The organism is Alkalihalophilus pseudofirmus (assembly GCF_029094545.1).
Classification (GTDB): domain Bacteria; phylum Bacillota; class Bacilli; order Bacillales; family Bacillaceae_D; genus Alkalihalophilus; species Alkalihalophilus pseudofirmus.
Window position 1 is genome coordinate 3910837 of the sequence record NZ_CP117835.1, and the last position, 57671, is coordinate 3968507.

Annotated in this window: 57 protein-coding genes and 1 pseudogene (2 of these 58 only partly in view); 20 read left to right on the plus strand and 38 right to left on the minus strand. The window is 41.2% G+C overall.

Going from position 1 to position 57671, the window contains the following annotated elements:
• Positions 1-1080, plus strand: the 3' portion of a protein-coding gene (locus tag PQ478_RS20355; protein WP_289235400.1) for a transglycosylase domain-containing protein. Its footprint begins 1038 nt before the window's first position; only the last 1080 of its 2118 coding nucleotides appear in the window; its start codon lies beyond the left edge, outside the window; its stop codon occupies positions 1078-1080.
• A gap of 365 nt (positions 1081-1445) precedes the next feature.
• Here PQ478_RS20355 and nhaC read toward each other — a convergent pair whose 3' ends face one another.
• The 3 genes from nhaC to PQ478_RS20370 all read right to left on the minus strand — a co-directional run bounded on the left by nhaC (position 1446) and on the right by PQ478_RS20370 (position 5178).
• Positions 1446-2882: a Na+/H+ antiporter NhaC gene (gene nhaC / locus PQ478_RS20360; protein WP_075681824.1), complete on the minus strand. Its 1437-nt coding sequence runs from the start codon at positions 2880-2882 to the stop codon at positions 1446-1448.
• A 247-nt stretch (positions 2883-3129) separates the two neighbouring features.
• On the minus strand, positions 3130-3846 hold the full coding sequence (locus PQ478_RS20365; protein WP_435521090.1) for a GNAT family N-acetyltransferase: 717 nt from the start codon (positions 3844-3846) through the stop codon (positions 3130-3132).
• Between the two features lie 63 nt (positions 3847-3909).
• Positions 3910-5178 (minus strand): Glu/Leu/Phe/Val family dehydrogenase, encoded by a 1269-nt coding sequence (locus tag PQ478_RS20370; protein ID WP_289235401.1) that lies wholly within the window; start codon positions 5176-5178, stop codon positions 3910-3912.
• 274 nt (positions 5179-5452) lie between these two features.
• Here PQ478_RS20370 and PQ478_RS20375 point away from each other — a divergent pair, with 274 nt between their 5' ends.
• Both PQ478_RS20375 and PQ478_RS20380 read left to right on the plus strand, forming a co-directional pair.
• Positions 5453-6856 (plus strand): sigma-54 interaction domain-containing protein, encoded by a 1404-nt coding sequence (locus PQ478_RS20375; protein WP_289235402.1) that lies wholly within the window; start codon positions 5453-5455, stop codon positions 6854-6856.
• 468 nt (positions 6857-7324) lie between these two features.
• Positions 7325-8579, plus strand: a pseudogene (locus PQ478_RS20380) (IS3 family transposase).
• A 151-nt stretch (positions 8580-8730) separates the two neighbouring features.
• Here PQ478_RS20380 and PQ478_RS20385 read toward each other — a convergent pair.
• The 3 genes from PQ478_RS20385 to PQ478_RS20395 form a co-directional block, all read right to left on the minus strand.
• A complete protein-coding gene (locus PQ478_RS20385) occupies positions 8731-9150 on the minus strand; it encodes a pyridoxamine 5'-phosphate oxidase family protein (RefSeq protein WP_022629411.1) in 420 nt (139 codons plus the stop codon).
• 92 nt (positions 9151-9242) lie between these two features.
• Entirely contained in the window at positions 9243-10061 is an 819-nt protein-coding gene (locus tag PQ478_RS20390) for a GNAT family N-acetyltransferase (RefSeq protein ID WP_289235403.1), read from the minus strand.
• A 236-nt stretch (positions 10062-10297) separates the two neighbouring features.
• Positions 10298-10831, minus strand: a complete 534-nt coding sequence (locus PQ478_RS20395) for a YwhD family protein (protein WP_075681816.1) — start codon at positions 10829-10831, stop codon at positions 10298-10300.
• Between the two features lie 99 nt (positions 10832-10930).
• Here PQ478_RS20395 and thmT point away from each other — a divergent pair, with 99 nt between their 5' ends.
• Entirely contained in the window at positions 10931-11167 is a 237-nt protein-coding gene (gene thmT / locus PQ478_RS20400) for a 2-hydroxymuconate tautomerase (protein WP_075682145.1), read from the plus strand.
• 46 nt (positions 11168-11213) lie between these two features.
• On the opposite strand, the gene PQ478_RS20405 is transcribed toward thmT, so the two are convergent.
• From PQ478_RS20405 to PQ478_RS20425, 5 genes are all read right to left on the minus strand, one after another.
• Positions 11214-11579 (minus strand): cytochrome-c oxidase, encoded by a 366-nt coding sequence (locus PQ478_RS20405; RefSeq protein ID WP_289235404.1) that lies wholly within the window; start codon positions 11577-11579, stop codon positions 11214-11216.
• Positions 11580-11708: 129 nt separating this feature from the next.
• On the minus strand, positions 11709-12215 hold the full coding sequence (locus PQ478_RS20410; RefSeq protein WP_075681812.1) for a YwgA family protein: 507 nt from the start codon (positions 12213-12215) through the stop codon (positions 11709-11711).
• A gap of 13 nt (positions 12216-12228) precedes the next feature.
• The gene (locus PQ478_RS20415) at positions 12229-13527 is read right to left on the minus strand and encodes an HD domain-containing protein (protein ID WP_289235405.1); all 1299 of its coding nucleotides are present in this window, start codon (positions 13525-13527) and stop codon (positions 12229-12231) included.
• Positions 13528-13753: 226 nt separating this feature from the next.
• Entirely contained in the window at positions 13754-14995 is a 1242-nt protein-coding gene (locus PQ478_RS20420) for a dicarboxylate/amino acid:cation symporter (protein ID WP_289235406.1), read from the minus strand.
• A gap of 222 nt (positions 14996-15217) precedes the next feature.
• Positions 15218-15442 carry a YuzB family protein gene (locus tag PQ478_RS20425; protein ID WP_022629419.1) on the minus strand — a complete coding sequence of 75 codons (225 nt, stop codon included), beginning with the start codon at positions 15440-15442 and terminating at the stop codon, positions 15218-15220.
• Between the two features lie 194 nt (positions 15443-15636).
• On the opposite strand from PQ478_RS20425, the gene lipL reads away from it, so the two are divergent.
• Complete coding sequence (gene lipL, locus PQ478_RS20430) at positions 15637-16494, plus strand: octanoyl-[GcvH]:protein N-octanoyltransferase (RefSeq protein ID WP_435521061.1); 858 nt, start codon at positions 15637-15639, stop codon at positions 16492-16494.
• An 86-nt stretch (positions 16495-16580) separates the two neighbouring features.
• A complete protein-coding gene (locus PQ478_RS20435; protein WP_289235408.1) occupies positions 16581-17243 on the plus strand; it encodes a type 1 glutamine amidotransferase domain-containing protein in 663 nt (220 codons plus the stop codon).
• Between the two features lie 140 nt (positions 17244-17383).
• On the opposite strand, the gene pta is transcribed toward PQ478_RS20435, so the two are convergent.
• Complete coding sequence (gene pta, locus PQ478_RS20440) at positions 17384-18382, minus strand: phosphate acetyltransferase (RefSeq protein ID WP_289235409.1); 999 nt, start codon at positions 18380-18382, stop codon at positions 17384-17386.
• A gap of 271 nt (positions 18383-18653) precedes the next feature.
• Here pta and PQ478_RS20445 point away from each other — a divergent pair, with 271 nt between their 5' ends.
• From PQ478_RS20445 to PQ478_RS20455, 3 genes are all read left to right on the plus strand, one after another.
• Positions 18654-19397: an enoyl-CoA hydratase/isomerase family protein gene (locus tag PQ478_RS20445; protein WP_289235410.1), complete on the plus strand. Its 744-nt coding sequence runs from the start codon at positions 18654-18656 to the stop codon at positions 19395-19397.
• Between the two features lie 130 nt (positions 19398-19527).
• Positions 19528-20277: a hydrogen peroxide-dependent heme synthase gene (gene hemQ / locus PQ478_RS20450; RefSeq protein WP_012960775.1), complete on the plus strand. Its 750-nt coding sequence runs from the start codon at positions 19528-19530 to the stop codon at positions 20275-20277.
• 199 nt (positions 20278-20476) lie between these two features.
• A complete protein-coding gene (locus PQ478_RS20455; protein WP_289235411.1) occupies positions 20477-22381 on the plus strand; it encodes a sensor domain-containing protein in 1905 nt (634 codons plus the stop codon).
• A gap of 39 nt (positions 22382-22420) precedes the next feature.
• Here the strand turns inward: PQ478_RS20455 and PQ478_RS20460 are convergent, their stop codons facing one another.
• On the minus strand, positions 22421-22870 hold the full coding sequence (locus PQ478_RS20460; protein ID WP_289235412.1) for an Lrp/AsnC family transcriptional regulator: 450 nt from the start codon (positions 22868-22870) through the stop codon (positions 22421-22423).
• Positions 22871-23034: 164 nt separating this feature from the next.
• Between PQ478_RS20460 and PQ478_RS20465 the strand changes: the two genes are divergently transcribed.
• From PQ478_RS20465 to PQ478_RS20480, 4 genes are all read left to right on the plus strand, one after another.
• Positions 23035-23667, plus strand: a complete 633-nt coding sequence (locus tag PQ478_RS20465) for a YitT family protein (protein ID WP_012960778.1) — start codon at positions 23035-23037, stop codon at positions 23665-23667.
• A 214-nt stretch (positions 23668-23881) separates the two neighbouring features.
• A complete protein-coding gene (locus tag PQ478_RS20470) occupies positions 23882-24313 on the plus strand; it encodes a cell wall hydrolase (RefSeq protein ID WP_012960779.1) in 432 nt (143 codons plus the stop codon).
• A gap of 265 nt (positions 24314-24578) precedes the next feature.
• Entirely contained in the window at positions 24579-25103 is a 525-nt protein-coding gene (gerQ, locus tag PQ478_RS20475; protein ID WP_289235413.1) for a spore coat protein GerQ, read from the plus strand.
• Positions 25104-25237: 134 nt separating this feature from the next.
• Positions 25238-25729: a hypothetical protein gene (locus tag PQ478_RS20480; protein ID WP_289235414.1), complete on the plus strand. Its 492-nt coding sequence runs from the start codon at positions 25238-25240 to the stop codon at positions 25727-25729.
• 60 nt (positions 25730-25789) lie between these two features.
• Here the strand turns inward: PQ478_RS20480 and PQ478_RS20485 are convergent, their stop codons facing one another.
• Positions 25790-26164: a DUF423 domain-containing protein gene (locus PQ478_RS20485; protein WP_012960782.1), complete on the minus strand. Its 375-nt coding sequence runs from the start codon at positions 26162-26164 to the stop codon at positions 25790-25792.
• A gap of 172 nt (positions 26165-26336) precedes the next feature.
• Here PQ478_RS20485 and PQ478_RS20490 point away from each other — a divergent pair, with 172 nt between their 5' ends.
• Positions 26337-26954, plus strand: coding sequence for a GNAT family N-acetyltransferase (locus PQ478_RS20490; protein WP_289235415.1), 618 nt, complete (start codon positions 26337-26339; stop codon positions 26952-26954).
• Here the strand turns inward: PQ478_RS20490 and PQ478_RS20495 are convergent, their stop codons facing one another.
• From PQ478_RS20495 to PQ478_RS20520, 6 genes are all read right to left on the minus strand, one after another.
• Positions 26955-27467, minus strand: a complete 513-nt coding sequence (locus PQ478_RS20495; RefSeq protein ID WP_289235416.1) for a hypothetical protein — start codon at positions 27465-27467, stop codon at positions 26955-26957.
• Between the two features lie 150 nt (positions 27468-27617).
• Positions 27618-27908, minus strand: coding sequence for a YwdI family protein (locus PQ478_RS20500; protein ID WP_289235417.1), 291 nt, complete (start codon positions 27906-27908; stop codon positions 27618-27620).
• 69 nt (positions 27909-27977) lie between these two features.
• Positions 27978-28232, minus strand: coding sequence for a MerR family transcriptional regulator (locus PQ478_RS20505; RefSeq protein ID WP_012960786.1), 255 nt, complete (start codon positions 28230-28232; stop codon positions 27978-27980).
• Positions 28233-28268: 36 nt separating this feature from the next.
• Positions 28269-29006 (minus strand): 3'-5' exonuclease, encoded by a 738-nt coding sequence (locus PQ478_RS20510; RefSeq protein WP_289235418.1) that lies wholly within the window; start codon positions 29004-29006, stop codon positions 28269-28271.
• 5 nt (positions 29007-29011) lie between these two features.
• On the minus strand, positions 29012-29992 hold the full coding sequence (locus PQ478_RS20515) for a DUF294 nucleotidyltransferase-like domain-containing protein (protein ID WP_289235419.1): 981 nt from the start codon (positions 29990-29992) through the stop codon (positions 29012-29014).
• A gap of 1 nt (position 29993) precedes the next feature.
• Positions 29994-31262, minus strand: coding sequence for an ammonium transporter (locus PQ478_RS20520; protein ID WP_012960789.1), 1269 nt, complete (start codon positions 31260-31262; stop codon positions 29994-29996).
• A 315-nt stretch (positions 31263-31577) separates the two neighbouring features.
• On the opposite strand from PQ478_RS20520, the gene PQ478_RS20525 reads away from it, so the two are divergent.
• Positions 31578-32246 (plus strand): spore coat protein, encoded by a 669-nt coding sequence (locus PQ478_RS20525; protein WP_435521091.1) that lies wholly within the window; start codon positions 31578-31580, stop codon positions 32244-32246.
• Positions 32247-32269: 23 nt separating this feature from the next.
• On the opposite strand, the gene PQ478_RS20530 is transcribed toward PQ478_RS20525, so the two are convergent.
• From PQ478_RS20530 to PQ478_RS20550, 5 genes are all read right to left on the minus strand, one after another.
• Positions 32270-33307 (minus strand): AbrB family transcriptional regulator, encoded by a 1038-nt coding sequence (locus PQ478_RS20530; protein WP_289235420.1) that lies wholly within the window; start codon positions 33305-33307, stop codon positions 32270-32272.
• Between the two features lie 69 nt (positions 33308-33376).
• On the minus strand, positions 33377-34204 hold the full coding sequence (locus PQ478_RS20535; protein WP_289235421.1) for an aldo/keto reductase: 828 nt from the start codon (positions 34202-34204) through the stop codon (positions 33377-33379).
• Positions 34205-34239: 35 nt separating this feature from the next.
• Positions 34240-34896 carry a molybdate ABC transporter permease subunit gene (gene modB / locus PQ478_RS20540; protein WP_289235422.1) on the minus strand — a complete coding sequence of 219 codons (657 nt, stop codon included), beginning with the start codon at positions 34894-34896 and terminating at the stop codon, positions 34240-34242.
• On the minus strand, positions 34896-35663 hold the full coding sequence (gene modA, locus PQ478_RS20545) for a molybdate ABC transporter substrate-binding protein (RefSeq protein WP_289235423.1): 768 nt from the start codon (positions 35661-35663) through the stop codon (positions 34896-34898). Before modA ends, modB begins: the two co-directional genes overlap by 1 nt.
• A gap of 610 nt (positions 35664-36273) precedes the next feature.
• Complete coding sequence (locus PQ478_RS20550) at positions 36274-36948, minus strand: uracil-DNA glycosylase (RefSeq protein ID WP_289235424.1); 675 nt, start codon at positions 36946-36948, stop codon at positions 36274-36276.
• A 317-nt stretch (positions 36949-37265) separates the two neighbouring features.
• Between PQ478_RS20550 and PQ478_RS20555 the strand changes: the two genes are divergently transcribed.
• Both PQ478_RS20555 and PQ478_RS20560 read left to right on the plus strand, forming a co-directional pair.
• Positions 37266-37397, plus strand: coding sequence for a hypothetical protein (locus tag PQ478_RS20555; protein WP_012960797.1), 132 nt, complete (start codon positions 37266-37268; stop codon positions 37395-37397).
• Between the two features lie 190 nt (positions 37398-37587).
• The gene (locus PQ478_RS20560; protein ID WP_289235425.1) at positions 37588-38559 is read left to right on the plus strand and encodes a S8 family peptidase; all 972 of its coding nucleotides are present in this window, start codon (positions 37588-37590) and stop codon (positions 38557-38559) included.
• A gap of 47 nt (positions 38560-38606) precedes the next feature.
• On the opposite strand, the gene PQ478_RS20565 is transcribed toward PQ478_RS20560, so the two are convergent.
• The 4 genes from PQ478_RS20565 to PQ478_RS20580 all read right to left on the minus strand — a co-directional run bounded on the left by PQ478_RS20565 (position 38607) and on the right by PQ478_RS20580 (position 44182).
• Positions 38607-40010 carry a sucrose-specific PTS transporter subunit IIBC gene (locus PQ478_RS20565; RefSeq protein WP_012960799.1) on the minus strand — a complete coding sequence of 468 codons (1404 nt, stop codon included), beginning with the start codon at positions 40008-40010 and terminating at the stop codon, positions 38607-38609.
• Positions 40011-40241: 231 nt separating this feature from the next.
• Positions 40242-40943 (minus strand): SDR family oxidoreductase, encoded by a 702-nt coding sequence (locus PQ478_RS20570; RefSeq protein WP_289235426.1) that lies wholly within the window; start codon positions 40941-40943, stop codon positions 40242-40244.
• Positions 40944-41203: 260 nt separating this feature from the next.
• Positions 41204-42574, minus strand: coding sequence for a YjiH family protein (locus PQ478_RS20575; RefSeq protein ID WP_075681761.1), 1371 nt, complete (start codon positions 42572-42574; stop codon positions 41204-41206).
• A gap of 159 nt (positions 42575-42733) precedes the next feature.
• The gene (locus tag PQ478_RS20580; RefSeq protein ID WP_289235427.1) at positions 42734-44182 is read right to left on the minus strand and encodes a glycoside hydrolase family 32 protein; all 1449 of its coding nucleotides are present in this window, start codon (positions 44180-44182) and stop codon (positions 42734-42736) included.
• Positions 44183-44378: 196 nt separating this feature from the next.
• On the opposite strand from PQ478_RS20580, the gene PQ478_RS20585 reads away from it, so the two are divergent.
• Positions 44379-45317, plus strand: a complete 939-nt coding sequence (locus PQ478_RS20585) for an ATP-grasp domain-containing protein (protein WP_289235428.1) — start codon at positions 44379-44381, stop codon at positions 45315-45317.
• A gap of 820 nt (positions 45318-46137) precedes the next feature.
• On the opposite strand, the gene PQ478_RS20590 is transcribed toward PQ478_RS20585, so the two are convergent.
• Positions 46138-46764, minus strand: coding sequence for an FMN-dependent NADH-azoreductase (locus tag PQ478_RS20590; RefSeq protein WP_012960804.1), 627 nt, complete (start codon positions 46762-46764; stop codon positions 46138-46140).
• A 211-nt stretch (positions 46765-46975) separates the two neighbouring features.
• Here PQ478_RS20590 and pdxK point away from each other — a divergent pair, with 211 nt between their 5' ends.
• Together pdxK and rarD are read left to right on the plus strand one after the other, a co-directional pair.
• On the plus strand, positions 46976-47779 hold the full coding sequence (pdxK, locus tag PQ478_RS20595; protein ID WP_289235429.1) for a pyridoxine/pyridoxal/pyridoxamine kinase: 804 nt from the start codon (positions 46976-46978) through the stop codon (positions 47777-47779).
• 59 nt (positions 47780-47838) lie between these two features.
• Positions 47839-48792 carry an EamA family transporter RarD gene (gene rarD / locus PQ478_RS20600; RefSeq protein ID WP_289235430.1) on the plus strand — a complete coding sequence of 318 codons (954 nt, stop codon included), beginning with the start codon at positions 47839-47841 and terminating at the stop codon, positions 48790-48792.
• A 44-nt stretch (positions 48793-48836) separates the two neighbouring features.
• On the opposite strand, the gene glnA is transcribed toward rarD, so the two are convergent.
• The 8 genes from glnA to cshA all read right to left on the minus strand — a co-directional run.
• Positions 48837-50204: a type I glutamate--ammonia ligase gene (gene glnA, locus PQ478_RS20605; protein ID WP_435521092.1), complete on the minus strand. Its 1368-nt coding sequence runs from the start codon at positions 50202-50204 to the stop codon at positions 48837-48839.
• A 282-nt stretch (positions 50205-50486) separates the two neighbouring features.
• On the minus strand, positions 50487-50942 hold the full coding sequence (locus tag PQ478_RS20610; protein ID WP_289235432.1) for a DinB family protein: 456 nt from the start codon (positions 50940-50942) through the stop codon (positions 50487-50489).
• Between the two features lie 78 nt (positions 50943-51020).
• Positions 51021-51899, minus strand: coding sequence for an NAD(P)-dependent oxidoreductase (locus tag PQ478_RS20615; RefSeq protein WP_289235433.1), 879 nt, complete (start codon positions 51897-51899; stop codon positions 51021-51023).
• A 591-nt stretch (positions 51900-52490) separates the two neighbouring features.
• Entirely contained in the window at positions 52491-53525 is a 1035-nt protein-coding gene (locus tag PQ478_RS20620) for a siderophore ABC transporter substrate-binding protein (RefSeq protein WP_289235434.1), read from the minus strand.
• 86 nt (positions 53526-53611) lie between these two features.
• Complete coding sequence (locus tag PQ478_RS20625) at positions 53612-54370, minus strand: iron ABC transporter ATP-binding protein (protein WP_022629511.1); 759 nt, start codon at positions 54368-54370, stop codon at positions 53612-53614.
• Positions 54364-55311: an iron chelate uptake ABC transporter family permease subunit gene (locus PQ478_RS20630; protein ID WP_289235435.1), complete on the minus strand. Its 948-nt coding sequence runs from the start codon at positions 55309-55311 to the stop codon at positions 54364-54366. Before PQ478_RS20630 ends, PQ478_RS20625 begins: the two co-directional genes overlap by 7 nt.
• Positions 55301-56254, minus strand: a complete 954-nt coding sequence (locus tag PQ478_RS20635) for an ABC transporter permease (protein ID WP_012960813.1) — start codon at positions 56252-56254, stop codon at positions 55301-55303. The genes PQ478_RS20630 and PQ478_RS20635 overlap by 11 nt, the downstream gene beginning before the upstream one ends.
• A 204-nt stretch (positions 56255-56458) precedes the next feature.
• Positions 56459-57671, minus strand: the 3' portion of a protein-coding gene (gene cshA, locus PQ478_RS20640; RefSeq protein ID WP_289235436.1) for a degradosome RNA helicase CshA. 296 nt of this gene lie beyond the right edge of the window; only the last 1213 of its 1509 coding nucleotides appear in the window; its start codon lies off the right edge, out of view — the gene reads right to left on this strand; the stop codon is at positions 56459-56461.

The following is a 57671-nucleotide window of genomic DNA, read 5'->3' on the forward strand; positions in this document are numbered from 1 at the left end:
GCAATTGATCCTCGGAACGGTGATGTGCGAGCGTTAGTAGGAGGACGAGATTATTCTGAGAGTCCTTATAATCGTGCTACGCATGCTCACCGTCAGGCTGGTTCGACATTTAAGCCATTTCTCTACTATGCAGCACTTGAGAACGGTTCGACACCTGCATCAACATTATTAAGTGAACCAACGCAGTTTCAAATTGATGAAGGACGCGCGATTTACTCTCCTAGTAATTTCGGCAATAACTACGCGAATGACTTCATTACACTACTGCAGGCCATTGCCTTCTCTGATAACATTTATGCTGTAAAAAGTCTGCTTGTCCTCGGAACAGAGAAACTAATAGATGTTGCTGAACGTGTGGGCATTATCAGTCCTCTGCCTGAGACAGCATCACTCGCCTTAGGTTCTGCCGATGTCACATTACTTGAAATGGTCAATGGCTACAGTCCATTTGCAAATGGAGGACAAAAGGTAAAGCCGCGCTTTATCCGCAAAGTTGTCGACTTAAATGGACGTGTGCTTTACGAGAGTGAGCCAGACAAAGAACAAGTGCTGGATCCTAAGCTTGCTTTTATTATGACCGATCTTATGACAGGCATGTTTGACCCAAGTTTAAACGCTCATGCAGGAGTCACAGGCGGGTCAGTAGCACATCTTGTTAACAGACCAGTAGCTGGAAAAAGCGGATCTACTCCTCAGGACAGCTGGATGATCGGCTATACGCCGCAGCTTGTGACCGGCGTGTGGGTAGGATATGATAAAGCAACACCGATTGATCAGCGGACGGAAGGCCAAATTTCTAAAAAGATTTGGGCTAACTTTACAGAAGATGCGCTCAAAAACGAGTTGAAGCTGCCATTTCAAAAGCCTCGCGGGGTCGTGGCTGTTGAGATGAATCCGCAAAGCGGATACCTGGCAAGTGAAACATGTCCAAAAAGCCGAACGACGTATTTTATCGCTGGAACGGAACCTACGAAAACCTGCCCGGAGACAGCCAATGCGGATGGTACGGATATAATTGATGAAGAAGCACATGAAGAAGAACGTTTGATAGATAAATTTTTTAAATGGTTTGGCCACTAATATGTAACAACCATTAAAGATTTGGAATATGTATGCCGCTACTGAAATATACTTCGCTTTTCGCAGGGAGCTGGTGAGCTTCCTCGGGCTTTGCCCTGTGGGATCTCACTCCTGCTCTAGTCCCTGCAGAAGTCTAAGTATATTTCATCCGCTAAGTTATTGCTTTGTGTGGTTATTAAGCTGAGTGATGTAGTTATGGTTCAGTTCAATTAAAAACACAATAATTTTCTCCCACTTTTTCTAAGCTCACTGATTAAGGGATGGAGCTACTTAACCTCATTCTCGCTTCGTTGATTGAAGCGGAGGTTACAAGCTTCTATGCAAAACGAAAAAGCTTAGGGAGCGCTCCCTAAGCTTTTTTTTATTTAGATTGCTTTTTGCTCACTCTCTTGTTCAGCACGTTCCATTTGCAGAGCCTCTTCATCTGTCAAACGTGTAATTGTAAAGCCTGTCCACGCATAAATAATTGATAAAATCGGCACGACAAAGTTCAATACGGCATAAGGAGCATATTCAAACGGATGAACTGCGAGCGTCGCAAAAATAAAGATCGCACACGTATTCCAAGGAACAAATACTGACGTTAAGGTCCCGCCGTCCTCTACTGCCCTTGATAGATTTTTCGGATGAAGCTTCTTCTCTTTAAAGCTTTGAACGTACATTCTACCTGGAAGAACGACTGAAATATACTGCTCAGCTGTCGTTACATTTGTAAAGAAAGCAGAAGAAACAGCCGTTGTCAGCAGTCCTTTTGATGTCTTAGCAAGCTTTAGAATTTGATCAACCATCGCTTTTAACATACCTGTATTCTCAAGCACCCCGCCAAAGGTCATCGCAACGATCGTAAGCGAGACGGTATACATCATCGCTTCAATGCCGCCGCGGTTGAACAAGCTGTCAATCATCTCATTACCTGATGCAATGCTAAAGCCGTCATTTAATGTATTAACAGCATCCCCAATTGAACCGCCTTGAATCAAAATATGAGAAAGAAATCCTAACATAACCCCGACTGTGAGCGCTGGCAAGGCCGGCACTTTCCTAGCAACAAGGAAAATAACAGCTGCAGGCACAAGTAACAGCCAAGGCGTAATTACAAAATTAGCCTGAAGGCTTGTCATCACCTCTGCCACATTACTATCAATCACACCAGAGCCAGAAAATTGTCGTCCTAAATACCAATAAACTACTAAAGCAATGACAAGTCCGGGAATGGTTGTAGCAAGCATGTGCTTAATATGTTCAAATAAATCAACACCAACAACCCCTGCTGCAAGGTTGGTTGAGTCAGATAACGGAGACATCTTGTCACCAAAGTATGCACCGGATATAATCGCTCCTGCAATCATCGGCGCAGGGATTCCCATGCTGATGCCAATTCCCATACCAGCAACCCCGATCGTTCCCATCGTTGACCATGAGCTTCCAATTGCTAAAGCAACAATGGCTGAGATAATCGTCATGGTCATTAAAAACACTTCTGGTGAAATGAGCATTAAGCCGTAATACACCATCGTCGCAATAATCCCGCCGCCAATCCATGCTCCAATAATGACACCAACAATAATGATGATGACGACAGCCGGCAGGGCAAGACGAATCCCTTTATAAATACTTGCTTCAACTTCTTTCCATGTAAAGCCCGCCCGCCACGCTATGAAAGCGGATACAACAGTCCCTAGAATAAGCGGAATATGCGGTGCTCCTTCAAATACAACAATTGTAAAACTCATTGCAGTGATCATGATTATTAGCGGTATAACAGCCAAGCCAAACGAAATCGGTTTTCTCTCTTTTTCCATATGTACTCCCCCTGCTTCTTCATATCATGCATAATCAATTGCTGTGCAGCCTTCACTATTTAGAATTATCAAACTATTACTTGCAAACTTCATGCCAAAGAAAAACATTAATCTATTAGGACTTTGATTAAATAAAAAGAGGAGTGAGGCAAAAAAAATTTTCTTTACGAAAATTTTTTTTACAAGCTTGTCAACTTCCCCTTTTCTACCAGCTTTTTTAATGTGCAAAAAATTGAGCTTTTTTGTTCTAGACTTGCCCCTTAGCAAAGGCTATTGATTGCCTGCCCCCTTGCTCAATTGATTCGACCAATTCAGTTCCGTAATTTCCTTCATTTAAGAGCCTGTTTTGTTCAACGATATCATCTAGCGGTACAATTTTCTTCGTATCGTTATCAACCATCATTTCAACTGATAGTTTCTTTAGCAAAATGTAGCGCAGATGACCTGCATACTTTTCTTTCAGTTTCACAATGCGCATCCCTTGTGCCAGCTTATCCTTTAAGCTCGGAATATTAAAAGGGTGAACCGTGCAGCAAACATACTCATACTCTGATGTACGTTCTGCCAACTCCCTCATCACTAAGGCTGCAAGGCGTTTTTGGAGACCATTGCCTCGGTAATCAGGGTGTACAATGGAGATTTCCTGATGAACAACTTTCCTTTGCTCACTAGGAGACAATCCTAGGTCCCTGCCTAGATTTTCTTCGTCATCTCCAGGAAACCATAATGCTCTAAAAGCTGTTAAGCTGCCTTTTACAAACACTCCAAGGATCAGACCATCCCCTCTCAAGATCGCTTTGAACTCCTCCTCACTTAGAGGCTGCAAATGTTCTTTATTCTCTAAAGTATCCAAAACAACTTGCTGAACTTCTAAGATGACATTCAAGTCTTCCCTAGTTAACCTTCTAACTTGATAGGTTTCTTTTGTCTGATCCCTTCCATTCATTAGTTCGCCTTTATACATACGAAATTCTCCCCTTATGAAAATAAGCCAAGCGAACACTTGGCTCATTTTCTTTTTCATTTCTTACACCCATCCTCTAAACTTAGAAGCTTCTGCCATCTTTCTTACTCCTACCATATATGCAGCAAGTCGTGTATCAACTTGATGTCTTTGGGCTGTGTCTAGCACATTGTTAAATGCTTTAACCATTTTATCTTTTAATTTACCTAAAACTTCTTCTTCTGACCAGTAGTAACCGAGATTATTTTGTACCCATTCAAAATAGGAGACAGTCACTCCTCCAGAACTAGCAAGAACATCCGGTACGAGAAGAACTCCTCTTTTTGATAGAATTTCTGTTGCCTCGAGCGTTGTCGGACCGTTTGCTGCTTCTACGACAATTTTAGCTTTAATTGCATTCGCATTTTCTTCTGTAATTTGATTGGCGATCGCTGCTGGAACTAAAATATCACATTCCCGTTCAAGCAGCTCTTGGTTTGTAATTGTTCGCTTAAATAATGTCGTTACTGTACCAAAGGAATCACGCTTAGAAAGTAAATACTCAATATCCAAGCCATTCTCATCATAAAGAGCCCCATATGCATCGGAGATCCCTACTACATTCGCTCCTCTTTGATGAAGAATTTCCGCCAAGAAACCTCCTGCATTTCCAAAGCCTTGAATAATCACTTTTGCTCCTTCAAGATCAAGAGCTTTTTTCTTTGCAGCTTCTTCTATACAAATCGTCACGCCCATAGCAGTGGCCGTTTCCCTTCCATGAGAACCGCCAAGGACCAACGGTTTTCCTGTAATAAATCCAGGGGAATCAAATTCGCGGATACGACTGTATTCGTCCATCATCCATGCCATAATTTGTGAATTTGTAAACACATCTGGCGCTGGGATATCTTTCGTTGGTCCGACAACCTGGCTGATTGCTCTGACATATCCTCGAGATAACCTTTCAAGCTCAGGGAACGACATTGTACGCGGATCACAAACAATGCCCCCTTTGCCTCCCCCATAGGGAACATCAACAATTCCGCATTTTAAGCTCATCCAGATTGATAAAGCCTTCACTTCATTTTCAGTCACTTCTGGATGAAAGCGCACACCGCCTTTTGTAGGTCCTACCGCGTCATTATGTTGAGAGCGGTACCCTGTGAACACTTTGACCTCCCCATTGTCTAACTTAATCGGTATGCGCACTGTAAGCATACGCTGCGGCTCTTTGAGCAATTCATACATTTCCTCACCGTAACCTAGATTAGACAATGCCTGATCAATGACCTGCTGTGTTGAAGCTAATACATCTTTCTTTACAATCCTTGCTACCGACTCCACTTTACCCAATCATCTCACCCCACTAATATATTAAAAATACTTTATTGCAACTCTAGTTGATTTCTCTTACTTACCTCATTGCAATCATCATGCCAACTCTATGACTCGAAACAAATACCTGCTCCCCCCTGTTTAATTGAAAAAATAGTATCTCTATGGAAAAAACTTTTAAGAGCGACAAATAATTTTTCGTTTTATATTGAAAATTGAAAATTTAATTTGCTGAATACACTCTTCTTCGCTTAAGATATAAAAAAACGAATTTTTCCACGAGGTGAGCGTGTTGGAACAATACGAGCAAATAAGAAAGCAGCTAACCATTTATGAAACATTAATCAATGAAATCGATGCTGGTATTCATGTCATTGATGAATACGGAAAAACAATTATTTACAACGACAAAATGATGGAAATAGAATCACTTTCAAGAGAAGACGTGCTTAATAAAGACTTTTTAGATATCTTCAAATTTAAAGACAAGCAAGGAAGCACCCTGCTTGAGGCGTTGCACCATCAAAAAGTCTCTGCCCATAAAAAGCAAACCTATTTCACTAAAGGCGGCAAAGAGATTACGACCATGAATAGAACGTTTCCAATCTATGACGGAGAAAACATAATTGGAGCGATGGAAGTGGCAAAGGATGTAACTAAGCTTGAACAGTTAATCAGAAGGAATATGGAGCAAAAGGGAAATACACGCTACACCTTTGACAGCATTATAGGCGGGAGTCAGGCTATAAGTGAGGTGATCGAACATACTAAACGAGCGACAAGAACTCCTTCTTCCGTTCTGATCGTCGGTGAAACGGGGACAGGAAAGGAGCTTTTTGCTCAAAGTATTCATAACGGCAGTGATCGTACGCAAAGACCGTTTATATCTCAAAACTGTGCAGCCATGCCTGATACGCTGATTGAGAGCATATTATTTGGCACAAGTAAGGGAGCATTTACAGGAGCGACAGAAAAGATCGGTCTGTTTGAACAAGCTGAGGGCGGGACATTGCTTCTAGATGAGATCAACTCCCTTAGCCCTGCCCTTCAAGCCAAACTGCTTCGTGCCATTCAAGAGAAGTCAATAAGAAGAATCGGCGATACGATTGATCGAAAAGTAAATGTACGGATTATCTCTACAATTAACGAAGATCCAATCGAAGCGATTGCCGAAAATCGTCTTCGAAAAGATTTATTTTACCGGTTAAGCGTGGTTTCCTTATTTATTCCAGCCTTAAGAGAGCGAAAAGAAGATATTCCATTACTCGTAGAATCCTTTATTGGCAAGTATAATCAGCTTTTTCGAATGGATGTTTCAGGAGTGACAGATGAGGTTCAGGAAATATTTCAGCAATATGATTGGCCTGGGAATGTGCGTGAGCTTGAACATATTATTGAAGGGGCGATGAATTTAGTCATCGACGAAGAATGGATCGATGTTTGCCACCTGCCTTACAATCTTAAAAATAAAACGCACCTTCTTAAGCAAAAGGTGACATCCTCTGAACGTGCAGCACCTAGCTTTAACGTTCAGGCCGAACCACATCACTTAAAAGATTATTTACATGAAGCGGAAAGATACTACATAAATAAAGCGCTAGAAAAGCATAAATACCATAAAACCAATGCTGCAAGCGAACTCGGACTTAGCCGGCAAACCTTGCAATACCGGATGAAGCGTTTAAATATTGAGTAACGAAAGAGGTTCAGTGATCTTTCTAAAGCTATTTAACATAAAGTGCCTCAAACATGGGTTATAGCATAGTCACCGCTACTGAAATATACTTCGCTTTCCGCGTGGAGCTGGTGAGCTTCCTCGGGCTAAAGCCCTGTGGGATCTCACTCCTGCTCTAGTCTACACAGGAGTCTACGCATATTTCATCCGCTACATTATTGCTTAGTTGAGGTATTTAGTGGGATGATTTAGTTAGGGTTCAGATCATTTCAATTTAACATTGCTGTTATCCATCGCCTCATTTGATCAGGTGTCAGAACAGCTGCTTACGTTGAGGGAGCAACTAAACTCCATTCTCGCACCGATGATTGAAGCGGAAGGGACTCGACTCCTGCGGGATGTGCGCGGCCAGGGAAGACCCCACAGGAGCGTATGTACTGCACCCCTATTGTTGGACACCTCAATCAACAATAGGAGGTGCCTTCATCAATGACCACGTTCACCAAGGAATATAAACTTCAAGTGGCTAAACGTTATCTAAATGAAATCATCAGTTATCGAGAACTTGCAAATCAAGTGGGCGTAGATGATTCGACGCTGCGATATTGGGTGATGTTAGTTCGCTATCATGGGGATCAAGCTTTTACCTTTCCCTATACAAACTATTCAGCTGCCTTTAAACTGAAAGTAATTCAATTTATGACCGAAGAGAATTACTCCATTCGAGAGGCATCAGCCATTTTTCATATTCCCGTTCCATGTATGCTTCGCAGATGGAAGAAAAAGTGGGAAACAGCTGGAGAAGATGCCCTTGAACCAAGAGAAAAGGGGCTTTCTACAATGACTTCTAATCAGAATAAAAACAAGGGCAACAGCGACTCTTCAACCCAATCGATAGAAGAGATGAAAAGAGAACTGGAACACCTGCGTATGGAGAATGCGTATTTAAAAAAGCTGAAAGCCTTAGTTCAGGAAAAACAATCACCAACAAAATCAAAGCGAAAGTAGTATATGAACTAAGGAACGAATTCCCGGTGATTCGAATGTTAAAGATAGCCAAGATGCCTAGAAGCACTTACTATAACCTTGTAAAAAAATGGAGCGAACCAGATCCTGATCGAAAATGGAAAAGAAGAATTGCATTCATTTACCATAAGCACTTTGGTCGATATGGCTATCGTCGTATTACAGACATAAAGGAGAAGTTGGAAAAGCAGCTCCAAACATCCTAAACCGTAACTTTAGAGCCGAGAAGCCTAATCAAAAGTGGGTGACAGACATTACGGAATTTAAATTGTTTGGACAGAAGCTCTATCTGTCTCCACTATTTGACCTGTTTAACGGCGAACTGATAACCTATACGCTCCAATCAAGACCAACGTATGATTTGGTCGATACGATGTTGGACCAAGGGTTAAAGCACCTAAATAAAGGCGATGATCTCTTGATTCATTCTGATCAAGGTTGGCACTATCGAATGGCCCCTTACGTAAGGAAACTGAAAGAACATAACATCACACAAAGTATGTCTCGAAAAGGCAACTGTCACGATAATTCTGTCATGGAAAACTTTTTTGGAATCCTGAAATCGGAGTTCCTTTATTTAAACGAATTTGATAGTATTGAACACTTCAAAGAAGAGTTAGAACAATACATCTATTACTACAACCATGTGAGAATTAAATCAAGATTGAACCGGAAAAGTCCAGTAGCTTATCGACTCAGTACCCAAAAAGCTGCTTAAAAAAGTGTCCAACTTTATGGGTCCAGTGCACATAGCGACGAGGAGGCTTCTGTGCCGCGCCCGTGGAAAGCGTGTGCCTGCAACGTAAATGTAAATCAACACTACTATGCAAGGCAAAAAACACCGCTTCTCACTAGAAGCGGTGTTTCCGTTATAGTTCTAATACTTGCGGCTCTTCGCCAGCATTCATTAATCTGATCATAGAAGGCTTGATCTCTAAGACAATATAAGACGGATCCTCTGGTCCATCAAACCATTTGCTAAAAGAGTCACTCCAAATCTTCTTCTTCAGCTCAGAAGAGTCACGAATCACAGCTGTTCCTTCTACTTCCACATACTTATCTCCTAGCCCTTCTCCTTCATACCCTAAAAGAATATGCACATTCGGGTTTTCCTCAATTTCTTCCGCTTTATGAGTATCTTTGTCTGTCGGTGTAAAAAGGGTAAAGTCTTCGTTAAAGAATGACATATAACGCGAGTGCGGCTTATTATTTTTGACAGTCGCTAACGTACCAATCTTTTGGTTTTTCAACACATCGAGAACTTTGTCTTTTAACTCTTGTTCATTCATTCTATACATCCCCTTTAAATAGATTGTACAAGTAGTATTCCTTTCCTGCTGGCTACTTAAACACCTATTTAGTATGGGACAGCGGACTCGTTCTATTCTTTAAACAGAAAATAATCCTGTGTACCAGTCTCAATGAACCCAACAGACGTATAAAGCTTTAGTGCACGAGGATTTTCTAGAGCCACTTCAAGATGAACCTGGCGTCCTTTATTACTCTCCCGCTCCACTACTTGCTGCAGTACACTTCTGCCAATGCCTTTTCCTTGCAAAGGTGGTGTCACGACAAAGCCATAAATCCAAGATTCATTACCTTCATCGACTATACGGAGTTTACCAGCCTTATCTTTACCGGCATAAATAATGTAGGTCCCCTCTTCAACGCCTGACTTATACATCGAACCCGCTTCTGTCTCGCTCATCTCAAAACCTAGAGCGTCCATTTTAATAATATAAGCTAGGTCCGTATCACTTGCTTCTAATAGAGTCACATCACCCGTTACTGCTGTTTTCATCTTGTTAGGATGCCATTTCATCTGGTGTTCAGAAAATGAGTAAGCTGTCGGCAGGCTCCTAGCAAAGCTTTGTCCGGACACGGATTTGGCTGGAGCATTTAATAAAATATGATTAATTCCAGCAGCCCTTAATTGAGCCACCGCTTCTAAGGTGAGCCTTGTAGCATGGCCCTTTCTACGTTCTGTTGGCTTGACCATGCCGCATACTTCCGCTTTGTTCCCGAAACGATAAGTCCCGACAAAAGCAATCAGCTCACCCTTGTCATAATAAAAAAAATCGTGCTGCGCTTCTTCTCTTTTTTGAAGCATATCCCAATTTAACTTTAATTTGATCTCATCATGTTTCTCTACTTCTTCTTGTAATGCTTTAACGTCTTGTAATGTTTTTTTTCCTAGCATTTCGCATCCTCCAACATCGGTGATGCTTATTCCATTCGCTCTTTATTGGAGGAATCCTTTATGGGCATATGAAAAAGCACGAAGGCAAATCGCCTCCGTGCTTTTTCGTGTCCTAGTATAAATGTGTCTTTATACTACCTCAAGTTTACTCCCTCTTTCCAAAAAGCTCAAGTGGGCAGTTCAGTGTTCAAAAATCGTTCATACTTCATCTAAATTTACTATTTACAAGAAAGAAATTATTCTTCTCCGCTTAACAGCGCCTCATGGAGTTCTTTGTCAGAGTGATTCCACATTGCTTCATTGTGTGATTTCAAGAAATCAGCAAGAATTTTTTTGGATTTTTGATCCATATCATCGACAAGAATTTTACCCTTTAATGACTTATCCATTTTATTCACATGTTCTGGCAGACTCTTATATCCGCGACGGATTTCTGTATCCACTGTCATCTCACAGCCCGCTACTCCTGCATAATACGGCTTGCTGTCTTTATATTGAATCGTCACCCATACAAGCCAGTACAGTTTCCCGTTTGGCACTTTTTCTTTATCAGGGAGAAATTTGATTCGTTTTTCTACTGCAGAACGAGCGTGAAGTGCCCCCATGTCTACAAAAGCTTCACCTTCAGCAGGATCAACGAAAATTGGCGAGACATTGTCCAAATTCATGACCCCGGCCCCGTATCCGCCATGACCTGAAGTAGAGTCTCCGCTTAAAATATTAAATCCGCCCGTCTTCTTTTTGAGATTGTCATTATTTAATAAATCCATTATCCAACATCCTTTCGTAGAAAAATCCTACTTTTGCTGCGTTCATTATTCTACCCTCATTATACACAATCCTCGTTTGTTCGGAAAATGTTTGCTAAAATGAATGTATCAACACATTACAAGTATGTATACATAAAAGGAGCGAATCATATGCCAATCGTAACCGTACAATTACTTGAAGGACGGTCTGATGACCAAAAACGTGCATTAGTTGAGAAAGTCACTGACGCTGTTTCTGAAACAACAGGAGCGCCTGCTGAACGAATCTCTGTCATTATCGATGAGATGAAGCCAACGAATTTTGCTGTTAACGGTAAGCGTCCTTCCGATCAATAATAAAAAGGTCTGAATCACCGTTAAATAAGGTGTTCAGACCTTTTTTCTATCTTACGTTTCTAAATATATTAATTGCAAATAAAATCACCGCAATAACTACCATTACACCTCCGACTCCGATAAATGAAGCAAATGTTTGATTTCCTGTCAGCACCGTGAGAAATAAGCAAACCATCATAATCGGCAGCCCGATATTATGAAGCCAAAAATGAATTTTGCCGAGCATGCTTTTACCCGCTTTAGGATACATTACATACAAAATCCCCGCCAATGTCATCGAGGTCCACCCAAGCAGATTGACATGTGCATGCGTGCCTGTAAATTGAAAGTTATAAGTCATCGACATATACATCCCAAGCAATGTCCCAATTACAAAATAAACAACCGAGATCTTAATAAAACGTACGCCCATTCTACCACCCCCTCCTTTTGACTCATATGAATGTATGAGATAAAAAGGAGAAACATACTACAAATTTTGGTAATAGACACTTAAATAAAACAGCCAGGCAGCTAATTTCCTGCTGCCTGGCTGTGTATACTATTGCTTTATGGCCTTTTTTAGCCCTTCAATATACGTATAAGCTTGCTCAAAATCCTCATCTGTGTAATTTTGCTTACGTTTTAACGTTTGAACCTTTTCTTTTACTTCCTCTCGTGTTAACTCTTCAAAATACAGCAATGTAGAAACGAGCTCTAGGAAGCGTGCACTTTGCTCGTTTAAACTTTCAAAAACCGGTTTCACATCCGGTAAGTCAAACTGATACATACTCAGAAACTTTTCCCCGCGCGAAGACAGGGCGTATCTGTATTGATAGTAATTACCTTTATCTTCTTTTATTTCAGCAACAAAGCCAAGGTTGCAAAGTTCCTCCATTCGAAGAGAAAGCTCCTCTGAATAGGGTCCGAACATATGAAATTTATAACGTTCTGAGAATGGGATATTCATTTTCTTAGCAATATAAATAATCTTTTGCAGCTTCTTCCGTCCAACTACTTCACCAGCTTGCAAAAAGACCGCCATGACTTTCGCGTGGTCTTGTAACAACCGTCACGCCCCCTTATTTCTTTAAAATCCGAAGAATCCGCTCTTTTACCTCTTTATGTTCACGCACGTCCTCTAAGCAGTCGAGCGGAAAATACAATTTATGATCTGTTCGTTTTTTGCCGGAAATGGCTTCGACTACATCCGACTCACGAGAAAGCTCGCGGATCTTTCCATTTGGCAATACGAGATGGATCGGCAGCCTCTCCTCTTCTTCACCCGGACGATAGAAGTCATACGGAAGATCAGAGGAGGAATCAACGACTAAATAGTAATCAGGATTAAGATCTGCTTTTCTGAACAGCTCTTGCAGCTCCGGCCAGTCATTCATACGTTGATTTGGGTCAAATTCGACATATTTGAACAGACGTCTATTTAGGAATCTTACACAAAGATCACGTAAAATGCGATCCTCTTCTTCCTGCCAAATTTGAAAATAATAAAGGGTTATCGCCTCATCTAATCGTAAATAATCGTCCAAGCTCCCTTTTCCATGAAAGAAAGAATAAAAATGTTCAGGCTTTTGCTTAAACTCGTAACCATTGAGATGGAGCTCCTTTGCGCGCTTGAAAATTTTGCTTAAAATCACTTCAGCGCTGCGAGTAACAGGGTGGAAATATACTTGCCAATACATTTGATAGCGACTCATAATATAGTCTTCTACCGCATGCATGCCGCTCTGTTTGATCACTACTTGGTCTTCCATCGGACGCATGACCCTAAGTATTCTCTCCATATCAAAATGACCGTAGCTGACACCTGTATAATACGCATCCCTCTGCAAATAATCCATACGATCAGCATCAATCTGACTGGAGATGATACTCGTAATTAACTTGTTTGAGTATGTTTTTTCGATGACATCGGCCACAGCTTGCGGAAAATCAGCACTTACATTTGTGAGCACTTCATTAATTTCAGTATCGCCTAAAATAATTTCTCGCGTCCATTCTTCATGATCCATGTCAAAGACCTTTTCAAAGGAATGTGAAAAAGGGCCGTGGCCTACATCATGAAGGAGTGCGGCTGACAGCGTTAAGAGACGGTCTTCGTCTTTCCAATGTGGACGGCCGTGAAAGACGTCTAAAATCCTTCTCGTAATCTCATATACGCCTAAAGAATGATTAAACCGCGTGTGCTCTGCCCCGTGAAATGTCACATAGGTTGTGCCTAGCTGACGAATTCTTCTAAGCCTTTGAAATTCCTTCGTGCCGATTAAAGCCCAAATTAGTTCATCACGCACATGGATATAGCGATGCACAGGGTCTTTAAACACTTTTTCCTCTTCAAGCTGCCCGTAAAATGGTGTCGTCATGGTTTAAACCTCTCCCAATCACTCATGTATAGTGCCTCTATTATAACGAAAGAACTATGCGATGTCTCTTCTCTAGAGAGGATTTACACCAATATTACAGAAGCACAAGGGGACTTACCCCTTTTTCTAAATCCTTATCCAATACCCTTATTTTCATGTTTAAAACACCAAAAAAGTACGCAGCATCGGGCCGCGTACTTTTTTGTTTAATCTTTTTGTACCTATCTTATGCTTCCACACTAGACTCTTTTTGAACCTTCGTATGCTTTTCTTCTGTACGATCAACAACAACCGCACAAGAGGCATCACCTGTAATATTTACAGCTGTACGCAGCATATCAAGGATACGGTCAACAGCTAATACAAGCGCAATTCCTTCAACAGGAAGGCCGACAGATGTTAATACCATCGCAAGCATAATCATACCTACACCAGGCACACCAGCCGTACCGATACTTGCAAGTGTTGCCGTAAGAACAATTGTTAACAAGTCACCCATTGACAGCTGCACTGCATACACCTGAGCAATGAACACGGTCGCCACAGCTTGCATAATCGCTGTACCATCCATGTTAATCGTTGCTCCAAGCGGCTGAACGAAACTTGAAACCGGCTTAGATACTCCTAACCTCTCCTGTGCCGTTTTCATTGAAAGCGGCAGGGTTGCACTACTGCTTGATGTACTAAAAGCAACCGTCATTGCAGGGAAGAAGTTTTTAAAGAATTGAACAGGGCTCTGCTTTCCTAGTAAAGCGACAAATCCGCCATACGTAATGACTGCGTGAATAAGCAGGCCTAAGACTACAGCAAGCATATACATAATCATCGAAGCAAGTACATCATACCCCTGCTCTCCTAAAGCAGAAGCGATTAACGCAAAGGCCCCGTATGGAGCAAGTTTCATAGCAACTGTTACAAGGTACATCATAATCTCATTACCCTGCTCCATTAACCTCATAACACCGCGTGTTTTATCACCAAGCTTGGCCATTGCAAGACCAACCAATACCGCAAATGCAATGATCTGAAGCATTTCACCTGAAGCAAGCGCTTCGATAGGGTTAGTAGGAATGATGTTTAATAATGTCTCCATTACAGGAGGTGGTTCTTCTGCTGCAAATTCCTCACCAGCTTCTCCCATCAATCCTGGGTCACCAGGCTGGATAATAAAAGCAACTGTTAAACCGATAACAAGAGCAATCGTAGTAGTTAATAAATAATAGCCGACAGTCTTACCACCAATCCGACCTAGCTTTTTAGGATCTCCCATTCCCGCTGTACCGAGAACAATCGAGAAAAATACAAGCGGCACAACGAGCATTGTAATTAATTTAAGAAAAAGCTGCCCGAGTGGTGTTAAGAAATATGCATCTACCGTTACAAAAGCTTCTGGCGCCCATGCATTAAAGGCAAGACCTACCCCCACACCCAAAATGAGGGCAATGATAATCTTTTTTGTTAAGCTCATAATAAACCATCTCCTCTCTCTTTGCTGCCAATCTATGATGTCACGTGCCTATTCTGTTGTCTTCTTACTATTGTCTTATTTTTGAGAATTTTTTTCTAAGCCCTAACCCTTTCCCTATTGTATCCGATTGCAAACCACTTTTTGAAGTGAAAGATTATGGGATTCGACAATTTTCGCCAAATTCTAAAAAGAAATCCTGACTAAAAGAATAAGCCAGGATGATTATTTTTTCAACTTTTTCTCTACTTTTTCAATGACTTGATCCTCATCAGGAGCTGCAACAGGGCGGTTATTTACGAATACAAAAGATTTTTTCCGGCCTGGTCCACAGTAGGACTGGCAGCGGATATCAATCGATGCATCTGGATCGACTTTTTTCAAGCGAGGCACGAGCGTTTTAATATTTGTCGCTTGGCATTCATCACAAATGCGAAATTCATTAGCCATCTCCATTTTCCTTTCTATACTAATTATCTATTTTCTATTCACTAAAGTTATATGTGTAAGCATCATGCCCAAAAAAGACACGGACTATCCACTAGTATATCACACTCTGAGGAGACAGCAATCATTAATAACCGATTTAACACCTATTTGATTACTCATTATTCCTCTATCACATGCTATAATAACTGTTATTAATGCATGTTAAGGAGTCATTACCTATGAACCAAAACCTACTGACTTTTACTAATAAATGGAGATTTATAGATCACTCGACATTGGGTTCTGCCTTTGATGCCCTTCAATCTTTTGCCTATGATGACACAATCTGTACAACAGCCGGTGAGGACGGAATTTCTACGCTCAGAAGCTGGGTTCATCATCAAACTGTTGTGCTCGGTACTCAAGACAGCCGCCTGCCGCATATCGAAGACGGAATTACCTATTTAAAGGAACAAGGATATCATGTGATTGTGCGTAATTCAGGCGGCTTAGCCGTAGTACTTGATGAGGGTGTCTTGAACCTTTCTCTTATTATGAAAGAAGACAAGAAAATCTCGATTGATGCTGGGTACGAAATGATGTTTGAAATGATTAAAGATGTGTTTAAGCCATACGGCAAGGAAATCGAAGCATATGAAATCGTCGGCTCCTACTGCCCAGGCAGCTTTGATCTAAGCATAAGCGGCAAGAAATTCGCGGGTATATCGCAACGCAGAATTCGCGGGGGAGTAGCCGTGCAAATTTATTTATGTATTAATGGAAGCGGGGCTAAGCGAGCAGAAATGATTCGTGAATTTTATGCCCATTCTGTTCAAGGATCGCCGACCAAGTTTGATTACCCTAAGATCGAGCCTGACACGATGGCTTCTTTATCTGAACTCCTTGATACTAATCTTACTGTATCAGAGGTCATGATGAAAACATTGCAGTCCATGCAGCAGATGGGAGCAGAGCTTTCAATGGATGGACTCACTGGCGAAGAGATAGATTTGTATGAGAAAAATTTGATACGCGTGACCCAACGTAACAACCGATGTCTACATATAGAGTAGTCATCGGTTGTTTTTTCATCTACGTTTTAATTTGCTTATTACGGGAAAAGTATTGTTGTAGTGTTTTGATGAAGGAGGAATAATCGATGTCTAAAAAAGTACTGATGGTTGTAACGAACCATACGACAATATCAAACGGTCAAAAAACAGGATTATGGTTAGAGGAGTTTGCTGTTCCTTATAACCTATTTAAAGAAAAGGGCTATGACGTTGAAGTAACAAGCATTCGCGGCGGTGATGTCCCTCTTGACCCGAACAGCTTAGAAGATGCAGATAAGCCAGAATGGAAAAAAGCAAAGGATATTCTGCGTGAGACGAAGAAGCTTTCCGTTGATCATGCTGATGGAGCTGACGCGATTTTCCTGCCTGGAGGTCACGGTACGATGTTTGACTTCCCGGATAATGAAACGCTGCAAACTGTGATTCAAACACTTGCTGAAGAGCAAAAAGTAATCGGAGCTGTCTGCCACGGGCCGAGCGGATTGGTTAACGTTACGTATAAAGACGGAACACCGCTTGTTAACGGTAAAAAAGTAAATGGCTTTACCGATGAAGAAGAAAAAGAAATGCAGCTTGAAGATCATATGCCGTTTATGCTAGAGGAAATGCTCCGTGAACGCGGCGGTGAATTTATATCGGGTGACAAATGGACAGATTTCTCCATCCGCGACGGCAACCTTGTAACCGGCCAAAATCCAATGTCTAGTGAAAGCACAGCAAGAAAAGTGATTGAAGCATTAGAAGACTAATCATTATGCAGCAGAAGCCAAGCGAATGTCGCTTGGCTTTTTTACGTTTCAAAGAAATTAATTGACTATGCGTGCATTAAAACATCATAACAAAAAAGAACCCTAGGAGCTCCTAAGGTTCTTTCGTTATTACGCTTCAATTATGCTTCAGTTGTCGCTTTTTGATTAATTGCTTGCATTGCTGTAATTAATGACAGCTTATACACATCCGCTGCGTTACAGCCGCGTGATAGATCGTTTACCGGTTTGTTTAACCCTTGAAGGATTGGGCCGATTGCATCATATCCGCCAAGACGCTGCGCAATTTTGTATCCTAAGTTTCCTGACTCAAGACTTGGGAAAATGAATACATTTGCTTGGCCTTGAAGTGGTGAATCCGGTGCTTTCTTTTGTGCAACAGCTGGAACAAATGCTGCGTCAAATTGGAACTCCCCGTCAATCACTAGGTCTGGGCGTGACTCTTGTGCTAATTTGGTTGCTTCTGATACTTTCTTTGTTTCCATTGAAGATGCTGAACCTTTTGTAGAGAAGCTAAGCATTGCTACTTTAGGATCGAGACCGAAAACTTTTGCTGTTTCAGCTGTAGCAATTGCTATTTCCGCTAATTCTTCGCTGTTTGGCGAAATATTGATTGCACAATCACCGAATACAAATTTTTGTTCTTCTTTTACCATCACGAACACACCAGATGTACGTTTAATTCCTGGCTGTGTTTTGATAATTTGAAGTGCTGGACGAACCGTGTCACCTGTTGAATGAGCCGCTCCGCTCACAAGTCCATCTGCTTTGCCCATGTAGACAAGCATCGTTCCGAAGTAGTTGACATCAACTAATTTTGTACGCGCGCTCTCTTCTGTTTCTTTCCCTTTACGACGTTCAACAAATGCTTCTACCATCGCATCCATTTCATCGTAATTATTCGGGTCAAGAATTTGAACGTTTTCACCTAAAACAATGCCTTGCTCGCTTGCTTTAGCTGTAATATCTTCTTTATTTCCAACTAAGATCGGCTTAACGACTTGATCTGCTCCAAGCTGTGCCGCCGCTTCTAAAATACGCTCATCTGTCCCTTCAGGAAGTACGATCGTCGGCTGATGTTTCTCAACCTTTTCTGTAATTTCTTTAAATAAATCACTCATGATTTATTCCTCCTTCTTTGCATCCGTCACTTTGTCTATAGAACAAGAATACTCCTCTTATACCCAAAAAGGAACCGGTCAGCACAAGATAATTAAAGTAGAAATTTTTCAAAAAATCTCACGCATTTCAAGGGTTTAAGCCCTATTCCCATCCCTGCTTGAGGTGAAACGCTTTCAATTCTCTTAGGATTTCCACAGGAAAATTCAAGTATGTGTCGAAAGTAAAAGAAGTAATGAAATTATAGACGAAACTTTTTAGGAGAGTGACACAATGAACCAAGAAGTCGTTTTATATGAAGTACATGATCAAGTAGCGACGATTACTCTTAATCGTCCACATGTAAAGAACGCATTAAATGTAGAAATGCATACGGCTCTATATGATGCATTTAATGAAGCAAACAAAAACGAGAATGTACGTGTTATTGTGCTTGAAGGACGTGACGGTGCCTTTAGTGCAGGAGCTGACTTAAAGAGCTTCGCTGAAGAAGACGTTGATTCAGTTGATTATGGCACATATTTACGTGAAACATACAACAAACTGATTCTTCAAATGATGAATATCGAAAAGCCTATTGTTGCCAATCTAAACGGCATTGCCGTTGGAGCTGGCTTAAGCATTGCGCTTGCTTGTGATTTCCGTGTCGCACATAGAGACGCTAAAATCGGACTTGGCTTCATGAAGATCGGTTTAGTTCCTGATGCAGGAGCTTCCTACTTCCTGCCAAGATTAGTCGGCTTAGGGAAAGCGACTGAGCTTGCGCTAGGTGAAATTATCTCTGCAGAAGAAGCAGAAAGAATTAACCTCATTAATCAAGTCGGCACCCCGGAACCATTGATCGCACATTTGAAAACGGTTTCTCCCGCTGCATTTGGTTTAATGAAGAAAAACTTCCGTAAAGGCTTTGATAAGAGCTTAGAAGAAGTACTTGAAATGGAAGTAGAAACACAACGCATTGCTGGTGCGACAAAAGAACATAAATACGCGGTTGCTCAGTTTGTGAACAGAGCATGACATTTCACACCCCGGACTCGCCTCTGGGGTGTTTGTTATTTTTGGAACCGCCATATTTATGGTATAGTAACGAATGATAAGGAATACTTAAGATACGATTACATATATCGCTAAAGGAGTGTTTTATAAAATGAATGAAGCTGCTAAAACGCTAGACGGCTGGTACTGCCTGCATGATTTCCGTACGATTAATTGGCCCGCTTGGAAAATGCTTCCTGCTGAAGACCGCCAAGAAATTTTAAATGAATATATTACGATGCTTGAAGATTGGAATACAACAGAAAAAGCAGGAAACGGCAGCCATGCTGTTTATACAGTTGTAGGTCAAAAAGCGGATATCATGTTCATGCTGCTTCGCCCAACTATGGAAGAGCTAAATGAAATTGAGAACGCTTTTAACAAAACTCGTTTTGCTGAGTTCACGATTCCTACCTATTCTTACGTTTCTGTAGTTGAGCTAAGTAACTACATGGCAGGCGACAGCGATGAAGATCCATATCAAAACCCGCATGTTCGTGCTCGCCTGTACCCAGAGCTTCCGAAAGCAAAGCATATTTGCTTCTATCCAATGGACAAGCGCCGTGATGGCGATGATAACTGGTACATGCTTCCGATGGACTCTCGCCGTGAGATGATGCGCAGTCATGGTATGATCGGCCGCAGCTATGCTGGCAAAGTAAAACAAGTGATCACAGGCTCTGTTGGCTTTGATGATTGGGAATGGGGCGTAACGTTATTCGCTGATGACGTGCTTCAATTTAAGAAACTTGTTTATGAAATGCGCTTTGATGAAGTATCTGCACGTTTCGGTGAGTTTGGCTCGTTCTATGTTGGAAACATCTTAACAGAAGAAAACCTGCAAAGCTTCTTCAATATTTAAGAAGGCACAAGCACTAGACCAGATGAGGTCTAGTGCTTTTTTATTCCTCTGTCATTTTTCTACAACAAATTGTTTTTTCATCGAAGGAAAATCATTCAAATTGTGTTAACATGTGAATAAATAACCACGATATCACTATACACATAATATAATTTAGGACTTATTACTCATATAAACACGAATTAAGGAGGGGTGCAGATTGAATAGTGTATTACCGGTAAGAGACTTGTCATTAACATCGCATATTTTACATGCCTTAAATGAGGCATCTATCATTGCCATTACCGACAACAAAGGGACGATTACGTTTGTAAACGATATGTTTTGCAAAATTTCAAAGTATGACAGGGATGAATTGCTAGGACAAAACCATCGAATGCTCAAGTCTAGTTATCATTCAAGTGATTTCTTTGTACATTTATGGCGAACAATCAGCCGAGGAAAAGTATGGAGAGGCGAGGTAAAAAATAAAGCAAAAGACGGCAGCTTTTATTGGGTACACACAACCATCGTTCCTTTTCTCGACAGCCGCGGCAAGCCTTATCAGTATGTTTCGATCCGAACAGACATTACCGAACGAAAATGTACAGAAGAGTTGTTAAAACGTTCCTTAGACCAACTAGCAAACTCGAATCGAAAGTTACTAGATCATCACCACACTCCATCTCAAACGACAATTCATGATGATCTTGGACAATCGATTGATGAAAGCATGGCTGCCTATCCAGAAATCAGGCAGTTAATGACTCAATTTAATGAAATGAACATACGAATTAATCAAGCACGGAAACGGATTGAACATCAAGCCTATCACGATGCGTTGACAGGACTGCCTAACCGTTATCATATTGAAGAATATTTAAAGCGTTCAATTGAGTACGCCAAAGTAAACAACTCTTCCCTCACACTTCTTTATCTAGACCTAGACCGCTTTAAACTTGTGAATGATTTACTCGGTCATCAAGTTGGGGACCTTTTGTTAAAGGAAGTAGCAGAAAAGCTTTCTCAGACGATTTGTGAAAACGGGATGATTGGCAGACAGGGCGGCGATGAATTTCTCATTGTACTAGAGGACATGAATGAAGAGGAAGTCAGAGCGATTGCAGGACGTATTCTTGATTGTCTTTCCTACCCCTTCGTTTATGCAGGAAAGGAGTTTTTCATTTCACCTAGTATCGGCATCAGCATGTTCCCTAAAGATGGAAATGATATTGAGAGTATGATGAAAAACGCCGATACGGCGATGTATATGGCTAAAGAGCGCGGTAAAAATAACTTTCAATTTTATTCAAGCGAACCAAGCAGTCTTTTAAGCAGAAGACACCTGCTTGAAAACAAATTAAGAACAGCCCTAAAAAACAAGGAGTTTATCTTGAACTATCAACCTCAAGTTCATCTGAATTCCCATGAACTTAGAGGGTTTGAAGCTTTAATCAGATGGAATAACCCTGAACTTGGTTTGATAAGCCCCGAGGAATTTATCCCTATCGCCGAAGAAACGGGAATAATCACCGATATAGGAACCTGGGTACTTAAAGAGGCCTGCCGCCAGAACAAAGCATGGCAGGAACAAGGATTTGTCAGAGTTCCTGTTTCTATTAATGTTTCTTCCCAGCAGTTCAGAGACCCAGAATTTGTATGGCACGTATTGAATGTACTAAAAGAATCCAAGCTTCACCCTCAGTACCTAGAAATTGAATTAACAGAAAGCACCACTCACCATTTTGTTCACACAGTTGAAAAGCTTCAGCTGATAAAGCAATACGGTATTAAAGTAGCCATTGATGATTTTGGGACTGGGTACTCTTCTTTGAGCGCTCTAGACCAGCTTCCCATTGATATCTTAAAAATCGACCGCTCATTCATTAAACATATTTTGACAAACCCTAATAAGGCAGCGATCGCCAAGACAATTATTGATTTAGGACATAATCTTGATTTTAAAATTATTGCCGAGGGAATTGAAGAATCTTCCCAAGCTGATTTTCTAAATGAACATCAATGCCATATCGGCCAAGGCTTTCTTTTTCACCCACCCCTGAATCCAACAGACGTTGCACGTCACTACCAACACCTATTTCATGAGATACCTTTTTTTAATTGAATTAAAAAAAAAGAAACGGCGGAGATAAGCCGTTCTTTTTTATTCTTTACTCTCTTTAATCGGCAGAATTGAGCGGTAAGGCACAGGGGAGCCTATTACAGTAGAAGTATTAATATTGCCATATGGAATTAAGGTGTCTATTAAAATTCTCATACTATTCATTGACGGTACCGCTGCTTTTAGGAAATAACTGACGTCCCCTGTCACACGATGGCACTCAATGATTTTCTCTTCTCTTTTCACCATTTCCTCAAACTCTTGCAGCGGAACCTTCAGCCCGCTTACGAGAATAATTAGCAGAATTTCTCTCCCTACAGCCTCAAAAGATATACGCGCTGAATATTCTTCGATTATCCCCTTCTCATGCAGCCGCTGCAGCCTTTCAGACACACTCGGACGGCTGAGGGCCAGCTCTTTTGATAATTCGCTGATTGTTATCCGAGCATTTTGCTGCACTAGTTCGAGTAATTTGATATCTATTTTGTCCATCACACTCTCCCCTTTACACTTTGATATAAAACAACTATCAATCTATTCTAAATGAAGGATAAACAAGTTTTATTCCTTCATTATACTATGCAAAAACGTCCAATCAACGATTAAAATTAAATATATGATATAGTGCGGATTTATATTGAGGAAGGTGTGATTAGATGAAGAAATGGCTGATGATCTTGCTTGCGATTGTTATCACAAGTATAGGTGTTATTCTTTTGAAGCATGCAAATATTGTTACGGGCGGAACAGCAGGTCTTTCATTAAGTGTGGCATACTTATTAAGCCTGCCATTCGGGGTGACGTTCTTCTTAATTAATATTCCATTTTATATTTTCTCAATGATGAGAATGGGCTGGAATTTCACGTTTACCACCATTATTTCTGTAAGCTTATTATCGGTTGTCACAGGGTTTGACTACTTTTTGCCTGCTTTCACTGTACCGATCTGGGTAGGTGCGGTTGTCGGCGGATTTATAATTGGTATTGGTCTATCTCTTTTATTTATGAATGGGTCATCTCTTGGTGGAGCCAACATTTTAGCATTGTTCCTTCAGAAACGCTGGAATATTGACCCGGGCAAAACGACATTTGCCTTTGATTTCATGGTTGTTTTAACAAGCTTTTATACAGTTGGATTCTTACGCGGTATCGCATCGGTTCTCTCGATAGCCGTTACGGCACGAGTAATCAGCTACTTTAAAAACGAAATTGCTAGAAGAAGAGAAGAGCCTTCTAAAGAGAAGGTGCTAAAGCAGCAGCCTAAACAGCAAGTTCCAGTAACTGAATAGGTTTGGACGAATAAAAACACATTGACTCATAGTCAATGTGTTTTTTATTTTCGTTGTTTTTGGAATAAGCCCATATGACGCTTCATATAGTCAAGTAACGGTAATGGCCTCGCCAATCGTCGTGTTCTCTGCTACATAGAGGCACAACAAAACGCTCCTCGAAGTGAAGTAAAACCTCAAAAGACATACATCAACTTTGAATGGAGGTGGAGAAATGGCAGTGATAAAGACGTCTTCAAGCGATATTGATATGCTCGCTCGGCTGATGCGTGCAGAGGCCGAAGGTGAAGGAGAAATCGGTATGATGGCAGCAGGAAATGTCATGGTTAACAGGGTGAGGGTTGGCTGTCTCGACTTTACAGATGTTACCTCAGTCCCCCAAATGGCCTTTCAGTCGCCAGGTGGCTTTGAAGCGGTACAAAAAAGCTATTTCTATCAACATGCGAGAGAACGGGATAAACGGCTTGCAAGACGCGCAGTGGCAGGAGAACGCACACATCCTGCAGAGTTTGCATTATGGTTCTTCAGGCCAGACGGCGCCTGCCCAGCACAGTGGTGGGGTCAATGGAACTCCGGACGCTACAAAGCACATTGCTTCTATACACCATTAGCATCCGAATGCCCAGAAGTATACTCAACGTATTAATGAGAAAAGCGGAGGGGTTCGTTTAGGTATGAGGGGGATGGAGCTTTGACAATGAGAAGCGCTCTTTGCTTCGTTTGGCAAAGTGAAGCCGCTGATTACCTGAATCCTGCAGCTAGACAAGAAAAGCGGAGTCGACTGGGCTGGCTTGCGGAAATATGAGGGGCAGCGATATGAAGACGCTTTTTGTCTTCATTCGATGCACCGTTATTTCCCGCAAGGCAAGGAGCCAAAGCTAGGCACGTAAAGAGAAAAGGGGCGATAAATAGTGTATCAATCATGGAATCAACAATCACCACAGCAGCAACCAGATAATAAAGACTTCATTAATCAACAGGCTTTTACCCAGCAAATGCAAGGAGCTCAAATGCAGCAACAGCAACCAATGATGCAGCAACAACAGCCAATGATGCAGCCGCAAGGAGGACAGTTTTTCTCTGCTCAAAACTATCAAGTACCTGGTTTTGTTCAACAGCAATTTGGAGGCACAGGAATGCTGCCGCTTGAGCAATCATTTATAGAAAATATTCTACGTTTAAACCGAGGAAAAATTGGTACTTTTTATATGACCTTTGAAAATAATTCCGAGTGGAATGCCATGATCTTTAGAGGGCGTGTAGAAGAAGCAGGCCGTGATCATATTGTGATCAGCGACCCAGATACAGGCATGTACTATTTACTGTTAATGGTTAATTTAGATTATGTAACATTTGATGAGCCGATTGAATATGAATATCCATTTAACAGCGGCCAAGGTGCCCAGTTAGCCCAATATTCGCCAAGGCCAGAATAATAGACAACGAGACGCTTTGAAGAAGGCGTCTTTTTTTATTACCTTTGTAAATACGCGCAAAATTTGGAATTAAATGCTAAACTGTAAGAAGTATTTAATAGTCACATGAATATACAAAGATATGAGGTTCTGCAATGAAAAGACACTTTATTTTATTGTTTATTAGCATTCTAATGAGCGGTTTATTCTTTTATATCTTTAATCTATCCACCCCTCCCCCTGGTTCTGTGTCAGGAAACGGAAATCCTTTGCTTTTACTTATACCTATTTTAGTTATTCTTTTCGTTGGTTTCATTTTTTCAATGATAAAGGTCATCGAACATTTTAGAGTTAGTATTCGTGCAGTTACGATCACGATGATGGCGCTACTCCTTCATTGGTTAGTTGGATTAACTTATCAACGTACTGCATTTGATAATTATCGTGAAGTCTTGGCTGAGGCGTATCAAAAGGAATGGGGCTATGTTGATTGGTATTACATTGAGCAGATAACTTCTTCTTTGCTCTCTGTGCATACAAATAAGCTCTATTTTAACCTAAACACCTATATCATGTTTCTTACTCTTTCCCTGTTCCTTTCCTTGGCATATATTTTAGTGAAACGTTATGCCTTAATGAAACATTAATAAAAACGCGCAGCTTAGCGCGTTTTTATTTATGAGGTATCTACATCTATCAACTATTTATTACAAGCCTCTAACAGCGGCAACCCCTAAGAGCACCCAGCCGACAATAAATGCTAATCCGCCAATCGGTGTAATCGCTCCAAGTTTAGTAATGCCTGTTAACGCCATGGCATACAAGCTTCCTGAGAATAAAATAATTCCAATAAGAAAACTCCAGCCTGCCCCGTTTAACATGCTTGATGAAGTCAGTTTCAGTGCTACGATCCCAACAATTAATAATCCAATCCCATGTATCATATGATATTGCACGCCTGTTTGGTAATTTTTCATCATACGCTCTGATAAACGCGGCTCAAGTCCATGTGCCCCAAATGCTCCAATCGCTACAGACAATGCCATAACAATACTGCCTAGTAAAATAAATAGTTTAGCCATCTTTACACTCCTTACCACTACAATCTAATGTTGTTTTAAGAATAGCACACTAATGTCTAAAACAAAATTTCAAAGTGAAAATTAAACAAATTGCCATTTTCTAAGTTTTTTCATGTGAAACATTTGGAAAAATCAGATAAACTGACAGAAAAGAAGTAATAGGAGGAGTTAGATGAGTAAATTGAACATTCGCCCATATACATTAGAGGATTATGAAGGGTTGCTTGATGTTCAGAAAGAAGCATTCCCGCCGCCTTTTCCTGAGGAATTGTGGTGGAGCAAGGAACAAATAAGATCGCATGTGGAAACATTTCCAAAGGGAGCTCTTGTCGCTGAGATTGATGGAGTAATCGTCGGGTCAGCTACCTCCCTTATTATTCAATATACTGGCGAGCCGCACACCTGGGATGAGGTAAGTGACAAAGGCTTTATTCGCCGCAGCCATAATCCACACGGGGACAGCTTATACGGAATTGATGTCTGTGTAAGACCTAGTTATCGTGGCCGAGGGATTGCAGGTGCCCTGTACGAAGCAAGAAAAGAGGTTGTGGAAGAGCTTGAACTCACCCGATTCTTAGCTGGCTGCAGAGTTCCTAATTATCATGAATATGCTCAGCACTTAGATATTGATTCCTACATTAAAAAGGTACATTCAGGCGAGATTCACGACCTTGTTTTATCGTTCATGATCAAACAAGGTCTGACTCCTCTGCAAGCTCTGCCGAATTATTTAGATGATGATGAGTCTCTTGACTACGCGGTTTTAGTTGAATGGCAAAACAAACTATAATCATAGGCTAGGAAAAAGATAAAATGTTCCTGCAAATAACACGGTTGTCCAGATTAACGACCAGTGAACGGCTCCTTCCACACGCTTTTCATCAAAACGGCTCTTATGGATCAGTGAAAAGATAAACAAGTATGTCATAAACAAAAACACACTGCCTAATAAGTAGAGAAGAAAACGAAATTGTTCTACCCAGGCAAATAAAGGGCCGATTGTGGCCATCACAAGAAAAAGAACAGTAGATGCAATTGCAATCAAAAAGGAAACTTGAGGCATTTTCAGCCATGCTTTATGACGAAAAATGTCTCTATTCTTTTTGGCTTCAAATAGAAATAATAAATAAACACCGATTAAAATAATTATGTAGACAATGAGAGTAGAAAAGCTGCTGTTAACAGCTGGCTCACCAGCAGTAGGCGGCTGGATGGTACGAGAGCTCACCATTCTCTCTAACATAAACATAAATAAGATTACATTTGCAATGACAAGAATTTGAAAAGTAGACCATTTAGCCATAGTATGTTGGCTGCTCCCCTCTCTATAAGATCACGCTTCTCTATATAGACGCATTAACCTCCTTGTCGGTTTCACTTTTTTCAATATTTGGTGAATAAATCCTTTATATACAAAATAAAACCCGCCCCATTCTTCTTGGAGCAGGTTTGACTAAAAGTCGAGTAGATTATCTTTGGGCGGAGCTGGCTCATTTTGCTGCACGGAAGTTGAAATAATTTTTGTCTCGTTTGGATAAGTAGCTTGAACTGGTGTATGTGCATATGAAGCCTCAGGTATTTCTGTCTGCTTGGCAGAGGTTCCGCTTTTAATGAGCTGGCAATGAGATTCAATCACGGCAGTATACTCACGAATTGCCGAGACATCGCCCCTATCAACAGCTTCACGCAAACGACTTACCTGCTCTTCCATCTGATTGACGATCGATTTTACTGAAATATTCATAACTGACACCTCTCTTTTCTCTTCCCATATTATCATATGGAGAACATAAAAAGACAACCATCACGCAGGTTACACATCCTGCACGTTGGCTGCCAAAATAGTCTTTATACCGGCTACATTAATGCCCTGTTCAATATAGGATTTAATTAATCTAAATCTTTCAATGTCTTCTAACGAAAACATTCGTTGGTTTCCTTCATTTCGCACCGGTTTAATTAATCCTTGTTCCTCGTAGTAACGGATCTGCCTTGCTGTAAGACTGGTCATCTCCATCACGACACGAATCGGAAAACAGGCTTTCTTTTTAGAAACCGTCGGATCCACACCCTCCCCTCCTTTATCAACCCTATATTTTTAAAACTATTTTTTTAATGTTGCTAAATAAATATAAATCTCGCGTAACGTCGAAAATCCTTTCTCTTGTGCAAGCTCTAAGCACTGACCCCACAGTTGGGCTGTCATTTTCGCATCGTAGAGGGCATGATGCCTCGTTGTAATAGGAATATTGTAGTAGATGCAGCATTCATCTAAGGTTACAAGATCTTCATCGTGAGCAACCACCCTTGTAAGGAAAGTTGTATCAATGATTCGGTGGGCAAACGGCATCCTCATTAGCTGCCACGTCATATGAGACATAAAACGTTTTTCATGAGTAGCATGATGAGCAACTAAAGTTCCGCCGCCGACAAATTCATAAAAATTATTTAATACATCTATTAATGGTCTTGAAGATTGGAGCTCTTCTAACGTAAGACCTGTAAGCAACAGTACATCTGAAGACGGTTCTTTCTTACATTGCACTGTAGAATAAAAACTCTCTTCGAAAAGCACCTCAGCTCCTTTCATCTTTACGGCCCCTATTGAGAGTATTTCGTCTCCTTTGTCGGGAAAGAAGCCGCTGGTTTCTAAATCAAAAACTATAAAAGAAAGGGAATGAAGAGGCTGATCGAGTACGTCATCATTTTTTAATTCTCTTTGAATCTGCCTCAGCCTTGCTAAGCCTTCAGCTTGTGAGCTTTGCAAGGTCGAAGCATACATACTTGGGCTTAATTTAGTTGATAGCTGTTTGACTAATTGCACCATATGGTTCATTACCATGAGGATCAACCCTTCATTAATACATTTTCAATATATTGATACAGCTCGTGCCCCTCACGCACCCATTCTTTTAGACGCTGTTTGTCAGAAGAAGATAGGCGGTCAACATTAACAAAGTGAATCCCAGCATATTCTTTGTGGCCACGTTGAAAAGAAAGCCGGTGAGTGAGCAATTCTTGAAAAGAAAGCTGATGGCTTTTTATATGACCATAAGCCGCAGGAAGCTTCTTCATCCTCTCAAGGGTAGAGGTCGCCATAATGTTTTCTTTTAACGCAAGGAGGCGCAGTCCATTCACGTAAGGAAAGAGAACCGTTTGCTTGAGGTCAAATTTACCTTGGTGAATTCCTTTTGGCTCTGTTAATAATTGACCGAAAAAGCCGATTCCTTTTTTCACTCTCCCTGTGTTTTCCGTTAACCGCTTAAGAAGATCTGGTTTTGCTTTCAAATGATGCTGCAAACGCTCTTTCAACTCAATAATATAATCAGCTTCACCCATAAAATGTCTGGCATCAGCTAATGTTAACACATAACGAAGCGTCTCCCAGGTATCCTCTTTTACCCACTGATCGATTTGCTTTTGCCACGCAGCCCTCGACTTACACCAGCGTTTTGTTGAAGCCATTACTTTACCGTCACACTCTTCATAGCCGGCTGCCTTCAGCTCTAAGGTAATTTCACCGCCAAGCCTCATAAAATAATCTTCAAATTCATTAGAGTCATCGTCATAGACGATTCCATGATCTTGGTCACTATAATAAGACTGCTCAAGCCTGCCTGCACTTCCCATTACAAAGAAAGCAAAGTGAGCAGGAGGACTTCCCCACTCACTTTCAACAGTTTTCAATGCCCGGCACACTGCATGCTCCATCATTCGTTCATGAATATCTTGCAGCTTGCTCGGTTTTACTTCATTCAATGCTGATTGCCTTAAACCTTCATCACGGTGCTCATCTTCGATAAAAGAGACCTTCTTGGAAACAGACATCCTATGCTCCTGCTTTTTCTTCTTTTTCCGGCATGCTTTCAGGATATCCATAGCTTCCGTGTTCACTTAAATCAAGACCAAGAATTTCTTCTTCTTCAGATACACGCAGGCCTCCGACAATCGCTTTTGTCACTAACAACAATACATAAGATGCGATAAAAGCAAATGCTCCGCAAACGACTACGCTCAATGCTTGAACACCTAATTGAGAAAATCCACCGCCATAAAATAAACCGGCACTTCCGCCATTTAATGCTGCTAGTTCTGGTGTAGCAAAGAATCCAGTTGAGATTGTACCCCAAACACCAGCAACACCGTGTACAGACAGCGCAAAGATTGGATCGTCAATTTTTGCTTTATCAAAGAATTTCATACTGAAGAATACGATTAGTCCGCCAATAAGACCGATAATAACTGCTGCCCAAGGAGCAACGAATGCACAAGATGCTGTAATGGCTACAAGACCTGCCAATGCCCCGTTTAACATCGTCGGAACATCTGATTTACCGAGAATTGCCCAGGCAATAAATAGAGCGGCTACTGCACCAGCAGCTGCTGCAAGCTGAGTGTTTAATGCAACATATCCGAAGAATGCCCCGTCTACACCTAATGTACTACCTGCGTTAAATCCGAACCAACCAACCCATAAAATTAAAACCCCTAATGCTGTATACACCTGGTTATGCCCTGCTAAATCATTTACTGAACCATCTTTATTGAACTTTCCAAGACGAGGCTTCAATAGAATCGTTGCTGCAAGGGCCGCCATTGCACCTGTTAAATGAACAACCGTTGAACCTGCGAAATCTTGCTTACCAAGCTCAGCTAACCAGCCGTCACCCCAAATCCAGTGCGCAACAATTGGATACACAAATGCCGAGAATAATACGGCAAATACGATATATGCAGATAATTTCGCACGCTCAGCAAATCCTCCGAAGGCAATCGTTAAAGCAATAGCTGCAAATGCCAGCTGGAAAAAGAAATCAATCGATCCTGCTAAGCCATCAAACATCGTGGTGAAATCTCCGAAGAAGAAATCACTTAGTCCAATAAATAAATTCCCTTCGCCATATATAAATCCATAACCTACTGCCCAGAATACGAGTGATGCAATCCCAATTGTAAAAATGGTTTTCCCTGCAATATGCCCTGCATTCTTCATTCTGGTTGAACCTGCTTCAAGCAAGATAAACCCACCTTGCATTAACATGACAAGCACCGCACAAACCATTACCCACAGGTTATTCATCAAAAATAATTCATCCATCTTCTGACTCCCCCTTTGTTTTTGAAGCTGCTTACTCTGTTCGTCATGTAAGCTAACATCTGTTGTTAAGTCCTATTATACGTTTTGAATATTCAGAATCTACTGTCTTGTAAGATAAGCTGACATGGTTTCTGTTTACCCTCACAACCATGAAAACGCTTAATACATTGGGGTTTCAGTCATTTTACTAAAAGTACCAGAATGAAAAATGTGATTAGAGAAAGAGTAACAAAGGGGGATTTTCGTCTTCCTCTAAAGAGACAGGGAGGTTTTATGATGAACCAGCCAAATCAATTAAACCAACAACAGCAAATGATGAATCAATCTCAAATGCAGTCAAATCAATTGCAGTCAAATCAGTTACCGCAAAACATGAGCCATGGAGGCCACGAAGTATTTGATGCGCATGAGATTATCGCAGAAATGATTAACGTCCTTGATCAATATATGATGTTCCGTTCATTTATGAAGGATCAAGAGTTAATTGACATTCTTGATCGCCAGTACGCTTTTATTGAGAGTCAATATAATTTAATCGTAGATGCATTTTCTACGGGATCGAAGCCACAAGGCGGATCGACAGATGTATATAAAATGACTCAATCCAATGATGTCGTATTCGGTATCAGCCCAACGCAGCCGAAAAAGCCTAACCGCTCCATTTCAGAAATTAAAGAAGCTGGCTTATCTGCACATATGTTAGGACTTCTTAAGACAACAGCCTCTACAATGACAATGACTTCAGTTGAGATGACGAACCCTGTACTGCGCAGGATTTTAGCAGATACAGTTCCAAATATGATTGAGATGGCTTATGAAGTGTTTTTATACCAAAATAAACACGGATATTATCAAGTACCTCAGTTAAAGCAGCAAGATATGCAAACAATGACACAAGCTTATGCTAAAACAACCGCACCGCCGCAAATGCCAAATGGCGGCGAAAATCAAACGCAGCAACAACAACAGCCTTTCATGCAATAACATAAACCCGTAGTGAGAATTCACTACGGGTTTGTTTTAGGTTTCTCGGCAAACCACTTGATCAAAAAAGGCAGTACAAGAAATAAGGCTAGAACTCTAAGCATTTGCAAGGTGGCGACCATTGTCGGTTCAATAGCAAGCATCGTAGCTGTTGAAGCCATTTCAGCGGCTCCTGCAGGAACTATGCTTAAGAGGCTTGTCGAATAGTTGATAGGAGTGAGGAAAAAGAAGATCGCAGCAAGCCCAAAGCTCATCAAAAAGTATAAAGCGAGTGTAAGCGCACTTGCCCCGCCTACCTGTTTTATTTCCTGAAAGGTTTCACGGTCAAACCGCATCCCAATAATGGCCCCCATTAACGCTTGCGCAAGCCCCGTCACAAAAAACGGCATCTCAGAAGCAGGAATCACCCATTGATGCACAGAAAAACCAAGGACAATAGCAAAAAACAAAGCAGAACCTGGGAACCTTACTCTAGCCCCTAACCATAAAGTGACAATCACAACCACGATTAACGCAGCAATCGCTGTACTTCCACTTGTGAATGATACACCGTTTGAAGAAAGACCTGAATTTACAACTGGATGGCTCAAACCGACTATAAACGGAATAATGAAGACAAACAAAGTAATTCTTGTTGTATGAAAAGCTGCCACAAGCCGCTGGTCCGCTCCATATTCCTTACTCAGAGCAATCACCTCTGAAGCCCCTCCAGGCATACAGCAAAAGAAAGCCGTGTTGGGGTGCATGCCTGTATATTTCAATAAAAATCTCCCTAAAAGAATACCGCCCACAATCGTTAAAATAAGGGTAATCAAAAATGGCCCGATTAACATGTGGTAAGTAAGAAATTGTTCGGGGACCACCATAAATCCAATATTTCCGCCTATTAGCGCTAATGATACTTTAAAAAGAGAATCTGAAAAGAATAGTTTTTTAATATAAAACGCACTAACAATACCTGTCACTAATGAACCTAATAGCCACCCTGCAGGAACATTCAAGTAAGAAAAAGCAGCTCCAACAAGGGCTGCAATGATAAGAAAAGTTGCTTTTTGCAGCATGCAAACCGCTCCTTATATAATTAACGATGAAAAGCCTTCAATCCACATTAATTGAAGGCTTCTGTCCTATTAAAAGTCAAAGGTCTCCGGGTCCGGACCATAACGCTTATCTTCATTTAACTCATCAAGCTTTCTAATTTCTTCTTGTGTCAATTCAAAATCAAAGATCTGGCTGTTTTCGATAATCCGTGACTCTGTTACAGATTTTGGGATCGTTACGACTTCATGTTCGATATTCCAGCGCAATAAGACCTGTGCAGGGGTTTTGTTATGAGCATTCGCTATCTCTTGGACAGTTGGATTAGAGAAGATGTCGCCCTTTGTCAATGGCCGCCAAGCCTCAACTTGAATCCCTTGCTCCTTACAATACTTCCTTAGATCTTCTTGCAATAAATAGGGATGAAACTCAATTTGATTCACCATAGGCTTGATTTCAGCTGTTTTTAGCAGCTCTTCTAAATGAGTTACATTAAAGTTACTTACACCGATCGCACGAACTTTTCCTGCTTTATACAACGTCTCAAGCGCTTTCCACGTATCCTTAAATTTATCCTCAACCGGCCAGTGTACTAAATAAAGATCCAGTACATCGAGCCCGAGCTTGTTCATGCTTTGATCGAATGCACGAAGAGCAGACTCATACCCTTGATCGTCATTCCACACTTTAGTCGTAATGAAAAGCTCTTCTCTTGCCACTCCGCTTTTCTTAATGGCGCTGCCAACACCTTCTTCATTATAATAAACAGCTGCCGTATCAATGCTTCGATACCCTGCTTTAATCGCTTTAATAACTGCTTGTTCTACTTCAGCTCCGTCTTCAGCTTTGTACACCCCTAGACCAAGCCACGGCATTTTCACTCCATTATTGAGTGTTGCGTACGCTGTACTTGCATTCATAACTATCAGCTCCTTTTCAAATTAATTATTCTCAACTAAGATTTATACCATTTGGACAGGAGAATTAAAAAAATGATCGTTGTAACGCTTAATGCGAGAACCATTAAATGGGCATCCATCATTCGGTTCGCTTGAACAGCATCATAAATGGCAATGGACAAGGTTTGCGTCTTTCCGGGGATATTCCCTGCGACCATAATCGTCGCACCAAACTCCCCCATCGCCCTCGCAAACCCTAATACAAGACCTGCTAAAATCCCTTTATAAGCGAGCGGTGCAATAATATACCGTAGTAATTGAAGGCCATGAGCACCGTCTAGTTTTGCTGCATCAAGTACCGATGTGGAAATGGACTCAAACGATGCCTGTATCGGGCGGATTAAGAGCGGAAGGGCCGCAATAGCAGCTGCAATAACCGCCGCTTTCCATGTAAAAACAATCGGTTCCCCTGTTAACCCTTCTACCCACTGACCTATGAAGCTGTTCCTGCCAAGCGAGATAAGTAAATAGTATCCAAGGACGGTTGGAGGAACGATTAAAGGAATCGTAACTAACACAGAAAGCAGTCTTGTAAGCCTGGTTTTATGAAAAGCAAACCACCAAGCAAGCAACATTCCAATGACGAACGCAAACGCGGTGGCGATCATTGATATTCGAAGCGATAACAGTAAAGGTGTTAAGATCGTCTCCATTACGGCAGGTCAAACCCGTATTTCACTAAAATTTCTTGTCCGCGTTTTCCTGTTAAATACTCGATGAATTGCTTACTTTCTTCCTCCTTAGATGAAACAGCTGGAATTCCCAGTGCCTGAATAATCGGCTCATGTGCAGCCTCATCAACAAGTTGATACTCATAATCTGTATCACTTACTAAAGCCAAGGCTACCATACCAACATCAGCATTACCTGACTCAACATATTGATAGGCTTGTCTAATATTTTCCGCATAGACGAGCTTTTCTTCTATCTGCTCCCAAATTCCCCATGACTCTAATGTCTCTTTAGCTGCCTTTCCGTAAGGCGCGTGTTCAGGGTTAGCAATCGCAATGGTCCCTACCTCATCGCTTAAAAGATATTGCTGCGCTTGCCCGCTTTCTAATAAGAGACTTTCCTCTTCATACATCAATACATTACGGCCAATGGCATAATAGTGTTTTGAATCAGCCAGTATTGCTTCTTGCTCAATCAACTCATCAATATACGATTCATGTGCAGCTAAAAACAAATCATAAGGCGCACCCTCGTTGATTTGCTGAGTAATCAATCCAGTAGAACCAAACGTAAACTCAAGAGGAATCCCCGTCTCATTTGTAAATTCCTCCCCCGCCTCCGTCAATGCATGATACAAATCGGATGCAGCTGCAATATATAACGGTTCATCTTCATCATTTGCGTTAGTACAGCCTGTCAAAATAAATACATGTAAAATAAAGAGTGTGCCAATTAGTTTATTTATCATCTTGCTTTTAGCCTTTCTATTGTGGTCTGTCATTTGTGGTCTGTCATTTGTCATCTGTTTATAAATAGTATGTACAACCTACTCTATTCTACCTTTTTCCAAATTCCATTTGAAGGCATTTGCTCATTTTTAAAAATATTCCCATAACAGCTATTAATAAAATAGAGTGGCTTTGACTTTAAAAGATAAAAATATGTTAGAGGAAATTTGCCTCTGGCTGAACGTTACTTCGCTGTGTTGTTGCTCGTTTAAGGAATATTGGAAATGAAGAATTCATAAATTCAAAACGTTAAGTGCCTTAAACATGGGTTATAGCGTAGTCTTCGCTCCTGAAATATGCTTCGCTTTCCGCGGTGAGCGAGTACCTGTAGTGGAGATCAACAATTACTGCAAGGGGACCCATTTTCCAGTGTATTTATTTCTGTTATGAGTGAAGACGATGAGAATGCTGCCGTGACGCCAGTGGAAAGCGTGTGCCTGCAGCGGAGCTCAACAACCACTATAAGGGCGCAGGAAAAACTCCCTTCAGATCAACTTTTTCTAAGGGAGTTACATTAATTAGCGATTCGTTCGTCTTCTAAGTTAAACCTTTTCGTTACATCCTATTCTTTTAACGATTTGGGAGCTGCCATTCAATCGGTTCTTCACCCATATCTGTTAAGATGCTATTGATCTTTGAAAATGGCCTGCTTCCAAAAAATCCGCGATGGGCTGACAGCGGACTCGGATGTGGAGCTGTAATGATATAATGATGATCATTTGTAATTCGCTTGCTTTTTGCTTCTGCATGCTTACCCCAAAGCACAAAAATGACAGGCTTTTCTCTTTCATTCAGAAGGTCAATCACCCGATCGGTAAAAAGCTCCCAGCCGCGCCCTTTATGTGAAGCTGCTTGTCCTCCCCTTACCGAGAGAACAGTATTTAATAAAAGAACACCTTGCTCTGCCCAGGGAACAAGATATCCGTTATTAGGAATCGAAGCGCCGAGATCTTCTTTTAATTCTTTAAACATATTTTGAAGAGATGGCGGGATGCGGACATCAGGCCTCACTGAAAAGCTTAGTCCATGTGCTTGATCAGGTCCATGGTAGGGATCCTGTCCAAGAATGACCACTTTTGTATCACGGTAAGATGTTAATTGAAGGGCTTCAAAGAGGTGATGCATTGAGGGATAAACTATTTCCTCTTGGTATTCCTTTTTTAAAAACTCGCGGAGCTCTTTATAATAAGGCTGCTCAAACTGATCTTTAAGCAGTTCGTTCCAATCATTTTTTAAGATACTCATACCTGTTTACCTCCATGTTATATCTAAGTTTTTTTAGTAGTATAACATGGGACAAACTAAATGCTTTTGTCTCACTAAATAAGTAGTATAAAAGCATTAGGACACATCTGTCGAATTCTAAGATTAAACAGGACAATATAACTGAATATTCAAACTATTATTGTGAGAATTTTACAGCTGTGGTACAATCAGAAGTGACATATATTCCATATTTATCCTTACTTTATAATGCACCTATGCAGACTCTTATAACACGAGTCCTACCAGTCGTTCTTCTACTGTGTAGGGCTCTTTTTGTAAAAAAGGGGGGGATAAAAGTGATGGAGTTGCTTGAGCAGTTGTTGACGTTGTCCGTACTTGCTGCCACTTGCTTCTCTACCGTCATGTTAGGTATCAAACATTTAAAAGAGATTAAAAAGAAACCTAAAAAGAGAAGACGATTCCCTTGAGGAAATCGCCTATATGAGATTTTTTTGCCTACGAGTAAAGTATAATACCGAATAAACTAATTTATACAACAAACTTTCTAAATTTTCAATCTAATATAAGTGTATTTATATTGTAAGTGTAAATGGGATATATGTCGAGCATTTTAGCACTTTTTATCAAAAAAATTCTTATTCACTAGGGGGAGTCGCATTGAGTAAAGTGAGCCTGATTCCATTCAAAGTTGAGAAGGTTCTAAATGACACAAAGGTTATTCCGCCCGGTATTGAAATGATTGAAGCACCAGCCGTATGGGAGGCTGGATATAAGGGTGGTAATACTGTTGTAGCTGTTCTAGATACAGGGTGTGAAACGACCCACATCGAATTTAAGGATCAAATTATTGACGGTCGTAACTTTACTACAGATGATAACAGCGACCCTGATAATGTAGAAGATTCTAACGGTCATGGTACTCACGTATGCGGAACCGTTGCTGCCTGTGAGAATGACAAGGGCGTCATTGGTACCGCCCCAAAAGCGAAACTGCTCGTTGTAAAGGTGCTTAGCGGACAAGGGTACGGAGATACAAAATGGGTCATTGAAGGGGTTCGTTATGCGATAAATTGGCGTGGACCAAACAATGAACGAGTTCGTGTCATTTCTATGTCACTCGGGGGAAGAATTGATACTCCTGAACTTCATCAAGCGATAAAAGATGCTGTAGCTGAGGATATTTTAGTTGTATGTGCAGCTGGAAATGAAGGGGATGGCAATCATGACACAGATGAATATGCCTATCCTGGAGCTTATCCGGAAGTCGTTCAAGTAGGCTCTGTCAATCTAGAAGGCGAGATCTCTAGATTCAGCAATACAAATTGTGCGATTGACCTTGTCGCACCAGGCGAAGAAATTATTTCAACTTATCTTAACAACGGCTACGCTGTCTTATCAGGTACTTCAATGGCTACACCGCATGTATCCGGTGCGGCAGCCCTGTTAATTGAACAAGGAGAAAAAGAGTTTGAAAGAAAGTTGACGGAACCAGAAATTTTCGCACAACTGATCAAACACACCGTTTCTCTTAACTTCAGCCGCCGCGCACAAGGAAGCGGGCTGTTGAAATTATCATCAAGCGTTGTATCAGTAGAGGATGCCGAATATACAACTAGCTCTATTAAATAGACGAAACAGGCCCGCTCTAATGAGCAGGCCTGTTCTTTTATGCGAAATTATTTTTTCTTCTCAGCATCTTCTTTTAAACCAAGTAATAACGTAGCTACAAAAGCACCACCTGCAGCGATTAAAATACCAATTGCATAATTAATAATATTCGCTGTTCCAAAAGGTGCCGCAATCGCGAACATTGGAATTCCTGTTAATCCATATGCATTCGTTACAACATTAGTAAATACAACGTATGCCCCTCCTAGAGCGCCACCGATAGCAGCTCCGATAAACGGACGCATAAAGCGTAAGTTTACACCAAAGATTACTGGTTCGGTAATACCTAGGAATGCAGAGAATGATGCAGGGATCGCAATTTCTTTCACTTTAGGGTTCTTTGTCAGGAAGAATACTGCAAGACCCGCTCCACCTTGGGCTACGTTTGCCATTGCCCAGATTGGCAGTAAGAAGTTCATGCCAAAGTCAGCAATCAGAGCTGCTTCAATTGCGTGGAAGCTGTGATGAACTCCTGTAATAACAATCGTTGAGTAAAGTCCTCCAAACAGGAGACCTGCAAAAATGCCTGCTGTGTTATAAATATAATCAAGACCCCACGTTAGACCATTTCCAATCATCGTCCCAAGCGGCCCAACGAAAAGCATCGCAATAAAACCAGTTACAATGACTGTCACAAACGGTGTGACGAGTAAATCAATTGCATTTGGCACGACTTTACGTACACCGCGCTCAATTTTACTCATAATATAAACGACTAATAATATCGGAATAACCGTACCTTGATACCCTAGAAGATCGACATTCATTCCAAGAAATTGAATCGTTTCCGGTTCAGCATCGGCTAATGTCCAAGGATTTAACAGAGCCGGGTGCGTCATGATTCCACCAAGTACTGCCCCTAAATATGGATTGGCACCAAATTCTTTGGCAGCACTAAAACCAATTAAAATCGGTAAAATAATAAATGCGGCACTTGAGAACATATCTAAAAATAGAATCCATGGACTGTCAGGCGGAACAAGTTCGAAGGCCTGAAGCATCCCTAATAAACCCATTAAAAGACCACTCGCTACAATCGCCGGAATGATTGGTACGAAAATGTTAGAGAGCGTTCTCGCTATCCGAGCGAGGGGATTCATCTTCTTTTTAGCAGCATCTGCGTGATCTACTTGCTTTTCTCCCCCGTCTGTATCTTTTGTGCCTAGTCCTGTTAATTCAGCAAACTCGGCGTACACCTTATTAACAAGACCCGTTCCAAAAATGACTTGGTATTGACCAGATGCTTTAAATACTCCTTTTACCCCGTCTAACTCTTCAATTTGACTTTTATCCGGCTTGTCATCATCATTTAGCACAATTCGCAGACGAGTTGCACAATGTGTGGCACTTACAACGTTGTCAGCTCCGCCAAGCAGATCGACAAGCTCATGGGCTACTTTTTTCGTATCCATTTTTATTTCCTCCTTATTTAAGCTCTCTATAGTTTTTGTCTAAGCAGAATCCTTATCCATTCAATACCCAATCCATGCAAAAAAAGACCTAAAATGGTCAGAATCCGTCATTTGGGTAGACGTATCCCGTTCCTCCATTTTAGGTCTTGCCTGCATAATCAGTAACAATCCCGCTTATGATGTTTTCGCTTACATTTTAACCGCTTCAACAGTTTCCGTCAAACACTTTGTTTACTTTTTTGGCTTTTTATTTCGAATGATGACCTCATCAACGGAAAGGTTCGTTCGCTCATCAAGATTGTGAACAATAATTTCTGCCACATCCTTTGGCTGCATTAACATTTTACGCTTTTCATCTGAGAATATGCCATCCCAAAACGGAGTATCCATGCCGCCCATATAAATACCGCTGATTCGAATCATTGTGTCACTGAGTTCAGCCTGCAAACTCTCAGTAAATCCACGAACAGCAAACTTACTTGCCACATAGCCCGATTCATTCGCTTTTCCTACAAGCCCTGCAGTCGATACAATATTAACAATCGTTCCTTTGTTACGTTTTTTCATTTGAGGAAGGACCGCTTGTGTTGGGTAGATTGTTCCTTTTACATTTACATCAAGCATCGTATCAAGCTCTTCTTTGCCTAGATCTTCTGCGGGGCCAAAATACCCTGCACCTGCATTATTAATCAGCATATCCACTTCGCCAAACTCTTCACTCAGCTGATGAAAAACGGAAGCTACCTCTTCTTTGTTCACAATATTAAGCGCGTGAGATGAATAACTTCCTTCTTGGCCGTTAAAAGAAGACTCTAGCTTTTCTTTCGACCTTCCAAGCAAACAGACATGTGCTCCCTTTAGTCCATAAAGTTTTGCAAGAGCTGCACCTAATCCGCTGCTTGCTCCTGTAATAGCTACTACCTGCTTTTTCATAAAATTCACCTGCTTTTGTTTTATTTCAATTGAAGGCTCGATGCTGCAATTGCGTCAGTCTACTGCCTTTTTGCGTCGCTCCACATATTAATTGTATAAAAGACGAAAAGGATTGCGTCACCACAATCCTTTTATGCATCCATTGATTACTACTGCGTCAGTCGAGATCTTTATTGTGTGCGTTGAGCGTCTTAATGTATCAAGATCCTACGTTATTGCGCGGTTTCAGCTGCATAGCCTTATACTCATCCATTCAACCATTAAAAAATCAAGTGAGCCATTAAAACAACAACCGGCAGTGTGATTAGCGTACGCTCAATAAAGATAATCACTAGATCTGTAAACGATACTGGCAGCTTAGATGCTAGAAGCAGTCCGCCAATTTCAGACATATAAATTAATTGAGTAACAGATACGCAGGCGATAATGAAACGCGTCATTTCATTTTCAATGCCGCTGCCGATAATTGCCGGCAAGAACATATCTGCAAATCCAATTACCATTGTTTGAGCAGCTGCTGCAGCTTCTGGTACCTGCATGATTTGAAGAAGTGGAATAAATGGTGCACCTAACCACTCAAATACAGGCGTATATTCAGCAACAACAAGTGCCGCTGTACCAAGAGCCATTACTACAGGTATCACTCCAAGCCACATATCAAGAACATTTTTCATGCCGCCTTTGACATTTGCAGCGAAGCCGTTATTCGTTGTCGCTCGCTCTAACGCTTGACGAAGCCCTGACTTAAAGGAAGCTCCGATGCTTTGACGTTCTTCCTTTGCATCGTATTTCTTATCTGTAATATACGTATCTGCTTTTCTAGACAAAGGAGGGATACGCGGCAAAATAATCGCTGCTACAAACCCTGCTAATACGATCGTGCCGTAATACGGCAAGAATAAGTGCTCCAAGTTCATATAAGACAAAATGACGATACTAAACGTAATCGAAACGACAGAGAAGGTGGTCCCAATAACAGCTGCCTCACGTTTTGTATAATAGCCATCTTCATATTGTTTATTCGTAAGCAGAACCCCGATCGTTCCATCACCCATCCAAGAAGCCATACAATCAATCGATGAGCGGCCCGGCAGAGTAAATAATGGACGCATGATACGGTTTAAAATGGATCCAACAAGCTCCATTAAACCAAAGTTCATTAATAGAGGTAAGAAGAACCCAGCAAATAAAAATACAGAAAATAAAATAGGGATTAGTTCAAACAGTAAAAGACCACCCGTGTCTTCTGACCAAATAAACTCTGGCCCCCACTCCATCAATGTTAAAACAGCAAACAACACTCCAAACACTCGAATAATTGTCCACGTCCAACCTACATCAAATAAGGCTTCGACCAGCTCGCTTTTTTTCGCAAAGGCAGGCTTTGCTGCTACAACAAATACTGTCATAATCACCGAGAGGACAAGAAGAATCGTCATTGCTAACGGAAGTACATCAGCAAATGCTCCCTCTACAATACCTGCCAAAAAGGCTACAGGAATCGTAATATCCCCGTCTATAACAATCGGCGTCATAAATAATAAAATACCAATCAAAGAAGGAAGGATGAATGCTAAATAATGTTTAGCGGTAAATCGCTTCTTTCTTTCTGCTTGATTAGATGAATCCATACTATCCCTCCGAACTAACCACATCTAATATGACTGCAAAGTGATGATGAGTGATCAATCATCTCACCGTATAATTATGCTATTCTAAGAAAATAAAAAGCCTACACACTCACCCTCTTGATGAGGTGCAGGCTTGGTTCACTTGTTAATCATACTAGCCTAGTATAACATCCACGCTTGCAGTTGAACAGATGTCGGTTGTCCTGTTTTAAAGGTAATATTTTTCTCGTTTTCAGCCGGGTAAATTCGAGCGGTAAATACTTCTGCCCCGTCATTTACAAATATCTCAATTGATGAAGAGTCTAAGAAAACACGAAGATTTTTCAGCTCGCTGATCTCACAATGACGCTCTTCAATCGTTTTGCCATCCACAAAGCTGATTCGGCTCAGCGTCAAGCGCTCTTTTTCAGGGGAATACATAATCGTTGCATGATTACGCATCTGAATCGTTACTTCACCTGAAGGATTTTCGTTAAACGTGAGCTCATATTCTAAACGTTCTCCATCAATCCCTGCGAAAGCTTGCTGTTCTTCATTCAACACCACATTTTGATAAATGACTTCAGCATGTCTAAGCTTCTTTAACTCTTCTACCGGCAGTTGATAGAGCTTGCCATCTTTTACTCTAAGTTCACGAGGCAAAGTCATCGCATGGATCCATTTATATTCAATGGTTGGGTGGTCTTCCTCACGTTCTTCAGGCAGCCCTAACCAACCGAAGAGCAGGCGGCGCCCTTGATCATCTTCTGTCGTTTGCGGAGCATAAAACTCAAAGCCTCGATCCATTTCCACAAACTCACCGTGATCAAACCGATCGTTTTCATAATCCATTTTTCCGATAAAGTAGCCTGCTTGATAAATATTTTGATATAACATTCCCTCAGGTTCTAATCCTTGAGGAGAGAGGATTAGCACTTCTTCGCCGTCCAATTCAAATAAGTCGGGACATTCCCACATATAGCCGAAATCTTCTAAGGACCCTACGTGCGCACCAGCAATTGCCCCTAAATGTTCCCACTTGTATAGATCACTAGAACGCAAGAGGGCAGCTTTTCCTGTAAGGTCCTCGCTTTGAGCCCCGACTACCATATAGAAATAGTCATCACGCTTCCAAACTTTAGGGTCACGAAAATGAGCTGTATACCCTTCCGGAAGCTCAACAACGACTCCTTTTTTATCAAACGTAAAACCATCTTCTGATTCTACTAATACTTGATAGCTCTCTCGATTATTGTGTTCATCTTTTACATTGCCTGTATAAAATAAATACATCTTTCCGTTATGTTCAATCGCACTCCCGGAATAACAGCCATTCTTATCAAACCAATCACTAGGTGCAAGGGCTATCTCATGGTGCTCCCAATTGACTAGATCACGCGAGGTGTAATGTCCCCAAAATTTTGCGCCATGTTCTGTTTTAAACGGATTCCATTGATAAAACAGATGGTAGACACCCTTGTATTGAATAAACCCATTCGGATCATTTAACAAGCCGACTGGCGGCATTAAGTGATACCCTAGGCGAAAACGATCACTTTCTACTAATGATTTATGTGTTTCAACTTCCTGATAAGCGGCTTCACGTAATTGTTTATCACGATCAGACATTATACAGACAACTCCTTTTTTTCGCATCGTACCTGCTTCTTCTCTGCGTTATCGTATCGCAGAGAGACGCTCGGTGCAACTTCTTAGTATTTTTCTATGTTATTAATGTTGAGCAAGCTTGTACCATAAAGAGCCCCAATGCGTTATAATCTTTATATCATATAAGAATAATAAGGATTAAAAGGAGAGCTGACTAATGACTGCAAAAATATATGTCATTCACGAAAATGAGGAGTGGACAGAACCGCTTCGAAAAGAATTAGAAGCTCTTGGTCATCCATTTGAAACTTGGCATCTGGACCAAGGAATGATTGATCTCTCAAAAGAACCTCCACAAGGAATTTTTTATAATCGCATGAGTGCTTCTTCTCACACCAGAGAACACAGATATGCACCAGAATTTACAGGGGCTGTGCTTGATTGGCTGGAAGCTCATGGCCGTATCGTGCTTAATACAAGCCGTGCCCTTAAGCTTGAAGTGAGCAAAGTCGCACAGTATACAGCCCTTGAATCCTTTGAAATTGAAACGCCAAAAACAATGGCAGCTGTCGGGAAAAAACATATAATGGATGCGGCTGAAGCATTCGGCGATGCTCCATTTATTACAAAACATAATCGAGCAGGAAAAGGACTTGGCGTTCAGCTATTCGAGAATACAGACGCACTTAAAAAGTATGTGGAAGGACCGGATTTTGAAGAGCCGATTGATGGGATTACTCTTTTGCAACAATATATTCAATCACCAGATTCAACGATTACTCGCTGTGAATTTATTGGGGGAAGGTTCTTTTATGCTGTGGAGGTAGACACATCAGAGGGTTTCGAATTGTGTCCTGCTGATGCTTGTCAGATTGGCGATGCTTTCTGTCCAACGACTGCAGAGCCAAAAGAGAAGTTTAAGATCATTGAAAACTTTAATGACCCAATTATTCATAAGTATGAGGCTTTCCTGCTTGCTAATGATATTCATTTTGCCGGGATAGAATTTATTCGTGATGCTTCGGGGAATCTCTTTACGTATGACGTTAATACGAACACAAACTACAATCCTGACGCAGAACGAAAGGCCGGTAAGTTCGGCATGAAAGAAATTGCGAAGGTTCTTGGAGAATTATACGTCGAGCATTATAGGTAAATATGAAAGCACCTCACAAATCGTTAAAAGACTAGGGTGTAACGAAAAGGTTTAACTTAGAAGACGAACGAATCGCTTAATGTAACTCCCTTAGAAAAAGTTGATCTGAAGGGAGTTTTTCCTGCGCCATTATAGTGGTTGTTGATCTTCGCTGCAGGTACTCGCTTTCCGCGGGCGGTCCGGGAGCCTCCTCGGTCTTTCGCCCTGTGGGGTCTCCCCTGGCCACGCACATCCCGCAGGAGTCTCGTACCTTCCGCTCCAATCAACGGAGGCAGGATGTTATTTAGTGCCCCATTTTTATTAGCAGTATCTAAACCTAAAAGACCGTGCGGCAGTTGAAAACAATATTCATTAGAACTGAGCTCACTTTCTACATCATTCCACTACATTTCCGGAAAAGCACTATCTCAGCGGATGAAATATGCGTAGACTCCTGCGTTGCCTAGAGCAGGGCTGAGATCCCGCAGGGCTAGAACCCGAGGAAGCTCAGCAGCTCAACGCGGAAAGCGAAGCATATTTCAGTAGCGGCGACTATGCTATAACCCTTGTTTGAGGCACTTTATGTTAAATAGCTTTAGAAGGATAACATAACTAAATCCTCCACATAATCATTACAAAATGCAATCAGCTAGCGGATGAAATATGCGAGACTTCTGCGGGGTCTAGAGCAGGAGTGAGATCCCACAGGGCCAAAGCGGAAGCTCACTGGCTCCCCGCGAAAAGCGAGTATATTTCAGAAGCGGCGCAGCATACTCAAGCATACTAGAGTTATAAAAAAGCGCTGGGAGATTTTCTCTCCCAGCGCTTTTACTGTTCATAATTAAAATGCTTTTGCTGTCTTACGTACTTCCTCAAGTCCGTTGGCAATAATGTTCTCTGCTTCATCCGGCATTTGGTTATGACCTTCGATGATTACAGTTGAAAGCTGCTCAATTCCCCAGAAGCCCATCACTGTACGCATGTAGTTCATAGACATTTCAAGCTGAGCCATTGGGCCGTTTGAATACACACCGCCACGTGCATTTAATAACGCAACTTTCTTGTCACCCATTAATCCTACAGGACCTTCTGGTGTGTATTTAAATGTTTTGCCAGCACGGCTTAGGTAGTCTACATACGTGTGTAATGCTGCAGGAATCGTGAAGTTCCATAGCGGGAAAGCAAATACGACTTTATCCGCACTAATGAACTGCTCTAGGTAACGATCGTTTAATTCACGAGCCGCATCTTCCTCTGGAGTTGTAGCAATTTGCTGCATAGGCTTAAACAGTCCATTCAGCATTGTTGCATCAAGGTAAGGAAGATTTTCTTTATATAGATCCAACTCAATAACTTCATCAGTTGGGTTTGCTTCTTTATAAGTTGTGAGGAATTCCTCGTACATTTTTACGCTGACTGCTTCCTCTTTCGTTCTTGGATTTCCTTTTACAAATAATACAGTTGCCATTGGTTTATCTCTCCCTTTTTATATCTCTATAAACTTTCTATACTTTTTTGTTTACTAAATAAAGTATAGTAACATTCTTTTCATTCGTCAATAGAAAAGCTCATTACACTTTATGGTTTTAGATTTCCCATTTATCTCTTTCATACTTTCCCTTATAATGGAGGACAAGTAAAAGCGATCGAATCGTTACATACTAAAGGAGTGGACATCTATGACAATGAAAAAAGCGTTAACCATTGCGGGTTCAGATACAAGCGGTGGAGCAGGATTACAAGCAGACCTTAAGACGTTTCAGGAATTAGGCGTTTACGGAATGAATGCCTTAACGGTAGTCGTAGCGCAGGATCCTCATAATAATTGGAATCATGAAGTGTTCCCTCAAGATGTGGGACAGCTAGAGAAGCAAATTGAGACAGTACTAGCTGGCATTGGTATCGATGCCGCGAAAACAGGAATGCTCGGACGCACGGAAATCATTGAGCTTGTAGCTAAAAAAGTCGATCAATACAATATTTCAAACTTCGTTGTAGATCCTGTTATGGTATGTAAGGGTGCAGATGAGGCATTGAATCCAGAAACGGATGCCTGTCTGCGTGATGTATTAGTACCTAAAGCATTAGTGGTAACACCAAACTTATTTGAAGCTGCGCAGCTAAGCGGACACGGTCCGATTACAACAATCGGTGAAATGAAAGAAGCAGCAGCAGCCATTTCTGAGCTTGGTGCAAAACATGTTGTGGTAAAAGGCGGAAGCAAGCTTGATCATGATAAAGCAGTCGATGTGTACTTTGATGGAAATGATTTCACACTGCTGGAATCAGAAAAAATCGATACAACGTTTACTCACGGGGCTGGCTGTACCTTTGCAGCTGCGATCACTGCAGAGCTAGCAAAAGGACGTTCTGTACAAGAAGCGATCCACACAGCGAAAGAATTTGTCAACACAGCTATTAAGCATTCATTCCGACTCAATCAATATGTCGGGCCGTTAAAACATATAGCTAATAGAGGGTAAGTACGATTCAGGTCTGGCATTTGTCAGACCTGTTATGTTTATAGAAAGGCAGTGACAAGGTGCAACAATCTAATACGCAGCACTCAGAACAAAAGATAGGGATTACAGCCGCGATCTTTGCTTATATATTATGGGGAATCCTACCTCTCTACTGGAAACAGCTTGAACATGTCACTCCAGGGGAAGTATTAGCCTACAGAATAATTTGGTCCCTAGTTTTTATGGTTGGTATCTTAGTGTTAAGAGGACAGATTGGCTTTTTTGTACAAGAGGTTAAACGTCTTCTTACCAGTAAAAAGCAAACAATCGGCATGATTTCAGCCTCTGTTTTTATCACGTTAAACTGGTTTGTCTTTATTTGGGCGGTAACGAATGAACGGATGGTAGAGGCGAGCCTTGGCTATTATATTAATCCGTTAGTTAATGTCCTTCTTGCCATGATATTTCTTAAAGAGAGGTTTACTCGCTGGCAAGGAGTATCTTTCGCCCTTGCATTTATAGGGGTGACATTAATGACTGTTTATTACGGGGTTATTCCGTATGCTTCTTTCTTGCTTGCTATTACCTTTGGAATCTATGGACTTATGAAAAAATTAGTCAATGTCGGTGCACTGGTAGGACTAACAATTGAAACAATGTTGATGACCCCTTTTGCTCTGCTTTATGTGTGGTTTGCCAAACCTGAAGCGGGCATTTTTTCAGCACACACTCTTGAAACATGGATGCTGTTAATTGGAGCCGGGGCCGCAACAGCTATACCACTTCTGCTTTTCTCTGTTGGTGCAAAAAGGATATCTTTGTCATTAATCGGGTTCCTTCAATACATTGGACCGACCTTAATGCTTCTGTTTGGTGTATTTCTTTATAAAGAGCCCTTCAGTTTGATTCAATTGGCTGCGTTTATTTTCATATGGATCGGACTCCTTATTTTCACTACTTCCGGCACCTCCGCCTTTAAAAAATTAACAGCGAGGCGAAGTGTTCCTCTGCACACAAAAGAAAAAGGAATGTAACCTAAAAAAGCATGCAGCCAAATGACTGCATGCTTTTACTATTCTTAAAACTTCGCTTGATAAGCTGCTACTTCCCAATCAGAAACCGTTGTACGGAAGTCATCCCACTCACCGCGTTTTAGTTCAACATATTCTGAATATGCATGTTCACCTAAAGTGTTGCGGCCAATCGTACCTGCTTCAAAATGATCTAGAGCAGACTCAAGGTTTGTCGGCAGGTTGGAAATACCGCGCTCAAAGCACTCTTGACGTGTCATGCTGAAAATATCATCATTGACGGCTGGAGGTGCTGTCAGTTCACGCTCAATTCCATCAAGACCTGCTGATGCAACAACAGCAAATGCAAAGTAAGGGTTTGCTGATGGATCCGGGCAGCGGATCTCAACGCGAGTACCAGCGCCGCGTGTTGCTGGGATACGAATAAGAGCTGAGCGGTTTGAAGCTGACCAAGCAATATAACAAGGAGCCTCATATCCAGGGACGAGACGTTTGTATGAATTTACAAGCGGGTTTGTCACTGCTACAAAATCTTTCACGTTATCAATTAATCCGGCAATAAATTGATAAGCTGTTTCAGACAGCCCTAACTCATCCGCATCATCATAGAAAGCATTTTCTTGTTTTTCAATATCAAACAACGAGATATTTGTATGCATTCCGCTGCCGTTTGCCCCTGCAAGCGGCTTTGGCATGAATGTGGCATGAAGACCATGCTGTCCTGCTACTGTTTTCACAACCCATTTATACGTTGTTGCTGCATCTGCCGCCCCAAGTGCATCTGCATACTTGAAGTTAATTTCATGCTGGCCGATTGCCACCTCGTGATGCGAAGCTTCAATCGTGAAGCCCATTTTCTTTAATACTTTATAAATCGCTAAACGAACTTTTTCGCCGTTATCTTTTGGTGATGGCTCAAAATATCCGCCGACATCTTGTGTTTTTAATGTAGGCTGTCCCGCATCGTCCGTCTCAAATAAGAAGAACTCAAGCTCTGGACCTACATTGATTGAATAGCCCTTTTCCTCAGCACGCTTAACCGTTTCTTTTAAAACGTTGCGCGGGTCGCCCAAAAAGTCCGACCCATCAGGCTTTTTTACGCTGCATAAAAACCTCGCTTCAGAATACCCTTCCTCTTCTGTCCAAGGAAGTACAGCAAATGTGCTTAAATCAGGCGTTAAATATAAGTCTGATTGGTTAATCGGTGTGAAGCCTGTAATTGATGAACCATCAAACATCACTTGACCGTTTACTGCTTGATCTAATTGTTCAGATGTAATTGTTACATGCTTTAATGTTCCTTCGATATCTACAAATTGCATATGCAATAGCTCTACATGTTTTGTCTCAATCGTTGCACGAATTTCCTCAATTTGGCTCTCTCTCGTTGGTACTGATACAGTTGTCATCCCCATCCACTTCCTTTTCATAAAGTATTTTTTCTCTGTTTTTTATTACTTTATGTTGTTGAGTGAATTTTCGCAATACTTATGTTAGATTATCTAACATGGAATATGAGTGAGCTAATTTTACGTAAAAAAGGAGCTGGGAATATTCCCAGCCCACTCAAAAAAAAGGATAAAGGGGGTCGTGCTTGCTTGCTGCACCTTTACCTTATCAATTGTCACAAGCACTAGCAACAGCTTCTCGCTAGTCTTAATAAGATCTCTATACACTTCACGAATCCTTTACATTCTTTATACTTTTGTGAACTTCATTAACTTATGGATCGTGCTTAAATGCATCGCTTCATGACCGACTGAAAAAACGGTCAAATCACCGACTGTCGGCATATCAAACACATTACCAAGCGGCTCCCTATCTAAGTTGCCCGTTAACTTTTGTTCAAGCTTTGCAATCTGGCCTTCAAGCTCTGCTTTAATTTCTTCTAAGGACGGAACAGCATCATCCCAATCTTTCGGGCTTGTCCCTTTATTGAAATACGTATCATACCCCTTAGGATAACTAGGAGCTTCTCCAAGCATTTGAGCGGTTAAACGGTCATGGATTACAACAATATGGCCAGCGTTCCAACGGATATTATTATTAAACCCTTCTGGAATTTGATCAACTTGATTCTCTTCTACCTTTTGCAGTGTTTTTAACGTAAAAGCACGCCAAGTGTTTAACTGTCTAAATAGTGTTTGTTCCATGTTTACTACCTCCTAAGTGTATGTTGTAACGTGTCTTTCCACTCTATTCTAGTAGGAATGTCGATAGATTGGAAACGATTACGCTTGATCGACATAGAGTTTAATTAATGCTTGAGTTCCTGCATCTTCAAATCCGCGCGTCACTAGCTCCTCATACATTCCCTTAGCAAGTTTCAACCCCGGTGTATCAAGACCTAGTTCTTCTGCCGACTCTAGCGCAATTGTCATATCTTTCACAAAGTGCTTAATATAAAACCCCGGCTCATAGTCTCCTGCTATCATACGTGGAGCTAGATTGCTAAGTGACCAGCTTCCTGCTGCTCCCCCGCCAATACTTTTAAGTACTAGATTTGGATTCAGTCCTGCCTTATCTGCGTAACTAATTGCCTCTGAGACTCCTATCATATTTGTGGCTATCGCAATCTGGTTGACCATTTTTGTATACTGCCCCATTCCTGGTCCGCCTTGCAGTACAACATTCGTACCCATTGCCTGAAAAACAGGAAGTGCCTTGTTATAAGCTTCTTCGTTACCACCAACCATAATCGTTAAACGAGCTTCTCTTGCTCCAATGTCCCCGCCAGAAACAGGAGCATCAAGTGCGGTCATCTGATGTTTGTCAGCAGCTTCGGCAATCTCTTTTGCAAGAGTGGGAGATGAGGTCGACATATCGATCAAGATGCTGCCTTCTCTTGCGTTATTAAGCAGCCCCTCTTCACCAAAATAGATTTCTTTGACCTCACTTGGAAACCCCAGCATCGTAATGATTACATCTGCTTTTTTCGCTGCTTCTGTGGCCGATTCACACCACGTACAGCCTTCTTCAATGAGATCTTCTGCTTTCGATTTTGTACGTGTATAAGCATTTACTGAAAACCCTTTTTTCATAAGGTTTTTAGCCATGCTTTTACCCATAACTCCTAAGCCGATGAACCCAATTGATTTTACATTCTCCATTCCAACAACACACCTTTCGTATATGTCATCTATTCTCGATTTTTGGCAAAAATCCTTTTAAACTTGTAAAAACAAATCCTATGGGTTAGAGCTTACTCGCCGCTCCTGAAATATGCTTCGCTTTTCGCGGTGAGCTGCTGAGCTTCCTCGGGCTTTGGCCCTGTGGGATCTCAGCCCTGCTCTAGGCACCGCAGAAGTCTACGCATATTTCATCCGCTGGGTTGTGTTTTTTTAAGGAATGGAGTGGAATGATGCAGAAAGTGAGCTCAGTTCTAATGATTATTGCTTTCAACTGCCGCACCTTCTTTTAGGTTTAGAAGCTGCTTATAATGAGGGAGGACTATACAACCTCTTTGCTCCGTTGATTGGAGCGGAAGGCAATCGACTCCTGCGGGAAGTGCGTGGCCATGGGAGACCCCACAAGAGTGAAACGATGAGGAGGCTCCCGGACCGCCCGCGGAAAGCGAGTGCCTGCAGCGGAAATCAAAAATTATTGCAGGGATGTACTTTTCAGTAATCTTAACTAAAGCAGCAGCATCCCTGCACAAAAAAGACGACTTACATAAGGAAGTCGTCTTCGTTATTTAGATATTACTCAATTCCTGCTTTCACTTCTTCTACCATTTCAGATACAGCCGTTAATCCTCCGCTTGTGATGTACCAGTTTACCGGATCTAGGTAAACAATATTTCCTTCTTCATATGCACGAGTTGTTTTGACTAACTCATTTTCAACCGTCTGCTGACCGGATGACTCACCGCCAACGACTGCCGCACGATCGATGACAAACAAGTACTCAGGATCTTGCTCTACAATGTACTCAAACGAAATATTTTGACCATGATTTGTTACCTCAATTGAATCATCTGTCGGAGTTACTCCAAAGTCATCGTGAAGAAGACCAAAGCGAGAACCAGGACCATACGCGCTGATATCGCCATCATTTGCCATAATTAAAAGACCGCTTGTTTCACTTGCTGTGGCAGTTTCATGCAACTCTTCGATTGATTGCTCAATTGCAGCTAATTTCTCTGCCGCTTCCTCTTCTTTTTCGAAGATTTCAGCTAAAGTCGTTACATTCCCTTTAAATGATTCTACATAGTTTGCTGTATCTACACCCATAAAGATCGTTGGTGCGATTTCGTTTAATTCATCATATGCTTCTGCTGCACGGCCGCTAATGATAATCAGGTCCGGCTCCATTCCATAGATTGCTTCAAAATCAGGCTCAAATAACGTACCTGCATTTTGATATTCTTCCCCTTTATACTTCTCAAGATAGTCAGGTACATTTTCCTGCGGTAATGCTGTCACATTTACACCTAATGTATCTAATGTATCAAGAACACCCATATCAAACACAACAACCGTTTCAGGATTTTTAGGAACAACCGCTTCTCCTAAATCATGGGTAATAGTGACTTCAGACGCTTCTGCATCGGCATCTGCATCAGCTTCTTCTGTATCTTCAGTTACCCCTTCAGTTTCTTCCGCTTCTGCATTTACATCAGCTGAAGCCTCTTCTGCATTGTCACTTCCGCACGCTGCAAGAACTCCTGCAAAGATTACTAATACGAACAGGAACATAATTGGACGTAATGACAATGAACGTAATGTTTTACTCATCTTACCCACTCCTATATTTCACTTTTTATTTATTTAATAGAATGACAGTTAATCATCCTTCTATTACAAAATGATAAACACTAGCCTTACACAAAATAGACGCAGACTCTTTGGTTATTAATATCATTAATCTGGATATCCATATCATAGATTTCCTTTAAAGCATCGTTATTAATAATCTCGTGAGTCGGCCCTTCCTTAACGACTTTGCCGTCTTTTAATGCGACAATGTAGTCTGAGTAAAACGAAGCAAAATTAATATCATGAAGCACGATAATGATCGTTTTACCGAGTTCTTTAACCATACGCTTTAACACTTTCATAATTTGTACAGAGTGCTTCATATCAAGGTTATTTAGCGGCTCATCCAATAGAATATACTCGGTATCCTGAGCAATAACCATTGCAATAAATGCACGTTGTTTTTGCCCGCCGCTTAACTGATCTAAATACTTATCTTGGATGTCACGAAGCTCCATATAATCTATCGCCTCATCAATATACTTCCAATCTTCTTTTGATAGATTCCCTTTTGAGTAAGGAAAGCGGCCAAAAGAAACAAGATCTTTAATCGTTAAGCGGATGTTAATATTATTTGCTTGTTTTAAGATGGATATTTTCTTTGCGAGATCTCCACTTTTCGTTTCATTGATCTTCGCATCATCAATAATGACTTCCCCTGTATCGGCATCAATAAGACGGCTGATCATTGAGAGCAGCGTACTTTTACCTGCCCCGTTCGGGCCAATAAAAGAAGTGATCTTCCCTTTTTGAATTTTGACTGATACATCATCAACAACTTTTTTCGTACCATACAGTTTTGAGACCTTCGTAACTTCTACCATTTTTTACTCTCCTTTAATAAAAGATAGAGGAAATATACACCACCGACGAAATTCACGATGACACTAAGCGGAGTCGCAAATGAAAAGATTCGCTCTACAATTAATTGACCGCCAACCAGCGCAATAATACTAATCAGCATGGCCGCTATGATAATGTAGGAGTGCTTATAGGTTTTCATAAACTCATAGGCGACATTTGCGACTAATAATCCTAGGAAAGTGATTGGCCCGACTAGAGCGGTTGCAATTGAGATCAGCATCGCAACGATGACTAGGAGACGTTTAATCACATAATCATAATCAACCCCTAAATTAATCGCATGTTCTCTACCAAGCGAGAGCACATCTAAGTACTTGTTAAACCTGAAATAGTAAAGACTGATCAAGAAGAACAAGGTGATAGAAAGCCATAATAGGTCAGTATTGACGTTATTAAAGCTTGCGAACATCCTGTTTTGCACCGACAAAAATTCATTCGGGTCAATAATAACCTGCATAAATGTAGACAGGCTGCCAAACAGCGTCCCAAGGACAATCCCTACTAATAACAAGAAGAATATATTCTGGCCGCCTTTTTTGAATAATGTTTTGTAAAGCAGGCCAGCAAATAACACCATTACGATCACTGAGATCCCAAAGTTTAGATGCTTATTTAACACCATCACACTCGTAGAGCCAAACATGAAAATAAGAAAGGTTTGGATCAGCATATACAAGGAATCAAGCCCGATAATACTAGGCGTTAAAATTCGGTTGTTCGTGATCGTTTGAAAAATTACCGTTGAAAAAGCTATCGCTGCACCCGTAATAACAATGGCAAAGATTTTCGTTCCTCTTCTAGGAAGGGCGTATTCCCAGTTGTTTAGATCGAGGAATAAAAAGAGTACAACAAGCGTAAGCGACAATCCAGCTAATACAATTAACTTCGTTTTATAACCCATGTTTTTTTCTCCCGAGTAGAAGATAAAGAAAGATTCCGCTTCCAATCACACCAACAGTTAATCCAATTGGAATCTCGTACGGATAAATAATAATACGCCCAAGAATGTCACAAAACAGTACAAATACAGCTCCTAGAAGCGCCGTGTGCGGCAGGTTCTCTCTTAAATTATCTCCTTTATAAATCGTTACAATGTTTGGAATGATCAGCCCTAAAAATGGAATCATTCCTACAGTTAAAACAACAACTGCAGTAATGGCAGCGACAATTACCAGGCCGATATTAACTACTTGCTTATACTTCAAGCCTAGGTTCTTTGAAAATTCCTCACCCATTCCAGCAATCGTAAATCTGTTAGCAAATATGTACGCGACAATCAATAAAGGAATACTGATATAGAGCAATTCATAACGACCGCGGATAATGACCGCAAAATTCCCTTGCAGCCAGGATGACATGTTCTGAATTAAGTCATAACGGTAAGCAAAAAAGGTGGTCACCGATCCGACGATGTTTCCAAACATTAAGCCGACAAGAGGAATGAAGATTGTATTTTTAATTTTGATCCGCTCAAGGATTTTCATAAAAATGAACGTTCCTGCCAGCGCAAATAAAAAAGCAACAATCATCTTTTGCAGCGGGCTTGCTGAAGCAAATAAGATCATGCTCACTAAAATACCCAGTCTTGCTGAATCAAGTGTTCCTGCGGTGGTCGGTGAAACAAACTTATTTCTTGTCAGCTGCTGCATAATTAATCCGCAAATACTCATCCCAACTCCTGCGATGATAATACTGATCAGGCGCGGAATCCGGCTCGTTAAGAAAATATGTTTCTGCTCGTCTGTCATATTGAATATTTCTAAAGGCGAAATATCAGATACTCCTACAAATAAGGAACCAAATGACAATAAGATAAATAAAAGTACTAAGTATTTAATCTTCATAGCTCTTCCTAACTTGGTTTAACGATTTAAACACATTATTTTATTGATATTCGTTATCATTCTCAACAACAATGATATTCATTATCAATGAGAATGTCAATCATTCTTAATTAATTTCTCTTACTTTTTTCAAGAAACTAATCAATTGTTCTTAAAAATCACATAAAAAAAGCCATTCTCTAATGAGAATGGCTTACTAAGAAATTATGCTTGTTTTGATTTACGGTATTGGCCGCCTGAACGATTTCCTTGACCACCTGAACGACGGTCACGGTTACGATCATCTTTACGGAAGCTGCCGCCAGGACGACGACGGTCACGATTGCGGTCATCACGACGTCCGCCGCCGCTGCGGTATGGCTTGCCGCTGCCGCCTGAACGATGCTTTTTCACACGTAAAGGTGCTTCACCCGTTAATTTCACATCTGTAGTATCTGGCTCTTTTGTAAGAAGCTTTAATGCTGCAGCAAGTGCTGTTGTCGCATCAGATTCTTGTAGAAGATCCTTAGCAATTGCACGGTAAGCATCCGCTCCGCCGTCAGCAATTAATCCACGAAGCTGCTCAACAGCTAGCTCTTGCTGGCCTTTAATCGCTTCTTCGTACGTTGGAACTTCACGACGAGTCATTTTCTTTTTAGACACTTGTTCAATTGTTTTCACGTGCTCACGTTCCCTAGGTGTAGCAAACGTTAAAGCTAATCCTGATTTACCAGCACGCCCTGTACGTCCAATACGGTGAACGTAGCTTTCAGGATCTTGCGGCAAGTCAAAGTTATACACATGAGTAACGCCTGTGATATCTAATCCACGTGCAGCTACATCTGTTGCTACTAACACATCAACAAGTCCGTTTTTAAATTTACGAAGGACACTGTCACGCTTTGCTTGGTTTAAGTCACCGTGAATTCCTTCTGCACGGTATCCACGCTTCGTTAACGCCTCAGAAAGCTCATCAACACGACGCTTCGTACGACCGAACACAATGGCAAGCTCAGGCGTATGAATATCAATGAAACGACAAAGTGTATCAAACTTTTGACGCTCATGAACTTCAACGTATTGCTGCTCAATGTTCTCCATTGTTACTTCTTTAGATTTAACAGCAATCAGCTTAGGCTCGCTCATAAATGTTTGTGCTAATTTCTCAATACGCTTTGGCATAGTTGCTGAGAAAAGTAATGTTTGGCGCTCGTTAGGCACTTCACTTAAGATTGTCTCAATATCTTCAATGAAGCCCATGTTAAGCATTTCATCCGCCTCATCAAGTACAACCGTTTCTACTTGTCCTAGACGAATCGTTTTACGACGCATATGGTCCATTAAACGACCAGGCGTTGCTACAACAACATGTGGTTTATTTTTAAGATCACGAATCTGCTTGCGCATATCTTGTCCGCCGTATACAACTACAGTACGA

Bases quoted from the DNA above. Each gene is read 5' to 3' on its own strand.
- PQ478_RS20585 (WP_289235428.1), top strand. From the start codon at position 44,379: ATGACTGCAAAAATATATGTCATTCACGAAAATGAGGAGTGGACAGAA.
- PQ478_RS20385 (WP_022629411.1), bottom strand. From the start codon at position 9,150: ATGAATGAACAAGAGTTAAAAGACAAAGTTCTCGATGTGTTGAAAAAC.
- PQ478_RS20520 (WP_012960789.1), bottom strand. From the start codon at position 31,262: ATGGATGAATTATTTTTGATGAATAACCTGTGGGTAATGGTTTGTGCG.
- PQ478_RS20625 (WP_022629511.1), bottom strand. From the start codon at position 54,370: ATGGTAGAAGTTACGAAGGTCTCAAAACTGTATGGTACGAAAAAAGTT.
- PQ478_RS20470 (WP_012960779.1), top strand. From the start codon at position 23,882: ATGGCAGTGATAAAGACGTCTTCAAGCGATATTGATATGCTCGCTCGG.
- PQ478_RS20575 (WP_075681761.1), bottom strand. From the start codon at position 42,574: ATGGATTCATCTAATCAAGCAGAAAGAAAGAAGCGATTTACCGCTAAA.
- PQ478_RS20610 (WP_289235432.1), bottom strand. From the start codon at position 50,942: ATGGAACAAACACTATTTAGACAGTTAAACACTTGGCGTGCTTTTACG.
- PQ478_RS20480 (WP_289235414.1), top strand. From the start codon at position 25,238: ATGAAAAGACACTTTATTTTATTGTTTATTAGCATTCTAATGAGCGGT.
- PQ478_RS20465 (WP_012960778.1), top strand. From the start codon at position 23,035: ATGAAGAAATGGCTGATGATCTTGCTTGCGATTGTTATCACAAGTATA.
- modB (WP_289235422.1), bottom strand. From the start codon at position 34,896: ATGGAGACGATCTTAACACCTTTACTGTTATCGCTTCGAATATCAATG.
- PQ478_RS20420 (WP_289235406.1), bottom strand. From the start codon at position 14,995: ATGAGCTTAACAAAAAAGATTATCATTGCCCTCATTTTGGGTGTGGGG.
- PQ478_RS20525 (WP_435521091.1), top strand. From the start codon at position 31,578: ATGAATCAATCTCAAATGCAGTCAAATCAATTGCAGTCAAATCAGTTA.
- PQ478_RS20390 (WP_289235403.1), bottom strand. From the start codon at position 10,061: ATGCTAGGAAAAAAAACATTACAAGACGTTAAAGCATTACAAGAAGAA.
- PQ478_RS20485 (WP_012960782.1), bottom strand. From the start codon at position 26,164: ATGGCTAAACTATTTATTTTACTAGGCAGTATTGTTATGGCATTGTCT.
- PQ478_RS20425 (WP_022629419.1), bottom strand. From the start codon at position 15,442: ATGGCTAATGAATTTCGCATTTGTGATGAATGCCAAGCGACAAATATT.
- PQ478_RS20620 (WP_289235434.1), bottom strand. From the start codon at position 53,525: ATGAGTAAAACATTACGTTCATTGTCATTACGTCCAATTATGTTCCTG.
- PQ478_RS20570 (WP_289235426.1), bottom strand. From the start codon at position 40,943: ATGAAAAAGCAGGTAGTAGCTATTACAGGAGCAAGCAGCGGATTAGGT.
- PQ478_RS20535 (WP_289235421.1), bottom strand. From the start codon at position 34,204: ATGAATGCAAGTACAGCGTACGCAACACTCAATAATGGAGTGAAAATG.
- PQ478_RS20395 (WP_075681816.1), bottom strand. From the start codon at position 10,831: ATGGATTTATTAAATAATGACAATCTCAAAAAGAAGACGGGCGGATTT.
- PQ478_RS20495 (WP_289235416.1), bottom strand. From the start codon at position 27,467: ATGGCTAAATGGTCTACTTTTCAAATTCTTGTCATTGCAAATGTAATC.
- PQ478_RS20415 (WP_289235405.1), bottom strand. From the start codon at position 13,527: ATGACGACACCATTTTACGGGCAGCTTGAAGAGGAAAAAGTGTTTAAA.
- hemQ (WP_012960775.1), top strand. From the start codon at position 19,528: ATGAATGAAGCTGCTAAAACGCTAGACGGCTGGTACTGCCTGCATGAT.
- PQ478_RS20580 (WP_289235427.1), bottom strand. From the start codon at position 44,182: ATGTCTGATCGTGATAAACAATTACGTGAAGCCGCTTATCAGGAAGTT.
- pta (WP_289235409.1), bottom strand. From the start codon at position 18,382: ATGAGTGATTTATTTAAAGAAATTACAGAAAAGGTTGAGAAACATCAG.
- PQ478_RS20445 (WP_289235410.1), top strand. From the start codon at position 18,654: ATGAACCAAGAAGTCGTTTTATATGAAGTACATGATCAAGTAGCGACG.
- PQ478_RS20435 (WP_289235408.1), top strand. From the start codon at position 16,581: ATGTCTAAAAAAGTACTGATGGTTGTAACGAACCATACGACAATATCA.
- PQ478_RS20635 (WP_012960813.1), bottom strand. From the start codon at position 56,254: ATGAAGATTAAATACTTAGTACTTTTATTTATCTTATTGTCATTTGGT.
- modA (WP_289235423.1), bottom strand. From the start codon at position 35,663: ATGATAAATAAACTAATTGGCACACTCTTTATTTTACATGTATTTATT.
- PQ478_RS20550 (WP_289235424.1), bottom strand. From the start codon at position 36,948: ATGAGTATCTTAAAAAATGATTGGAACGAACTGCTTAAAGATCAGTTT.
- PQ478_RS20530 (WP_289235420.1), bottom strand. From the start codon at position 33,307: ATGCTGCAAAAAGCAACTTTTCTTATCATTGCAGCCCTTGTTGGAGCT.
- PQ478_RS20490 (WP_289235415.1), top strand. From the start codon at position 26,337: ATGAGTAAATTGAACATTCGCCCATATACATTAGAGGATTATGAAGGG.
- PQ478_RS20500 (WP_289235417.1), bottom strand. From the start codon at position 27,908: ATGAATATTTCAGTAAAATCGATCGTCAATCAGATGGAAGAGCAGGTA.
- thmT (WP_075682145.1), top strand. From the start codon at position 10,931: ATGAATGTATCAACACATTACAAGTATGTATACATAAAAGGAGCGAAT.
- nhaC (WP_075681824.1), bottom strand. From the start codon at position 2,882: ATGGAAAAAGAGAGAAAACCGATTTCGTTTGGCTTGGCTGTTATACCG.
- PQ478_RS20630 (WP_289235435.1), bottom strand. From the start codon at position 55,311: ATGGGTTATAAAACGAAGTTAATTGTATTAGCTGGATTGTCGCTTACG.
- glnA (WP_435521092.1), bottom strand. From the start codon at position 50,204: ATGGGGATGACAACTGTATCAGTACCAACGAGAGAGAGCCAAATTGAG.
- PQ478_RS20590 (WP_012960804.1), bottom strand. From the start codon at position 46,764: ATGGCAACTGTATTATTTGTAAAAGGAAATCCAAGAACGAAAGAGGAA.
- PQ478_RS20460 (WP_289235412.1), bottom strand. From the start codon at position 22,870: ATGGACAAAATAGATATCAAATTACTCGAACTAGTGCAGCAAAATGCT.
- PQ478_RS20510 (WP_289235418.1), bottom strand. From the start codon at position 29,006: ATGGTAATGAACCATATGGTGCAATTAGTCAAACAGCTATCAACTAAA.
- PQ478_RS20565 (WP_012960799.1), bottom strand. From the start codon at position 40,010: ATGGATACGAAAAAAGTAGCCCATGAGCTTGTCGATCTGCTTGGCGGA.
- PQ478_RS20615 (WP_289235433.1), bottom strand. From the start codon at position 51,899: ATGGAGAATGTAAAATCAATTGGGTTCATCGGCTTAGGAGTTATGGGT.
- lipL (WP_435521061.1), top strand. From the start codon at position 15,637: ATGCATGTTAAGGAGTCATTACCTATGAACCAAAACCTACTGACTTTT.
- PQ478_RS20405 (WP_289235404.1), bottom strand. From the start codon at position 11,579: ATGGGCGTACGTTTTATTAAGATCTCGGTTGTTTATTTTGTAATTGGG.
- pdxK (WP_289235429.1), top strand. From the start codon at position 46,976: ATGACAATGAAAAAAGCGTTAACCATTGCGGGTTCAGATACAAGCGGT.
- PQ478_RS20365 (WP_435521090.1), bottom strand. From the start codon at position 3,846: ATGTATAAAGGCGAACTAATGAATGGAAGGGATCAGACAAAAGAAACC.
- PQ478_RS20515 (WP_289235419.1), bottom strand. From the start codon at position 29,992: ATGTCTGTTTCCAAGAAGGTCTCTTTTATCGAAGATGAGCACCGTGAT.